The organism is Lyngbya aestuarii BL J (genome assembly GCF_000478195.2).
Classification (GTDB): Bacteria; Cyanobacteriota; Cyanobacteriia; order Cyanobacteriales; family Microcoleaceae; genus Capilliphycus; species Capilliphycus aestuarii.
Map to the genome: position 1 here is coordinate 1 of NZ_AUZM01000043.1, position 52,913 is coordinate 52,913.

The 52,913-nt window shown below is 39.7% G+C and carries 47 protein-coding genes and 2 pseudogenes; 23 read left to right on the forward strand and 26 right to left on the reverse strand.

Annotated features, from left to right (window positions below; genetic code table 11):
* Positions 1-58 precede the first annotated feature (58 nt).
* The 10 genes from M595_RS17415 (at position 59) to M595_RS17455 (ending at position 12,434) form a co-directional block, all read left to right on the forward strand.
* Entirely contained in the window at positions 59-313 is a 255-nt protein-coding gene (locus M595_RS17415) for an Asr1405/Asl0597 family protein (RefSeq protein ID WP_023067691.1), read from the forward strand.
* A 121-nt stretch (positions 314-434) separates the two neighbouring features.
* Positions 435-1,004, forward strand: coding sequence for a (2Fe-2S) ferredoxin domain-containing protein (locus M595_RS17420; RefSeq protein WP_023067696.1), 570 nt, complete (start codon positions 435-437; stop codon positions 1,002-1,004).
* Between the two features lie 438 nt (positions 1,005-1,442).
* Positions 1,443-1,613, forward strand: coding sequence for a hypothetical protein (locus M595_RS31215; protein ID WP_023067699.1), 171 nt, complete (start codon positions 1,443-1,445; stop codon positions 1,611-1,613).
* Between the two features lie 67 nt (positions 1,614-1,680).
* Positions 1,681-3,702 (forward strand): transketolase, encoded by a 2,022-nt coding sequence (tkt, locus tag M595_RS17425; RefSeq protein ID WP_023067697.1) that lies wholly within the window; start codon positions 1,681-1,683, stop codon positions 3,700-3,702.
* A gap of 226 nt (positions 3,703-3,928) precedes the next feature.
* Positions 3,929-4,918 (forward strand): ATP-binding protein, encoded by a 990-nt coding sequence (locus M595_RS17430; RefSeq protein ID WP_023067725.1) that lies wholly within the window; start codon positions 3,929-3,931, stop codon positions 4,916-4,918.
* 21 nt (positions 4,919-4,939) lie between these two features.
* Complete coding sequence (locus tag M595_RS17435) at positions 4,940-7,522, forward strand: S8 family peptidase (RefSeq protein WP_023067718.1); 2,583 nt, start codon at positions 4,940-4,942, stop codon at positions 7,520-7,522.
* A 451-nt stretch (positions 7,523-7,973) separates the two neighbouring features.
* Positions 7,974-9,599 (forward strand): WD40 repeat domain-containing protein, encoded by a 1,626-nt coding sequence (locus M595_RS17440; protein ID WP_023067689.1) that lies wholly within the window; start codon positions 7,974-7,976, stop codon positions 9,597-9,599.
* A gap of 24 nt (positions 9,600-9,623) precedes the next feature.
* A complete protein-coding gene (locus M595_RS17445) occupies positions 9,624-10,127 on the forward strand; it encodes a hypothetical protein (RefSeq protein WP_023067715.1) in 504 nt (167 codons plus the stop codon).
* Positions 10,128-10,158: 31 nt separating this feature from the next.
* Positions 10,159-10,605: a hypothetical protein gene (locus M595_RS17450; protein WP_023067722.1), complete on the forward strand. Its 447-nt coding sequence runs from the start codon at positions 10,159-10,161 to the stop codon at positions 10,603-10,605.
* 152 nt (positions 10,606-10,757) lie between these two features.
* A complete protein-coding gene (locus M595_RS17455) occupies positions 10,758-12,434 on the forward strand; it encodes an alpha-keto acid decarboxylase family protein (protein ID WP_023067698.1) in 1,677 nt (558 codons plus the stop codon).
* A 70-nt stretch (positions 12,435-12,504) separates the two neighbouring features.
* Here M595_RS17455 and M595_RS17460 read toward each other — a convergent pair whose 3' ends face one another.
* From M595_RS17460 to M595_RS17475, 4 genes are all read right to left on the reverse strand, one after another.
* A complete protein-coding gene (locus M595_RS17460) occupies positions 12,505-14,595 on the reverse strand; it encodes a GGDEF domain-containing response regulator (protein WP_052001799.1) in 2,091 nt (696 codons plus the stop codon).
* A gap of 47 nt (positions 14,596-14,642) precedes the next feature.
* Positions 14,643-16,085 carry a sensor histidine kinase gene (locus M595_RS17465; protein ID WP_052001800.1) on the reverse strand — a complete coding sequence of 481 codons (1,443 nt, stop codon included), beginning with the start codon at positions 16,083-16,085 and terminating at the stop codon, positions 14,643-14,645.
* Positions 16,086-16,317: 232 nt separating this feature from the next.
* Positions 16,318-17,490 carry a molybdopterin-synthase adenylyltransferase MoeB gene (gene moeB / locus M595_RS17470; RefSeq protein WP_023067695.1) on the reverse strand — a complete coding sequence of 391 codons (1,173 nt, stop codon included), beginning with the start codon at positions 17,488-17,490 and terminating at the stop codon, positions 16,318-16,320.
* A 76-nt stretch (positions 17,491-17,566) separates the two neighbouring features.
* Entirely contained in the window at positions 17,567-18,118 is a 552-nt protein-coding gene (locus tag M595_RS17475; RefSeq protein WP_023067709.1) for a M67 family metallopeptidase, read from the reverse strand.
* A 291-nt stretch (positions 18,119-18,409) separates the two neighbouring features.
* Here M595_RS17475 and M595_RS17480 point away from each other — a divergent pair, with 291 nt between their 5' ends.
* The 3 genes from M595_RS17480 (at position 18,410) to M595_RS17495 (ending at position 19,779) form a co-directional block, all read left to right on the forward strand.
* A complete protein-coding gene (locus M595_RS17480) occupies positions 18,410-18,868 on the forward strand; it encodes an ankyrin repeat domain-containing protein (RefSeq protein WP_040484276.1) in 459 nt (152 codons plus the stop codon).
* Positions 18,869-19,167: 299 nt separating this feature from the next.
* A complete protein-coding gene (locus tag M595_RS17490; RefSeq protein ID WP_023067707.1) occupies positions 19,168-19,437 on the forward strand; it encodes a hypothetical protein in 270 nt (89 codons plus the stop codon).
* Between the two features lie 15 nt (positions 19,438-19,452).
* Complete coding sequence (locus M595_RS17495; RefSeq protein WP_023067686.1) at positions 19,453-19,779, forward strand: hypothetical protein; 327 nt, start codon at positions 19,453-19,455, stop codon at positions 19,777-19,779.
* A gap of 118 nt (positions 19,780-19,897) precedes the next feature.
* Here M595_RS17495 and M595_RS17500 read toward each other — a convergent pair whose 3' ends face one another.
* Genes M595_RS17500 through M595_RS17515 form a run of 4 tightly spaced genes read right to left on the reverse strand, consistent with a single transcriptional unit; the run spans position 19,898 to position 23,197 of the window.
* Complete coding sequence (locus M595_RS17500) at positions 19,898-20,650, reverse strand: pantothenate kinase (protein WP_040484277.1); 753 nt, start codon at positions 20,648-20,650, stop codon at positions 19,898-19,900.
* 50 nt (positions 20,651-20,700) lie between these two features.
* A complete protein-coding gene (locus M595_RS29385) occupies positions 20,701-21,534 on the reverse strand; it encodes a TdeIII family type II restriction endonuclease (protein ID WP_023067719.1) in 834 nt (277 codons plus the stop codon).
* A 15-nt stretch (positions 21,535-21,549) separates the two neighbouring features.
* Positions 21,550-22,911 carry a DNA cytosine methyltransferase gene (locus M595_RS17510; RefSeq protein ID WP_023067687.1) on the reverse strand — a complete coding sequence of 454 codons (1,362 nt, stop codon included), beginning with the start codon at positions 22,909-22,911 and terminating at the stop codon, positions 21,550-21,552.
* 37 nt (positions 22,912-22,948) lie between these two features.
* Positions 22,949-23,197 (reverse strand): hypothetical protein, encoded by a 249-nt coding sequence (locus M595_RS17515; RefSeq protein WP_023067702.1) that lies wholly within the window; start codon positions 23,195-23,197, stop codon positions 22,949-22,951.
* Between the two features lie 116 nt (positions 23,198-23,313).
* Between M595_RS17515 and M595_RS17520 the strand changes: the two genes are divergently transcribed.
* Positions 23,314-23,493: a hypothetical protein gene (locus M595_RS17520; protein WP_023067694.1), complete on the forward strand. Its 180-nt coding sequence runs from the start codon at positions 23,314-23,316 to the stop codon at positions 23,491-23,493.
* A gap of 22 nt (positions 23,494-23,515) precedes the next feature.
* On the opposite strand, the gene M595_RS17525 is transcribed toward M595_RS17520, so the two are convergent.
* The 4 genes from M595_RS17525 to M595_RS17540 form a co-directional block, all read right to left on the reverse strand.
* Positions 23,516-24,376 (reverse strand): Tab2/Atab2 family RNA-binding protein, encoded by an 861-nt coding sequence (locus M595_RS17525; RefSeq protein ID WP_023067684.1) that lies wholly within the window; start codon positions 24,374-24,376, stop codon positions 23,516-23,518.
* A gap of 69 nt (positions 24,377-24,445) precedes the next feature.
* On the reverse strand, positions 24,446-24,628 hold the full coding sequence (locus M595_RS17530) for a hypothetical protein (protein WP_023067717.1): 183 nt from the start codon (positions 24,626-24,628) through the stop codon (positions 24,446-24,448).
* A gap of 43 nt (positions 24,629-24,671) precedes the next feature.
* On the reverse strand, positions 24,672-25,295 hold the full coding sequence (locus M595_RS17535; protein WP_023067703.1) for a hypothetical protein: 624 nt from the start codon (positions 25,293-25,295) through the stop codon (positions 24,672-24,674).
* Positions 25,296-25,324: 29 nt separating this feature from the next.
* Complete coding sequence (locus M595_RS17540; protein ID WP_152983592.1) at positions 25,325-26,017, reverse strand: hypothetical protein; 693 nt, start codon at positions 26,015-26,017, stop codon at positions 25,325-25,327.
* 210 nt (positions 26,018-26,227) lie between these two features.
* On the opposite strand from M595_RS17540, the gene smpB reads away from it, so the two are divergent.
* Entirely contained in the window at positions 26,228-26,695 is a 468-nt protein-coding gene (smpB, locus tag M595_RS17545) for an SsrA-binding protein SmpB (RefSeq protein ID WP_023067710.1), read from the forward strand.
* A 139-nt stretch (positions 26,696-26,834) separates the two neighbouring features.
* Positions 26,835-28,247: a class II fumarate hydratase gene (fumC, locus tag M595_RS17550; RefSeq protein WP_040484278.1), complete on the forward strand. Its 1,413-nt coding sequence runs from the start codon at positions 26,835-26,837 to the stop codon at positions 28,245-28,247.
* Here fumC and M595_RS17555 read toward each other — a convergent pair.
* The gene (locus M595_RS17555) at positions 28,244-28,597 is read right to left on the reverse strand and encodes a hypothetical protein (RefSeq protein ID WP_040484279.1); all 354 of its coding nucleotides are present in this window, start codon (positions 28,595-28,597) and stop codon (positions 28,244-28,246) included. The two genes, fumC and M595_RS17555, sit on opposite strands and share 4 nt — an antisense overlap.
* A 215-nt stretch (positions 28,598-28,812) precedes the next feature.
* Here M595_RS17555 and M595_RS31565 point away from each other — a divergent pair, with 215 nt between their 5' ends.
* Positions 28,813-29,064 (forward strand): hypothetical protein, encoded by a 252-nt coding sequence (locus tag M595_RS31565; protein WP_040484280.1) that lies wholly within the window; start codon positions 28,813-28,815, stop codon positions 29,062-29,064.
* 32 nt (positions 29,065-29,096) lie between these two features.
* Here the strand turns inward: M595_RS31565 and M595_RS17560 are convergent, their stop codons facing one another.
* Positions 29,097-30,518, reverse strand: coding sequence for a HEAT repeat domain-containing protein (locus M595_RS17560; protein WP_023067713.1), 1,422 nt, complete (start codon positions 30,516-30,518; stop codon positions 29,097-29,099).
* Positions 30,519-30,803: 285 nt separating this feature from the next.
* Here M595_RS17560 and M595_RS17565 point away from each other — a divergent pair, with 285 nt between their 5' ends.
* From M595_RS17565 to M595_RS17575, 3 genes are read left to right on the forward strand one after another with little or no spacing between them, the layout of a single operon-like run.
* The gene (locus tag M595_RS17565; protein WP_023067678.1) at positions 30,804-33,971 is read left to right on the forward strand and encodes a hypothetical protein; all 3,168 of its coding nucleotides are present in this window, start codon (positions 30,804-30,806) and stop codon (positions 33,969-33,971) included.
* A complete protein-coding gene (locus M595_RS17570; RefSeq protein ID WP_023067705.1) occupies positions 33,968-37,837 on the forward strand; it encodes a P-loop NTPase family protein in 3,870 nt (1,289 codons plus the stop codon). Before M595_RS17565 ends, M595_RS17570 begins: the two co-directional genes overlap by 4 nt.
* Before the next feature lie 44 nt (positions 37,838-37,881).
* Positions 37,882-38,181, forward strand: a complete 300-nt coding sequence (locus M595_RS17575) for an acylphosphatase (RefSeq protein ID WP_023067714.1) — start codon at positions 37,882-37,884, stop codon at positions 38,179-38,181.
* Between the two features lie 49 nt (positions 38,182-38,230).
* Here the strand turns inward: M595_RS17575 and M595_RS17580 are convergent, their stop codons facing one another.
* A complete protein-coding gene (locus tag M595_RS17580; protein ID WP_023067712.1) occupies positions 38,231-39,397 on the reverse strand; it encodes a pyridoxal phosphate-dependent aminotransferase in 1,167 nt (388 codons plus the stop codon).
* Positions 39,398-39,950: 553 nt separating this feature from the next.
* On the opposite strand from M595_RS17580, the gene M595_RS17585 reads away from it, so the two are divergent.
* Positions 39,951-42,587, forward strand: coding sequence for a M1 family metallopeptidase (locus tag M595_RS17585; protein ID WP_023067708.1), 2,637 nt, complete (start codon positions 39,951-39,953; stop codon positions 42,585-42,587).
* Between the two features lie 71 nt (positions 42,588-42,658).
* On the opposite strand, the gene M595_RS17590 is transcribed toward M595_RS17585, so the two are convergent.
* The 5 genes from M595_RS17590 to M595_RS17610 all read right to left on the reverse strand — a co-directional run bounded on the left by M595_RS17590 (position 42,659) and on the right by M595_RS17610 (position 45,266).
* Positions 42,659-43,078, reverse strand: coding sequence for a DUF3122 domain-containing protein (locus M595_RS17590; protein ID WP_238987092.1), 420 nt, complete (start codon positions 43,076-43,078; stop codon positions 42,659-42,661).
* Positions 43,079-43,295: 217 nt separating this feature from the next.
* The gene (locus M595_RS17595; RefSeq protein ID WP_040484282.1) at positions 43,296-43,643 is read right to left on the reverse strand and encodes an ArsR/SmtB family transcription factor; all 348 of its coding nucleotides are present in this window, start codon (positions 43,641-43,643) and stop codon (positions 43,296-43,298) included.
* Positions 43,644-43,806: 163 nt separating this feature from the next.
* Positions 43,807-44,010 carry a hypothetical protein gene (locus tag M595_RS17600; RefSeq protein ID WP_023067685.1) on the reverse strand — a complete coding sequence of 68 codons (204 nt, stop codon included), beginning with the start codon at positions 44,008-44,010 and terminating at the stop codon, positions 43,807-43,809.
* 285 nt (positions 44,011-44,295) lie between these two features.
* Positions 44,296-44,715, reverse strand: a complete 420-nt coding sequence (locus tag M595_RS17605; protein WP_023067679.1) for a tetratricopeptide repeat protein — start codon at positions 44,713-44,715, stop codon at positions 44,296-44,298.
* A gap of 194 nt (positions 44,716-44,909) precedes the next feature.
* Positions 44,910-45,266 (reverse strand): HesB/IscA family protein, encoded by a 357-nt coding sequence (locus M595_RS17610; RefSeq protein WP_023067711.1) that lies wholly within the window; start codon positions 45,264-45,266, stop codon positions 44,910-44,912.
* 637 nt (positions 45,267-45,903) lie between these two features.
* Here M595_RS17610 and M595_RS17615 point away from each other — a divergent pair.
* Complete coding sequence (locus tag M595_RS17615) at positions 45,904-47,547, forward strand: DUF6930 domain-containing protein (protein WP_023067726.1); 1,644 nt, start codon at positions 45,904-45,906, stop codon at positions 47,545-47,547.
* Positions 47,548-47,742: 195 nt separating this feature from the next.
* Here M595_RS17615 and M595_RS32905 read toward each other — a convergent pair whose 3' ends face one another.
* Genes M595_RS32905 through ltrA form a run of 4 tightly spaced genes read right to left on the reverse strand, consistent with a single transcriptional unit; the run spans position 47,743 to position 50,763 of the window.
* The gene (locus M595_RS32905) at positions 47,743-48,000 is read right to left on the reverse strand and encodes a zinc ribbon domain-containing protein (RefSeq protein WP_338041653.1); all 258 of its coding nucleotides are present in this window, start codon (positions 47,998-48,000) and stop codon (positions 47,743-47,745) included.
* Positions 47,903-48,745 carry an RNA-guided endonuclease InsQ/TnpB family protein gene (locus tag M595_RS17620; protein WP_338041655.1) on the reverse strand — a complete coding sequence of 281 codons (843 nt, stop codon included), beginning with the start codon at positions 48,743-48,745 and terminating at the stop codon, positions 47,903-47,905. The genes M595_RS32905 and M595_RS17620 overlap by 98 nt, the downstream gene beginning before the upstream one ends.
* Position 48,746: 1 nt before the next feature.
* Entirely contained in the window at positions 48,747-49,004 is a 258-nt protein-coding gene (locus M595_RS32910) for a helix-turn-helix domain-containing protein (protein ID WP_338041654.1), read from the reverse strand.
* Between the two features lies 1 nt (position 49,005).
* Entirely contained in the window at positions 49,006-50,763 is a 1,758-nt protein-coding gene (gene ltrA / locus M595_RS17625) for a group II intron reverse transcriptase/maturase (protein WP_040484283.1), read from the reverse strand.
* A gap of 636 nt (positions 50,764-51,399) precedes the next feature.
* Here ltrA and tnpA point away from each other — a divergent pair.
* Positions 51,400-51,797 (forward strand): annotated as a pseudogene (gene tnpA / locus M595_RS17630) (IS200/IS605 family transposase).
* 27 nt (positions 51,798-51,824) lie between these two features.
* Here the strand turns inward: tnpA and M595_RS17635 are convergent.
* Together M595_RS17635 and M595_RS31220 are read right to left on the reverse strand one after the other, a co-directional pair.
* A complete protein-coding gene (locus M595_RS17635) occupies positions 51,825-52,142 on the reverse strand; it encodes a hypothetical protein (RefSeq protein WP_023067728.1) in 318 nt (105 codons plus the stop codon).
* Positions 52,143-52,203: 61 nt separating this feature from the next.
* Positions 52,204-52,913, reverse strand: a pseudogene (locus tag M595_RS31220) (hypothetical protein); the annotation flags it as partial.

Sequence of the window (52,913 nt, forward strand, 5' to 3'; positions counted from 1 at the left end):
CAAGTTCGAGAGATCTCAGTCAGGACTAAGTAGAAATTAGTTGCAGTTGGTACAAGTAATGAATTCATCACAGTTACATCCCGACAACAGCGAAGTCATCGAGGTCAACTCCTGGGCCGATCGGTGGCAAGTCTACAGACGCTTACAAGAGCTAGAAATCCCCAGTTCATGTGAGATCGAGCAACCCCTACGGGTACAGATCAATAACATTAACCAAGCGGTTCAACTCTCCAGCGTCTTGAAACAGTTCTCAGCCTCTCGTCGAGATCTACTTGAAACCTTAGAACGCTGTTGGGAAGCTGAGTCTGACTAATGACGATCGCAACGATGCGGCGGCTTTCCTCCATCAACTCGGACGTTTCCTCAAAACAAACGTCTTGACTCCGAACTCCAACTATCTCAATTCCAATACCTTAAGGATTACCCTGAAACCAATGTCTAAAACTGACAAAAAAATTACGGAATTCAATTTTGATGGTCAAGTGACCTATGTATTCTTCGATGGCAGCAAGCCTAAATACCTACAACTGATGACCTCCGAAGGGCTACATTTGATTAAACTCTCCAAAGAATCTCGTTCAATTTGTGAACGTTTGTTAATTCCGGGACGACAAGTTCAGGTGAGTGGCATCAAAAAGTATGATCCTAAAAGCAGCAAAATCAAACTCAAAGCCGAGCAAGTGATAGCCTTGAGTGAGGCAGGAGAGGCCAGCAGTTCACCGTGTTCATCTCAAAAAGCAGCGAAAAAGACTTGTGCAGGTAAAAAAGCCCAAATCCTCGTCTGTGACAAATCAGATTGTCGTAAAAAGGGTGGAAGCCATCTATGTTCAGCCTTAGAAACCGCCGTTCAAGAACAAGGACTCGAAGAACAGGTGACGATCAAGAAAACAGGCTGTCTCAAACGGTGCAAAGCAGGGCCTAATGTGGTGATGATGCCCGACAAAACACGCTACAGTCGGGTCAGCGCCAAGGAACTGCCTAAGTTAATCGCCAAGCATTTCTAAAACAAATAGACTATCATTCTTGGTTACAAATTACTTCATCAAGCTAGAGACGTTCCAGTGGAGCGTCTTTGCTTTTGTTCGGGAGATAGGGAGATCACAACCGACGCAAACAAATCATTTCTCGCGCTATTGAACAATTTGCGTCGGTTGCTGTTGAAGACTTAACAGGTATCAGAAATAGGATTAATATTCAACGCAGAAGTCAAACAGAGCGTAGACGTTTAACAGTTGGGCGTTCTATCAACAGTCGGGGGTAAGCTTACAAAAAACTGTTAACTGAAAACAGCACTTGTCCATGATAATGTCAAGGTAGCTTGATTGAGCTGCGCTAAGGTGAGAAGATTTAATCATGTGGCCGGAGAAGTATTTTCAATATTGCTGAGGAAACTTGGAACGCTGACAGAACCGACAAACTAGCAATCGCGAGCTTGACCGCTTTTGAGATTCTGTCCGGGAAGTGATCTCTGGCATCGCTCAACGATCGCCAAAACCTTAAATGTCAGTTTTCCAACCCCTGCAACCCAAGTCGGGAAGCCTCCGATAACCAGCAGAGAAGAACTCCATCAAGAACAACTTTGGCGCTCTGTCGGAAAAAATCGCCACTCGTAGAAACCCAGAACATGGGGCTGCTACGCTGTCAGACTACACGTTCATAAAATATACAGAAACGATAACTATGGCTGTTGCAACCCAATCACTCGAACAACTCTGCATTAACTCTATCCGTTTTTTAGCGATCGATGCGGTACAGAAAGCCAACTCTGGCCACCCGGGATTGCCGATGGGTGCCGCACCAATGGCATTTGTACTATGGGATCGCTTTATGCAGTTCAATCCCAAAAACCCCACCTGGTTTAACCGCGATCGCTTTGTCTTGTCGGCGGGTCATGGTTGTATGTTGCTGTATTCCCTCCTACACCTGACAGGTTATGACAGTGTTCCTCTCGATGAAATTAAACAATTTCGTCAGTGGGATTCTAAAACTCCTGGACACCCAGAAAACCACGTCACCTCGGGTATTGAAGTCACTACAGGGCCGTTAGGACAAGGGATTGCCAATGCGGTGGGATTGGCTTTAGCAGAAGCCCATTTAGCAGCAACCTTCAACAAACCAGACTGTCAGCTTGTTGATCATTACACCTATGTGATCATGGGTGATGGCTGCAACATGGAAGGGATTTCTGGTGAAGCCTGTTCTCTGGCCGGACACTGGGGCTTAGGCAAATTAATCGCTTTCTACGATGACAACCATATTTCTATTGATGGTCATACCGACATCTCTTTTACTGAAGATGTAGCAGCCCGCTTTGAAGCCTACGGTTGGCACGTTCAACACGTTACCGATGGTAACACTGACTTAGAAGGGATCGCCGCAGCCATCCAAAAGGCAAAAGAAGTCACTGACAAACCCTCGCTGATTAAAGTGACGACTATTATTGGCTACGGTTCTCCTAATAAAGCTGATACTCACGATGTTCACGGCGCTGCTTTGGGTAAAGACGAAGTTCAAGCCACTCGCGAACATTTAGGCTGGGAATACCCCGAGTTTGAAATTCCTGAAGATGCCCTTAATCATTTCCGCAAAGCGATTGATAAAGGGGCAACGGCTGAACAAGAATGGAACAAAACTTTGGATCAATACAAATCCAAGTATCCCCAAGAAGCCGCAACCTTTGAGCGGATGTTGAGTGGTAAACTTCCCGAAGGTTGGGCGGATGCACTGCCGAAATATACTCCCGAAAGCAAGGCAGATGCGACTCGTAACCAATCCGGTGCGACTCTTAATGCGCTCGCTAGTGTATTACCCGAATTAATCGGGGGTTCGGCTGATTTAGCCCCCTCCAACAAAACCCTCCTCAAAGGCTTAGGTGATTTCCAAAAAGGAAGCTACCAAAACCGTAACGTTCGCTTTGGGGTTCGTGAACATGGGATGGGTGCGATTTGTAATGGTATTGCCCGACATGGTTCGGGGTTAATTCCCTACGGCGCCACTTTCCTGGTATTCACCGACTATATGCGGAACTCGATCCGTCTGTCGGCGTTGGCGGAAACAGGTGTAATTTGGGTGATGACTCACGATTCTATTGCCCTGGGTGAAGATGGCCCGACTCACCAACCCGTTGAACATATTATGTCTCTGCGGGCAATTCCTCAATTGATTGTGATTCGTCCGGCTGATGGAAATGAAACTTCTGGGGCTTATAAAGTTGCGGTCGAAAAGGCAAAAGCAGCACATCCGGCGGCGACATTGTTAGCATTTTCTCGTCAGAATTTGCCGAACTTAGAAGGCAGTTCGATTGATGTGGTTGCCAAAGGTGCGTATATCCTCAGCGACAACAGCGACGGTACGCCCGATATTATCTTGATTGGTACTGGCGGCGAAACTTACCAGTGTGTTGAAGCTGCTGTGAAACTCCGCGAAGAAGGTAAGAAAGTTCGGGTGGTTTCCATGCCCAGTTGGGAGTTGTTTGAAGAACAGGATGCAGCTTACAAAGAGTCTGTTTTCCCGAAAGGTGTTAAGAAGCGTTTAGCAGTGGAAGCTGGAATTAGCTTAGGTTGGTGTCGTTATGTCACTGATGAAGGTGCAACCATTAGTGTTGATACCTTTGGGGCGTCTGCTCCCGGTGAAGTGGTACTGGAGAAGTTCGGCTTTACCGTTGACAATATTGTCGCTCAGGCGAAAGCGTTGTTAGGTTAGACGTTAAGTATAGGGGCGGGTTCTATTGAGATCTATATTTTCTCAAAAGCAACTGTTAGATCTGCCCAAACCAGCGTAATTGTCTAGTTCGTTATAATTCAGAAGGCTCTCTATTTTTTAGGGAGCCTTTCTATGGCAAGAACTTGTAACGGAGTATAACAATCATAAGTTGACGAATAAATCAAGATATAATATTACAGTATCCTCGCTTATACTGTGAGGCGAAATGAAAGCAGAGCTTCTCAAAAGACTATTTAGGGCGATCGCTAGTTCAGACTCTATAGCGATTGATAAGCTTGTACATTTAGTAATCGAAGAGGAGCGTAATAAAGGGCATATGCGACTAGCTGACCAGTTAGAGAATATAACTAAGAAAAGTAACAACAATCAGGTTGCTTCGCACACAGCAGAATCGTTACAGACTCTTAGCGAACTACCGACGAGTAAGCGATTAAATTCTCCTTTAGTCACAATAATACCGAGGGAAAAGCTACGACATCATATGGTGCTATCCCAGAGTATAGAAAAGCGCTTTCATCGAATAGAAAAAGAGTATGTTGCTAGAGATAGACTAGCTCATTACGGGCTACGCTACAGACAGAAAATACTTTTATATGGCCCCCCAGGTTGTGGAAAAAATCTAGGAGCTGAACGTTTAGCATGGAACTTGGGTTTACCTTTAGTTAAAGTTCGTTTTGATGCAATGGTATCATCATACTTAGGTGAAACTGCAAGTAATTTAAGGTTGGTGTTTGATAAAGCCAATGAAAGTCCGTGCTTATTATTTTTAGATGAATGTGACTCGATTGCCAAATCACGGGAAGATACTCAGGAAGTTGGAGAGATTAAGCGGGTAGTGAATACGTTTCTTCAAATTCTTGATGAGTATGAGCCTAATTCTGGACTTTTGGTTGCAGCCACAAACTTGAATCAATCGTTAGATACTGCTTTATGGAGACGGTTCGATGATATGATTCTAGTCCCAAAACCGGGAGAGAACGAGTTGCAAGAAATACTCAAGCAAACTCTATCTGCATTAGAAGTTGGCTCCGTTAACTGGACTGTTATTACTAAGCAGATGAATAACTTTTCTGCTGCTCAAGCTGTTAAGGTGGCTCAAGATGCGGCTAAGAGAGCTATACTTGAAAGGGAAGAATTGGTCATTCAAGAACATTTAGAAGACGCTATTGAAGAAATCAAAGCTTACACCAGTTAATTTTTGAATACATTACGCTAAATGGCAGAACGACAATCTCAGAAATTCCCTCATATTCAACTTCGACTGACAAGAGCAGGAGGTGTGGCATCAGCAGGGTTTCCTAGAGAGGATTCTAGAACATCTGCTAATCGTGGCGATCGCCAAGGTCATGGTAAAAAGCTTCAGGGTGAAGTATTTTCTATGGTATCTGAATGGCAAGATATTGATGAGAAAAGAGAAGAGGAAGAAAAACCTAAATTGCCAGATAATTCACGCCGACTTATCTTGCAAATAGATCCTACTACTGTTGACCCAGATAAACTTAAGAGTTATGGAATAGAGTTAATTGCTGAATTAGAAAATGGGTATATCATTGGTGCTTCAGTAGATTTAGAGCTTAGTGATTTACAGAAAAAAATAGATAAATTTATCGAAGAAGAAAAGAGAAGTGGTGGAGTTGCTGGAATATGGGAAATAATTGACGGTATTAAGAAACCAGAGTTGATTCTTTCTCCTGAACTTTGGAATAACTGGGAACAAGTCAAAGATAACCAAATTTATACAGTTGATGTAGGAATTGCTTGTGTGGGAACTGAATCAAAGTTGCCTGATTATCCGAAGCGAAAAGATGATGAAAGTGACGATAAATATAATAAAAGACTCAAGACTTGGATTGACAAGCGTGATATGACTTATGAATCTTGGGACGATGTGCAATCTCAACGGCAAGATGAACTGAAAAAATTTGTAAGTTTTTACAATGGAAATAGAGAAATTCAAAGTTTCATAGAAGGAAAAATTGTAGCAGGAGCATTGTTACCAGATAGTTTTTCCTGTCGAATTTCTATTTCAGGTAAAGGTTTAAAGGATCTGGTTTTGAACTTTCCCTATATTTTTGATGTTAGTGAACCTGATGAATTTAGTGAATTTCTTCAAAAAGAAGGCTTGTCTGAAACAGATGAGCCTTCTTTTGTTTTAGAAGCACCCGAATTAAATGCACCAAAAGTCTGCGTTATTGACAGTGGTATTCAAGAAAGACATCCTCTTTTAAGAGCAGCGATTGATTCACAAAACTCCCGTTCTTGGGTTCCTGGAGAAACCGATCAAACTGCTGACTACGTTAAAAATGGTGGACATGGAACAAGAGTAGCTGGTGCTATCCTCTATCCCAGAACTATACCTCGCAATGGCACACAAAAAGCGATTTGCTGGATTCAAAACGCTAGAGTTTTAGATAGAGATTGCTATCTACCACAAACATTATTTCCCCCTAACTTACTGAGTGAAATTGTTGACATATACTATCAAACGGGAACACGAATATTTAATCATTCCATTGCTGGAGTAGTTCCTTGTCGTCTAATGTACATGAGTCCTTGGGCAGCTGCTATCGACCAACTTACATGGCATAACGATATTCTTGTTATTGTCTCTGCTGGTAATTTAGATAAGCGAATAGGTAATCAAAGATTGTCAGTAAGAGATCACCTCAAAGCAAACCGCCCCTACCCTGATTATCTTTTAGAAGACTCTTGCAGAATTGCTAACCCTGCTCAAAGCTTCCAAGCACTAACTGTTGGCTCAATTGCTTTGACTTTCTACAATTCTCCACCTCAAAGCTCGATATCAAAAACCGATATGCCTTCAGCTTTTTCATGTTCTGGATTAGGAATTTGGGAGACAATTAAACCTGAAGTCGTAGAGTATGGTGGTGATTTGGTGAAGGATGAAAGTACACCTCCGAGTCTTACTTGTCCTGAAGCTGTATGTCCTGAGCTAGTACGATCAACTTTAGGAGGTGGCCCTGCCATATCATCAGATCAAGTCGGGACTTCCTACGCTACACCCAAAGTTAGTCATATTGCTGCTTGTCTTGCTTCTGAACTCCCTAATGAGAGTTGTCTTTTATACCGTGCTTTAATTGTTCAGTCAGCCCGATGGCCAGAGTGGGCATTTGCAGATAATATTGATCAAGGGGATGTAATTCGTCAGATTGGTTATGGTATTCCCCGTCTTGACCGTGCTTTAGGAAACGCTCCTAACCGAATAACATTAATAACAACAGGAGAACAACGGATTAAAGCCAGATATGCTCATGTTTATCAAGTAAAGCTTCCAGAACAATTACTGTCCCAAGGAGAAGAGTTAGAGATTTTAGTTGAAATTACATTATCCTATAAAGCACAACCCCGTCGCACTAGACGAAATCGAAGAAGATATCTTTCAACATGGCTTGATTGGGAGTGTAGCAAAAAAGGAGAAGAGCCTGATAGATTTTTAGCAAGAATTTTAAAGGATTATGATGCTTCAGAAGATTCAGAAAGGGGAGAAGATCCGTTTAAATGGACTCTCGGTAAACGGAATAATTATGGTCAAGTTAGGGAGGTTTCTAGGAGTGCAGGAACGATTCAGAAAGACTGGGTAATTGTAAATTCCTATAACCTTCGAGAAGCTTTTTGTATTGCAGTAGTTGGACATGAAGGTTGGAATAATGACCCAGAAGCAAGTGTTCCTTACTCATTAGTTGTTAGCTTTGAAGCCATACAAGCCAACGTTCCTATTTATAATGTCATTGTACAAGCCCAAGTTGAAACAAGAGTAGAACAACAAGTAAACTCTTAAAAAGATAAATTATTCGCAAGCTTAACTGAAATTTTAATACAAATTTTACGAAAACATCCTATTCTAATAACTGCGTTGGATAATCCAAAATTTATCCCACTTTGAGAAAATTACTCAACTGACTGATTTATAACCTAAAGCGTTAGATTTATTGGGTGTGAGTCTATTTTGTACCCAGTAGATACCGGAAAAAAGCAGGTCAATCTCTCCTTTCCGCAAAAGTTTGAGGTATTGTCAATATAATCTTTTTGTTGAAAACAGAATGCTTCGACAGTTCCGCTACAACGCATAAGCTCTACTTTTTGAGATAGATGTTAATTTAGAAGCAACATTTTAGTCATAAAACACAGAGCTATTTATTGAAGCCTGGGTACTGATTCATTGTGAAGATCTAGAAGAATCATAGAATCTGGCTGCATTTATACCCACTGATTATTAATTATAGCTAACTATGAAGTTTTTACCTAATGAAAAATTTACGATTAGCACTCAAGAACCACTCTCCCAGGTGATTGAGAAACTAGAAGCTCATATTGAAGCCCCAAAGACAATTCGCTGGAGGTTTTCACACAATCATGCTCCCTATGCAGGTACGATTTCTGACTCTGGATTTAAAATCTATCGGATTATCCACTATCGGAACTCATTTTTACCGATCATTAGAGGAAAATTTGAGTCTTCATCAGAGGGAACAAGAATTTATGTCACGATGAATTTGAATCCTTTTGTACTCGCTTTTTTACTGTTTTTGTTTTTCCCATTTTTAACCTTAATACCTACCTTTTTTGTTGTACTAATCTTTCAACAAGGATTTTTGTCTCCTGAAATTTTGTTTTTAGGATTTCCGATTTTTATCTTATTTATATTTTGGTGTGCGTTTTGGTACGAGGCTAATCGCAGTCGGGAGGAATTAATTCAGATTATTGAGGGCAAATACTTTGAACCAGAAACCGTTAATAAAACTTACAATAAACAAAAATATGGAATTTGGCTAAGAGGTTTATTAATTCTAATAGTAATCGGTAATATAATTGCTAACCTTGATCTTTTTTCTTTGGTTCAACAGGAATCACAGCCTTTAGTTTCTCAGTCTTGTTCACAACTTTCTACTCAATCTCCCTATTGTAAACTTACAGTTGCTTATACTTTAGAAGGATATCCCACAGAAGCCGATATTGCTATCAGTTCAGAGGGTAACATTTTAGCAAGTGGGGGAGAAGATAAAGCAATTAAAATTTGGGATTTGCAAACCGGAGAATTGAAAAAAATACTTCAGAGTGACTCAGGTGTGATTAATACTTTAGCGATTTCTCCTGATGGAAAAACGATTGTCAGTGGGAGTGGCGATCGCATGATTCGGATCTGGAATATTACCTCAGATCAGCCTCCTTTGATGCTAAAAGGACATTCTAATAATATCATCCAGGTTGAGGTTTCATCGGATGGAAATACTATTATGAGTCGTGATTATGAGGAGATTAAAGTCTGGGATTTTGAAACAGGTGAACTCAAAGCAACATTACCCAATTTACCCTCTCGTGAGTTTAAGATTGGTTCGCTAGTGATTGAAGATAACTCATCCTATTTTAATCCTCTGAAAATCAGTTCAAAGGGGACTGCATTAGTTAAGTTTGAAAACAAAATTCTCGCCTGGAATCTAGCGACAAATGAGCAAATCTCTCTTGAAAAAAAATGGTTTGAAAACTTGGATATTTACTCTGGACGCATCAGTTTAGATGGGGAAACTGTTGTGATGACTTCCTTTAGCCAACCGAAAACGTATCTAAAAATATGGGATCTAAAAACAGGAATGCTTAAAAGACAGCAACAAATTTCTTCTTCTTCTCAGGTAAAAAGTGGATTTTATGATCTGACTTTGACTCGCAATCACATTATCGGGAGTACCAAAGATGAGGAACTTAAAGTGTGGAATCTCGAAACTGCTGAGTTAGAAGCGACTTTAGAACAAGAAAAGATGAGTCATTTAGTGGTTAGTTCTGAGGGTAAATTTCTAGCTGGAATTACGGGTAATTTATACAATCAGGATACCCAAATAAAAGTATTAAAGCGTCCATAAATTTTAATTTTGTTCAATGATGTTATGAAAATATTAGAACAGACTTCAACTCATCTAATTCTGAAAGACTCAGTAAAATCAGCTTGGGGAATTAGATTATTTTGTACTCCTTTTTTTCTTTTTGGATGTCTCGGACTGGTTTTAGTCATTATTGAAAAAATTTTTCCTAGCTTCTTCATTATCTTTTGTCTTTTGTTTGGTATTTTTGGCATTTTTTTTAGTGCTGTTACAACAGTTATACTGGATAAAAATAAAAATAAAATTAGTATAAAAGTTCAAAGATTATTCAGAAAAAAAGAAAGAGAGTATTCACTGAATGAGGTTAGTGTTCGAGTCCATAAGACTCCTTGGAAGGTTAAAGATTATTCGTCTTTTTTAATTGTCAAAAAGGAATCAATCTATGTTGTTATTTTAGAAATTGCCTCGATTTCTAAACAAATTAAATTCTCGGGAAATTACAGTTTTACCCAAAATGAAGCAGTTAAAATTGCGAATATTATCCGAACTTTTCTGAATCAATCCCGATAAAATTTACAGATTATTTACCTAAAAACACACAATGAATTATCAAGGTTCAATTGAATTAAATCACAACAATGATGATGCGCTTGAAGAACTCTTTAACGCGGTGATTATAGAATTATTAAGCGATCAGACAAACTTAGCAATATGGCTGATGAACGAGATTGATTTTTCGTTGTTTAATACTCAAAAAATTGGAGCAGAATCTCCATTTAAAGGAAGTAATAGCGTCCTCGCAGGTTCAGGTTTACTGATTAAAGTCGAACCCAATACTATCAATGAATTAATACAAACTTTCTCGACAGGTTATTTAACCTCTGAAGTTTTACATCTAGAAATAGAAGTTGAACATTCAGTTCAATTTGAAGCTTATGATCATTTTGAATGTATTTTTTTCGGAAATAAAATCTCTCTAGAATTACTTAACGATCTCAAAAGTCGTGGTGTCATTGATCATTATGAAATTTCTGAGAAAGAGAGTTAAAAATCGAAAATAAATGAGTGACTTTGATAAATAGCTGTTAAATCTAAAATCAGTCCGAGCAGAAAGCACATTTTTGTTAAAACAACAACAAAATTTTACAATTTGTTATCATAAACTCATCAACCAGGGTACAAGTTTAGAGGAAAATCGATATGCAATTACCAGTCACCGATAAACCAACTGTCAATTCGATAACAACGACGGTGGGTGAATATCTTGTGAGTCAACTCAAAGCCGTTGGTGTGCGTCACGTTTTCGGGGTTCCTGGCGATTATGTTCTTGACTTGATGGATGTGATCGTCGAGAGTTCGATAGAATTAGTAGGGACTTGTAACGAGTTGAATGCAGGTTATGCTGCTGACGCCTATGCCCGTTTAAATGGAGTGAGTGCGTTGTGTGTCACCTATGGCGTTGGGGGGTTGAGTGTCGTCAACGCTTTAGCCGGTGCCTATGCAGAGGAAGTTCCTATTATTGTCATTAGTGGGGCGCCGCGAACTTCCGCCAAAGGAAATAACCTGTTGATGCACCACACGACGGGAGACTATAACCTTCAACTCTCTATTTTAGAAAAAGTAACGGTTGCGGCTGTGACTCTCACCAACGCTGAACAAGCCCCCGCCCAAATTGATCGAACGATTGCGGCTTGTTTACGCTACAAACGCCCGGTTTATATCGAAATTCCGGCAGATATGGTGGCTCAACCCTGTACTATGCCCTTGAGTTTTGAGCGTCCAAATCCTGTAGTGAGTGATGTTCAAGCCCTTAATGAAGCGATTAACGAAGCAGTAGAATGGTTAGAAAACTCAGAACATCCTGTTATTTTAGCAGGAGTTGAGTTGCATCGCTACGGAATTCAAAAGAAACTACATCAATTAGTTGAAATTACCGGATATCCGATTACGAGTACCTTGTTAGGAAAGTCGAGTATTTCTGAACTTCATCCTCAATTTATTGGGAATTATGTCGGGGCGTTGAGTCGAGATTATGTAAAAAATCGGGTTGAAACAGCCGATTGTATTTTGTGTTTGGGTGCGATTATGTCTGATACTAATTTAGGGGGTTATACGGCTCAACTCAAAGAAAGTCAGTTAATTAATGCTAATTCTCTAAAGGTTAAAATCAAGCATCATTATTATTCTCCGATTGATTTAGGAGATTTTATCGACGGTTTGATTGCTAAACTTTCTCGTAAATCTTCTGAGAGCCTAGATATCCAACCTGCGGCTGAATTATTATCTAAATCTTTTGAGGTTCAACCCGAACAGAAAATAACCAATGCTCGATTTTATGAGCGGATGAATCATTTTGTTGGTGATAATAGTACGGTGATTGCTGAAACGGGAGATGCAATTATTGCTACGATTGATTTATTGATTCATGCTGACACTCGGTTTATTGGACAAGCATTTTATATGTCCATTGGCTATTCTCTCCCGGCTTGTTTGGGTGCTGCATTGGCTCGTCGTCAAAATCGAGTCATTCTGTTTATTGGGGATGGTTCGTTTCAAATGACTTGTCAGGAACTTTCAACTATTATTCGTTTGGGGTTAAATCCAATTATTTTCTTGATTAATAACGATGGTTATACGATTGAACGAATGATCCATGATGGTTCCTACAACGATATTCAACCCTGGAAATATCATCAGCTTCCGCAAGTTTTTGGGGAGAGTCTCAGTTGTCAGGTACGAACAGAAGGAGATTTAGAAAAAGCTTTAGAAATGGCGGCTAAAAATCGGGATAAGTTGTGTTTTATTGAGGTTCATTTAGATCGATTTGATTGTTGTGAAACCTTGGCTCGTTTGACTCAAGCTGTTCGTCGGAACTAATTTGATTGAAAAATTTTGTTATCGGTTGGGTTATACAGCGTAAAATCCAACTTTTTTGATGAGTAAAAATTCAGAAAATTTGTTGAATATTCTCCGCAGGTAAGGGTTTAGAGAAATAATAACCTTGTCCGAGTGGACAGTCTAAATGTTGTAAAGTATTGAGTTGTTCTGCGGTTTCGATTCCTTCTGCGATCGCATTAATATTAAGAGCATGAGCCAGTACAATCATTGTCCGAACAATTTCAAAGCTTTGAGGTTCTGAGTTCATTGTTTGAATGAAAGACATATCAAGTTTGAGATTATCAACTGAAAAACGATGGAGATAACTTAATGAGGAATATCCAGTCCCAAAATCGTCTAAAGACAAACCAATTCCAATTGATTTTAATTGAGAGATCGTGACAGCGACTTTCTCCGGTTCTTCGAGCAAAGCCGTTTCTGTCATTTCTATCTTCAGACATGGGCTTTCTAAACCTGTCTCATTTAAAATTTTTGTAACTTGTTCAACTAAATTGTCTTCAGTAAAATGTTTGGCTGACAGGTTGACACTGATCACAAAAGGAGGGCGATTTTTACGGTTTTCATTCCAGCGATAAACTTGCTGACAAGCCTCTTGTATCACTTGCCAATCGAGTTGTGTGATTAAACCAATTTCTTCAGCAATGGGAATAAAATGACCAGGAGTCAGGAGTCCCCGTTGAGGATGATTCCAACGCACTAACGCTTCAAAACCATGAATTGCAGAGGTTTGGAGATTGACAATAGGTTGGTAATAAACTTGAAATTCTTTTCGCTCTAAAGCTCGTCTTAAATCGCTTTCTAATTTTTGAATGAATCGAACTTGTTCTCGCATGGTTTCGTTAAAGACTTCATAGCGTCCTCGACCTAAAGTTTTTGCACGATACATGGCAAGATCTGCATCTCGAATCAAATCATCAACTTGATTATAGCCAATTGAACTTAAAACAATACCAATACTAACATTGGTAAAAATTTCATGCTCATTGATATAAGTTTTCTCAATAATTTCATTGCGAATTCGTTGAGCGATTTGATAAATTTCATAGAGATCATCTAAGTTTTCAACTAAAATTGCAAATTCATCTCCACCCAATCGAGCAACTTGATCAATATTGCGGACAGATTTTATTAATTTTTGACCAATTATTTGTAGGAGTTGATCGCCAACTTGATGACCTAAACTGTCATTAATAATTTTAAACCGATCTAAATCGAGAAAGAAAATAGCAAATGTAAAATCAGGATTCATCAGACGACGGTTATCTGCTTCCTGGAGGTTTTGCATAAAGCCATGACGATTTAGTAAGCCTGTTAACGGGTCGTGAAAGGCTTGATATCGAAGCTTTTCTGTGGCTACTTTTTGATGAGTAATGTCTCTAAAAATTAATACAGAGCCTTGAATCTCTTGGTTAGAATTTAAAATCGGTGCAATATTATCATCAATAGGAATTTCTTTGCCATTTTTTGAGATGAGTAAAGTCGGTTCGGTGAGCTTAATGCTTTGACCTTGTTGTATTGTTTTTAAAATGAGGGTTTGTAGAGAATGACGACTTTCCTCATGGATAATATTAAAAATACTGTTAATATCTTGTCCAATTCCTGCTTCCCATGACCAACCTGTGAGTTCTTCTGCAACAGGATTCATAAAGTTTACTTTACCCATTTTATCGGTGGCAATTACACCATCAGCAATGCTATCAAGAATGGTAGACAACCATTGAGACTGATCGCGCAACTGCTGTTCGATTTGATGTTTATAAAGCGCAATTTCAATTGTTGTTTTTAAATCCTGTTCATCAAAGGGTTTAACAATATAACCATAAGGTTCAGTTAATTTAGCTCGCTCAAGTGTATTTTCATCAGCATGAGCAGTGATATAAATCACAGGGATATGATAATTATTTTTAATTATTTCTGCGGCTTCAATACCATCCATTTCACCTGCTAATCGAATATCCATTAAGACAATATGAGGTTTGATTTCAGCAACTTTTTGAATCGCTAATTCTCCACTATCGGTAATTTGCGGTATCTGATAACCCATATCTTCTAATGTAGCTTGTAAATCTCGGGCAACCAATCTTTCATCTTCAACGACTAAAATAATAATTTTTTCATTCATGGTAATTGTTTCAAGCATGATTTTAAAAACATTAATCTGATTTAAATTGTTAATGAGTTGTTTGATTACATCTTAGACGAGATCTTATACAATTCTATCTTAAACTCAGTACCATTGTCTTGGTTGATTGTTAACTTTCCTTGCAGTTGTTCGGTTAAGTCTTGAACCAATTGTAGCCCCAATGTGTTGACATGATCTAGATTTAAGTTTGAAGGTAAGCCTTGGCCATTATCTCCAATCGTCAAGATTAGATATTGTTTGTTATCGAGTGTTGCTTGAATCCAGATTTTTCCGGATGTGTTGGGTTCAAAAGCATATTTAAGAGAGTTGGAAATTAATTCACAAATAATTAATCCACAAGGGGTTAAGATATCAAAGTCTAAGAAAATATATTGATCAATATCTATTTCCAGAGAAATATGAGAGGTCTTTACTGTGTAGGTTCTCAGCAGTGTTTTGGTTAAATCTTGAATATAGTCATCAAATCTGATCCGTCTAAAGTTATCAGACTGATAAAGTTTTTCATGGATTAATGCCATTGATTTAACTCGGTTCTGACTGTCTATAAATTTAGCTTTAATCACCGGATCTTGAACACAACGAGATTGCAATCTCAACAAACTACAAATAACTTGTAAATTATTTTTAACCCGATGATGAATTTCTTTGAGTAAAGTTTCTTGCTGCTTCAGTTTTTCGACTTTTTTACTATCGCTAATATCCCGCCCCACTGACTGATATTCTACAATTTGCTCTGCATCATTAAAAATCGCTCGATTAATCCATTGCATCCAACGCACTTCATCCTCTACAATCACTCGATGCTCAACCATTCCCACCGGATTTTCTAAACTGAGTAACTCAACGCATCGATCAACTTTTTCTTGATCTTCAGGAAAAATTATAGGTTGATAAGAGTGATTAATAATTTCTTCTAGCGGTTTTTTAAAATATCGACAGTAGGCTTTATTCACAAAGGTTATAGTTTCATCAGGTTGAAAGCGAGCAATCAATTCGGTTTGATCTTCAATAATCGCGCGATAACGTTGTTCACTTTGTCGTAATGCGATTTCTACTTTCAAACGTTCTGCAATTTCCTGTTGTAATTTTTGGTTTGCTTCTTCGAGTTGAGTTGGGCTTTTGAGTGCTAGGGCTTGAGGAACAAGCGGAACTAATTCTATCGCCGTGTAACAAGAAACGACTGCGGTGATTAATTTAATCCAACCAGATACCCAATAATCAGGATGCCAAAGCGTCCAAATCCCCATCAGGTGAGTTGTTCCACAGGAAATGATAAATCCGGCAAACAGAATAAAAATCCAAGGATAGGGTAAATCAACCCGCTTACGAACAAAATAAAATAAAGAGATCGGAAGAGCATAGTAAGATAAGGCGATCAAAGAGTCAGAAGCAATATGTAGAGTCACGAGGTTTGACTTCCACAAATAGCAATGTCCATGAGGAATAAAGCCTATTGAGGCAAAAAGAGTCGTCAGATCTAAAGACATGACTGTTTTATTGTTGTAACAACTGGAGAACACGACTGATCTCTTAATTGTAATCAATAATTTCAGTATAATCTTTGATTTTTTGATTTTTCAGTTTTAATCTGTCTTTGGACTTATTTTTGAGATTAATAAATAGATATCAATCAAAATATATTCAATAAAATGGGATAGGTTCAACTCAAACTGAGCTTGAATTCCCTATCCCAAAATTGTTTTTAACGTGAAAAATTAATTAATATTGTGGAACTGAAGAATCAACTTCTTTACTCCAAGCAGTAATTCCACCCTGAACATTAATTCCTTCAATTCCCGCTTGTTTGAGAATGCCTAACGCCTTGGCTGATCGTCCACCCATTTTACAATGAGCAATTAAACGATGACCGTTAAGCAATTCTTTGACCTTCTCAACACCAACACCCCGCTCTATATCAGGTAATGGTATTAATACCGCACCTGGAATTTTAGCGATTTCATATTCATTAGGATTACGGACATCAACAAGTACAAAATCATCCGCCCCACTATCAAGTAGTTGCTTCAACTCCTGAACCGTCATCTCAGGAATTTCCATTTGTTTCTTGGCCTCCTCCGCTTTGGCTTGGGGAATCCCGCAAAACTGTTCGTAGTCGATCAGCTTTTCGATCACAGGCCGAACCGGGTTGGGTCGCAACTTCAACTCACGGAATGTCATATCCAGGGAATTGTAGAGCAACAACCGACCACTCAAGGTCTGACCTTTACCCAAGATAATTTTAACTGTTTCTGTTGCCTGAATCACACCAATTAATCCCGGTAGAATTCCTAAAACTCCACCTTCAGCGCAGGATGGCACCATTCCAGGGGGTGGGGGTTCGGGATAAAGATCACGGTAGTTCGGGCCACCTTCGTAGTTAAACACCGTCGCCTGACCCTCGAACCGGAAAATCGAACCGTAGACATTCGGTTTATTCAACAACACACAGGCGTCATTGACTAGATAGCGGGTGGGAAAGTTATCAGTCCCATCAACAATCACATCGTAAGGTTCGAGAAGTTTGAGGGCATTTTCCGAACTCAGACGGGTGTTGTGTAGGTCTACTTGACAAAGGGGATTAATTTCGAGAATCCGATTTTTCGCCGACTCGATCTTTGGTTTTCCGACCCAAGAGGTGCTGTGAATGACCTGACGCTGGAGGTTAGAACTATCGACGATATCAAAATCGACAATCCCAATGCGTCCAATTCCTGCGGCTGCCAGATACAATAGCAGGGGCGAACCGAGTCCACCCGTACCAATACACAGTACGCTAGCAGCTTTGAGGCGTTTTTGTCCTTCTAAGCCGACTTCAGGTAAAATCAGGTGACGCGAATACCGTTCGTATTCTTCTTTGTTGAGTTGGATTTGATCCAAATTTGGATTGAGCATGATAATTCCAAGAAGGAAAATGACCTTCGGTTGCTAGGATATCTTGCATCCCAACACTGTAGGGTTGAGTCAAAGATTAATATGATAAACCAACTGAGGACGAATTGACTGAGGTGCTTATCATTTCTTCAGCTTGAAACTGGTGATTCTCATCTAAGCACCAATTCAGTACATTCGTGGCTTTTCCCTGTTTGACTGAAACTATGATATAGGAATATTGTGGCCAAGCGCAAACCCGATCAAACTCGGAAGGAATGGCGGGGGGATCGGGATGGGAGTGATAAATGCCGATAATGGAAAGATGACGGGAGCGAGCTTGTTTTTGGGCAGAGATGAAAAGTTGGGGATCAATGGTGTAGCGTCGTTCTTGAGTGGTGACGGGTTGATCTGCTGTTTCTATTTCTGCGAAGATTTCGACAGACTCATCACTCCAAGCATTTTCTGCGGGGATCAGTTCGACAACGGTTTTGTCAAAATTAGCCGCTATTTTTCCTAAGATTAAACCACAACACTCTCGGGGATAGCATTGTTGAGCATTTTGGCAGATTTGATCAAGATGTTGGGCAGAAATCGTTAATACAGACAAGGGTTTGTGGATCAAAGATTGAAGATTTTTTAAACTGAGCATAACACACCCATCGCTCTCGAGAAAAGTGGTTACTCCTGCGACCCTAGCTGCAAATCAGAAAGCTTGTGAAAAATAGAGATTAAAAATGATCCAAGATTTTCACTCAGGATAAGATTTCTTTAAATAATTGTAAACAAAATAAAAAATTAGCTTCCCAAAAAAATCTTTAAATCGAGCCAAGATTCAGCACTTCGTATTGAATGATACTGAAACCGGAAAGGATTTTTTAAATGATTAGAGTTATTGAAAAAAATATAGGAATTCCTGTCATTGATTTCAACTCAAATGTTTATGACTCCGACTCTAAGCTTATCTGAAACAACCCTCCATTGGTTACAGACAAATGGTTACAATCCTGTTCATCTCGATAGCAAGGGTGAAAATGGCGATAGTGCATTGATGAAAGCCACTCGACAGAAAGAGTTAGCAGTTGTTCAAGAACTGATTAATCACGGTGTCGATCTGAATTTGAAAAATGATGACGGCAACAATGCGTTATGGTACGCTTGTTTTGGAAATGACTATATTATAGTAGATTTATTAATCAATTCTGGAATTAACATTAACAATCAAAATGATATTGGAGCTACTGTCTTGATGTATGCTGCTTCAGCAGGGAAAGAAGACATGGTTGAACTTCTTCTGAGTCATCATGCTGATCCAGAACTCAAAAATTTAGATGATTTTAAAGCGATTGATTTTTCCAGTACCGTAGAAGTTTTGAGGATACTGAAGAATGCTAAAAGCTGAGAACTCAAGACAATGTGATCGTTCACAAGCCCAGTCCTTGTCTGTAGGAGTTGAAACGAAAGACAAAGAAACAGTTAAGATTCATCACTTGTATCAAAGTTGGAGAACACCCCCATTTTATTATGAACCGAAGAAATTATTAGAAGTCGTTTTTAAGCGACGATCGGCCCAAGTTTCAAACAGCAATCAATGAGTTCAGTAAAATTGGGCTGACAATAAAGAAACATCTAAGTTTCTGAATATCGAGAAAGATTGCTAGATGTCTTGACAATGGTACATTCTTAAATCAGGAGAACACAATGGCAGCCACACGTGAAGATCTTTACTACAATCTGATCGATGAATTAATGAAATGTCCAAATGGTCAAGAACCGGAAGTTTTATCTAACCATGAGGATTTATTAGATGAAGGTTTCATTAAAGTTTTAATGAAGGTTGCTACCATGATGGCACATGAAAATAATCAAGATGGTGCCAAGTTTTTAATTCATGTTGCTCGTGAATTGTCTAAAGCCTTGGGTTTGTATCCCGAAGCTTCTAAACCTTCTCCAACTGCCTCTGAAAGCTAATTATGGAGTGAAAAAATGGTTACTCAGTTAGATGCTAAAAAACTCGCTGTCAATTTTTTGGGGGATGACTTTGAACTTGCCGATGAAGAACGAGAATGGCTCAGTGTTATCGATAGCCGTTTAATCAATGAAGGTTGGTATATTGTAGAAGTGGGAGTCGAAGGATTACCCGATAAATGGGTGGTTCAAGTCTATGAAAATGGAGAGTGTGACCCCTGCTATACTTTTATATCGCCAATTTTGCCTACAGAGATTACCACGGATTTAAAAGAAATTCCTGAAGGAATTGCCATGGCAATTGAATCTGAACGAGCGGGCCGTATCATTGACAAGGTTCATTAAAGATTGATTAGATGAACTAACTTTTTAGCTAACCATTCTATTTATATTTAGACTCTCTTTTGAGAACTAAATCTTGATCAGTCAGTCTCACCCTGTTGAGTCTGGCTGATTATTTTGCTTAAGGTGTTGACTCAAGTTGTTTTTGTCTAAAGACTAATATTCCCCAAAAAATAACGTCAGAAATTTCAAGAATTTGAGTATAAACAGAGGGAAAATACTCTTGTAGATAGGTCATTAAAATAGAAGCATCACCTCCGGTTAAGACAATTTGACTCTCTGGGAAATCTTGACACCAAGCTTCGATAAAATCTCGAATTCCAGCTAACAGCGTATAAATTGTACCACTGTGAATGGCTCCGGGTGTTTCTATCGCCCAACGTTGGGGAAGATGTTGAGGTTTAGAGATTTGAGGTAAAGCCGCAGTTTTGTTTGCTAAAGCCGAAAATTGTAGCCCTAAACCGGGTAAAATAGCTCCACCTACGAGACTCTGATCGCGATCGCATCCCGTAAAGGTTAACGCCGTACCCGCATCAATCACCAAAACAGGAAAACCGAGTTTTGTTCCCGCTCCCAATACAGCTAAAGCCCGATCAATTCCTAACGTTGGATAGAGATTTTTGAGCGGTATTTGTTCTAAGGTAATGACTTCAACATTGGAGTATTGTTGCCAAATTTTTGTCTGTTCAGGAACAACAGAAGCTAATTTAATCGGGACTGAATCTAAACAATTACCTCGATTTTCCTCAAGATCAGAATGTTCTGTATCCCAAGTTTTTAGGAGTTGTGAACCCTCAAATTTAGCCCAATGAAGCCGAGAATTTCCAATCATTAACCCCAACCAAAATTTTTTTGAATCAAGTTTGTACTTCATTAAAATCAAAAAAATAATATTTTTTCTCAAGAACTAGGTTCATACTTAACTTAAAAAGACAACTGTTCAACAATAGATTTACTTTTAACTTGTCCAACTTCTTGATAAATTTCGAGTAACTCCTGATAAGTTGTATTTCCACCAATCATCTGCCAAAATTCGTCTCCTATTAAAACCACTTCATTGAAAGGCATATATTTCTGAGAATATGTCCATTTATAATCAGATCTTTGTAAGCCATAGGGATTATATGGCATGGCATAGTAAGCTTGTACATCAGGACGATTTTTTCCTCGAAGTAAGTGAAATCTGAGTAAGCGTTGTGTGACTTCTAAACATTGTCCTTTATTTGGTTTTGGAGATTTGATTTCAAAAAGTAACTCCGTACCATTGTGAGTAATAATAAAAAGATCAACTCTCACTTTTTTATGAACTAAATTATCAGAACGTTGAACATTCAAAATTGATGCGATCATTTGTTCAAAAGAGGGCTGAGATTCTTTGTTATTTGTAGTAGACTCATAACGTTCTTTTTGACGTTCAGCTTCTGCGTAGGCGGCTTGACTAACTTCTACTTCTAAATCGTAGCCTCTGTGTACTTCTCGATGATGTTCGAGAGCAATTAAACGGGCGCACTCTTCCAGAGAATTACCTAATCGAGTGCTAAATCCTCGCTCAAATAAATTAATGTTTAGAATTTCTGGTGGAATCATAGCAGCATGAAAAGGCTTTAATTCACCTTTAGTAGACTTTCGAGATAGATACTCCTCAATCGTTACTGTTTGTTCAATTAAACGAATTTTATAGGCATCGATTAAACCCTGAATAAAACCTTCTAAGTAACCTTTGATTCTTTCCCGTGTTTCTAAGCTGATTGTGGTCATCTTTTTTAGATCCTATTACAAAATTACCTTTAATAATTCTTTTGCTAAATAATAAACAACAGGTACAGAGACAGCATTACCGAACTGTTGTTTAGCCATATTTTCATCTTCAGCCATCACAAACCAATCTGGAAATCCTTGTAGTCTAGCATAATCTTGAGCAGATAAGGGTTTGAATTTTCGTTTGCGGTAAATTTCTCGGATAAACGTTTTTTTGTATTCACGAGGTTCTTGACAGGCGATGGATTTTTTAGCAATAAAGTCTTTAGTTCCCGTTGCGGTTAAAGTAGCAATAACATCGGAATGGGGTAAATAAACTTTAGAAACTCCATTAATTCCGGTTGAGATCTTAGAATTGACAAAATCATAACCTTTTCCCTCAATAGATCTAATAATCTTTTTTTGAACTAAACTCTCAATTTCTTCAAATTTTAAATTAGGAATTAGTTCACCTAAAACCTCTAAACTGAGCGGATTACCATCTTTTAAACCATACTTTTTCTTGCGACGATTTTTGAGTATAACTTGACAAATAAATTTTTCTCGTTCGCTGGTTTTAATCAAATCCCAAGAATGTATGGTTGTGTGACCATCTCGAATATCTGCAAAGGTAAAAAAGTCATTTAATTCATCATTTCTTTGAAATCGACCTCTAGAAATAGGGATTTTTCCGTTAAATAAAATCTCGGGATCAAATTTTTTCTTTTCAATATATTGGGGTTTAATTCCTTCTATAAACTGATAAAGCTTTGGTTCTGCACCGATGGGTTCGGGGAATTGAAAGGGTTTATTCCGTTCTAATTGTTCCTGAATTCCCACAATAAAAACTCGATCTCTATCTTGAGATAAACCAAAGTCATAAGAGTTGAGTATCTGGGTTTTAACAGTATATCCTGCATTTTGAAAACTCTTTAAAATTAATTCAAAACTTTTTTGATGACGGGGTTCAGTTAATCCTTTCACATTTTCAAAAATAAATCCTTTAGGTTGATTTTCTTGAACAATACGAATAACATCAAACCAAAGTTTTCCTCTAGGATCGTCAAATCCTTTAATTTTACCTGCAATTGACCAGGGTTGACAAGGAACACCCCCAACAATTAAATCAATTTTGAAAGGAAGCTGACTCAAAGTTATAACATTACCCAGGTTGAGTTCATCTTGATTCAAATAACTAATAAAGTTTTTCTGATAAACTTGGAGACAACCCGAATCAATTTCCGAGTAACCCAAACACTTCCCTCCCAACTCTTCGAGAGGAATTCTAAAGCCACCAATTCCCGAAAATAAATCAATGAACGTAAACTTTTTGGGAATGGAAATATATTTTAAAGGAACAAATAATTCTGCCTCTCCATCTAAATAAAATTTCCCCAATTTTAACGACTCTCCATGCTAAACTTAAACTCTCTGACTAGAATTCATCGCTTCTATCTGGAGAACACCAGGAAGTTAATAACTCGATTTTAGCAAACTCCATCAATTGGGTAATTTGGTTAGAATTACATCCATATTGATTGATCAGTAATTGTTCTGCTTGATGTTTAGCATCCTCGATAGAAGTACCAAACACAATCACTTCTTCATCGGTGTATCCAGTCAAACTGTCAACTGGGATCACACAGCTATAAACGGGTTCATCCTGTCGAGGTTGTTGTACCATTAGCAATATTTCCTCAATCAATCGTTGATCATTTCCTAGCTATACTACACTATATTTATACTGCAATTATCCCATCTGTTTCTAAAGTTGAACTCATACTCTAAACTTTAAATATTATGCCTTTAGAATGGCTTAAACAATTCCATCAAGCTGATCTTCGGGGTGATGACGCTTGGATGAATGATCTGATCACTCAAATTCCTGAATCCCATGCTGAACTCGCCGCAACTTTAACCTCAATAATTGAAGATTTTCGCTTTGATAAAATTACGGCGATCACTGAACAATTAGTCTAAATCTTTTAGTCTAGATTTATCCCTAAAAATTCAGTTCTTGCAACATCCAAAGTCCAGCAAAAGATTCAGTATTGGGATCAGACTGCACGGCTAAAAAGTGAACATTTTTTGCCTGTCGTTTGGCTTCTTCAAACTCTTCGGCTTCGGCTTGAGTGGCAGCATCCGTTAAATTTGCTAAAATCCAACTATCATTTTCTCCAGTTTCCAACAACACACTTGGACGATCACCTTTATTAACTCGTAAAAAAGCTAATTCTAAACCTGACATCCAAGCGGCTAGAGGAGTTGCCCGTGAAGAAAACACAATTAAACCTGGAATTTGAGTTTCTCCACTTAAACCCACCATCGGCAAACCAAAGGCTTCACCAAATCCAATATTCCATTCAGACATCTCTTGAAAAGCACTCGCTTCTAGACTCACAAATGCCCATTGATCTCCCTGCAAAGCATCGGGTAAACGCTGGGGTGGAGAGGATGCAAACTGCACAGAAGGATTAGCCGTTTCCTGATAGTTTGGTAAAGTGGGATAGACATTTTCAATACGTTCTTCTAACCATTGAAACAACGCATAAGTTCGACGACTCGCCGTAGCCGGAATTGCCAATTCTTTACAGGCTTTGAGGATCATATTTGCCATCGGACGTCGAAAAAAACGAATCCGTTGCGGCGTTTCATCAGCTTCTTTTATAGCAGCTTGAATGGCTCCCTGCAACCAAATTGAATTCACCTCCGTACTCGGGCAAAATTGAGTATAGCGAAATAATGACTCGGCGCGATCACCGATTTCTAAAGGAGTCTGACAAATTAAAACTTCCCAAACCTTTTTATCTTCTTCATCGCGCAGTGGACGGCTATAAAAGTCCAGTTCCCAGATAGTTCCCATGTTGGTTTACAGTGCTTGCTTACGATCAGACTACCGTGTCATTATATCGGTCTGCGTTACCATCAGGGTTTAAGGAATGGGTTTCGGTATGGGTTGGGGTATAGGTGCAGGCACGGGTTGAGGTATAGGGGCAGGAACCGGTTGAGGTATGGGCGCAGGCACGGGTTGGGGTGGAGGTGCGGGAACGGGCGGAGGTTTGGGGGTTTGGATATTTTGAATTATTGGAATTAAAGTTGGAATTAAACTAATCATTTTGTTTAAACAGTAAATAAGGTTATCAACAAAAATCTATTCTTTATTTTAGGGATGAAAAGTTATTCTCATCTTGAAGATGACTGGCAAAAACCTGTTCTAACAACCAACTGGGATAAGCATGAGAATGATCGAGATTAAAAGCGGTTTGCGGATATGTTTTAATGATTTGGCTGACGATGTTTTCAAAATGAGTTTTTTGGTGCGTCTCGGTTTCTTCCATCTCAAACCCTAAACTCCACCAAAACTTGCACTCATCAAATTTGAGTTGAGTCAGTTCATATTCAACATTTTGATAATAACGTTGTCTTCGCTTTTTTCCAATTTTGACAATCGGTTGATCGCCAGTTCCTAACATTTGAATCAAATTTTCAGGTATAGAGTCTTGATAACTCCATTTTAACCATCGTTCAACACGACCTTGCCAATAACTCTCTTGAAAAGAATTAATTTCCAGTTGAGTTTGACGCCATTTTAATTCTAACTTTCCTTGACGTAACTTTAAATTAAGGTCTTCACACCCTGGCGTATAAAAATATTGATCTTCTCGCTCCTCTACAGTGCTGGAAAGTTCACCCGGACAACTTGTTTGAAACCAATGTTCGATTACTTCGGGAATCTTACCCAATTCAAACCAACGAACCTCCAGCGTTAGAAGCGTTTGCATTCTCTTTCTCTCTCAAACAATTCAATCAATTAGTACACAAAAACAGTACCATCTTCTTGAATCCGAATTGTTTTTTCACTACCTGTTAAGTCGCCTTCTTCTTGCAACCTAAACTGAACTTCTCCATTCTCTGCCATCATATCTTGAATGTCAATCAATCCTGCATCTTCCCGTAAAACGGTAATTGTTACGGGTAAAGGTAGATTCAACAACTCTGTTTCATTTCCTTCGTAGAGTAATCGGTCATCCGTATGTCCGATGACTTGATAAGTAACCCCAGCATTGGTATCATTATTTAGGCTCACATCAACAGTACGACCATCAACATCAACAGATCCCATTGTTCTCATTTGACGAGTAGGCATAGGCGGCTGAATCACACCCACTCGATTAGAACGATTGTAGGGTTGAGTGTTAGAGTTCATTTCCATATCCATCTGGCGAGAACTTGCTTCTGTCTCTAATTCTTCGTCAGCCCCAACTTCCCGAGTATAATCGTTGTCAGGACATCCAGGCGGAACCCTAACCATGCTATTCAAAGGTTCTTGATAAAAGTCATCAAAGCAATACTCTAAACCTGTAGCGGGTTGAGCTGAAGCTACTTTGGGAACAAAAGGTAATCCTAATAGTAAACTTCCGCAGATTGCACCGAGTAGCTTGGTGTTTTTAAGATTTTGTAATTGTTCGCGGATCATAAATCCTCCTGATCTTGTACTTTTCATTCAATGTGAATTATCAATTTTTTTGATTGAATCACGTTAAACGCTATACTTATATAATATAAGTATTCAGTCAGTGATATCATCTTCTTTGAGAGAGAGTTTATTGATCTGAATCTGATTGATGTAAGACATAAGTCATAATTCTCTCGGAGGAAACAACTGTCTCTCGGTAGATTTTAAGAGTTGATATAAAATTGAGGTATAGTTGATATGGGTAAAAATGACAGTGGCGGACGCAAGATTATTACAGATAATCGTAAAGCCCGCTATCTCTATGAATTGTTAGAGACTTACCAAGCTGGAATAGAACTTCAAGGAACAGAAGTCAAATCAATTCGAGCAGGGCGAGTCAATATGCAGGATGGTTATGCCTTAGTTCGTAATGGTGAAGCATGGCTGATTAATGTTCATATTTCACCCTATGAAACCAGTGCTTATTTTAACCACGAACCTCGCCGGACTCGCAAGTTATTGCTGCATCGAAAAGAAATTAACAAGCTGATCGGTTTAGTCGACCAAAAAGGATTAACGTTAGTTCCGACTAAAATGTACTTTAAAAACGGATTAGTTAAAGTCGAGATTGCGGTCGGACGCGGTAAAAAACTGCACGACAAACGAGACACGATGAAAAAGCGGGATGACCAACGTCAGATGGAACGAGCCATGAAACAATATTAAAACGGTTGGATGGGTTATCAGATCACTAACCCATCACAGCACCCTAAATTTCAGATTATCTTAATCATTTTTGTCTCCCGTTTTATGATAAGAAATAAGATTAGTCATAAATCTGCACGTCTTCGGAGAAGTACAAACAATGAACCCAGAAAACGCTACAAATTCAATGCGAGTTGAACGGGATAGTATGGGAGAAATCGAAGTTTCTGTAACTCGTTACTGGGGAGCGCAAACACAGCGATCGCTTCGTTATTTTTCGATAGGAAATGATTATATTCCACCCGAAGTTATTCAGGCTTTTTGTATCCTCAAAAAAGCAGCAGCGTTAACCAATCAAGAGTTAGGTAAACTTCCTGAAGACAAAGCTATACTAATCATACAAGCAGCGGGCGAAATTATCGCCGGAAAGTTAGACGGGAATTTTCCACTTCGGGTTTGGATGACGGGAAGCGGAACTCAATGTAATATGAATGTCAACGAAGTCATTGCCAATCGTGCGATTGAAATAGCCGGGGGAAAAATGGGAAGTAAAACCCCAATTCATCCCAATGATCATGTCAATATGTCACAATCTTCTAATGATACTTTTCCCACAGCAATGCACATCGCCGCCGCTATTGCTATTCATCAACGACTCATTCCTAAAGTCCAAAAAATGCGAGATGCACTGCAAGCAAAATCAGAAGAATTTGCCGAAATTGTCAAAATTGGTCGGACTCATTTACAAGATGCTGTTCCGCTCACTTTAGGACAAGAATTTTCTGGTTATGTAGCCCAACTTGATGCTAATTTAAAGCGAATAGAGAGTATTTTACCCGATTTATACGAATTAGCAATTGGGGGAACCGCCGTCGGAACGGGATTAAATGCCGGGAAAGGATTTGCCGAAAAAGTAGCTCAATCTATTGGTGAAATCACCCAATTACCCTTTGTTTCTGCACCCAATAAATTTGCAGCAATGGCAGCCCATGATGCGATTGTAATGGCGAGTGGAGTCTTAAAAACCTTAGCCTGTTCACTGATGAAAATTGCCAATGATATTCGTTTTTTGGGGAGTGGCCCCCGTTGTGGTTTGGGAGAATTAATCTTACCTGAAAATGAACCGGGTTCCTCAATTATGCCGGGAAAAGTTAACCCAACTCAATGCGAAGCGATGACGATGGTAGCCGCTCAAGTGATTGGATATGATACAGCAATTGGAATTGCCGGATCTCAAGGACATTTTGAGTTAAATGTATTTAAACCGATGATGATTTTTAATCTCATCCAATCTATTAATATTATAGCAGATAGTTGTAATAATTTCACCGATTTTCTGCTTGTTGATTTGCAAGCGAATACAGACAAAATCAATCAATATGTCGAACAGTCGTTGATGTTAGTCACCGCCTTAAACCCCAAAATTGGCTATGATAAAGCTGCTGAAGTTGCTCATGTTGCCCATGAAAAAAATCTAACTTTAAAACAAGCTTGTTTAGAACTCGGTTATATTACAGCCGAAGAATTTGATCAAATAGTTGTTCCTCGTCAGATGGCTTATCCCGATGTTTAGTCTTTTTTAATCCGGGTTAAAATTTGCAATAACAAGCGTTTTATCCTTGCCCAAATCTTTTCGATATTGAGTATTAATATAGCCGCTACAACTAAGGCGGCTCCTTGAATCAGTTGTTTTTGAGTTTCAGAGAGTCGCACCTGGGCAAACCAAGTTTGAAAGATAAAATCTAATTTTCCCCCGACAATCGCAATCGCACCCCCGACAAACCATAACGTTAACAAACCAATGAATAGAAAGATAATTTCTGAAATAGCTTCTTCCCTTCTCCCGGTAAAAATCTTCACTAACCAGGGAATCGTCAATAGAAAAATCACGGCCCAAAACAAAAGAATTACTGAAATAGACATAAGAGTATTATCAAAGTGTTAACTTTTAAGGATCTAATTCACTTACCTAGTCTGTGAATCAAAATTTTGAGAAGACTTCATACAATCATTGATGCCATTCATTTTAGTGAGATTTCACTCCTGGCAATTAAGCCGAGAACAACTATAATAAAGTTAGAGTAATAATTTGAACAATTGGGGGAAAGTTGATGACAGCATAAACCCAAAAAACAGAGTTGATCAACAGCAATCGTCACCGTCTAGCGATGAACCTGTTCATTGATTCGTTGCATCAGCATTGGTGCGATCGCAGCGACTTTTTTACAGGAGGTAATATGTTCATCTATTACAGCAGTGAACAAGCTCGAAGTCGGGATTTTCAAGAGCCTGATTTTTTCGTTGTACTCAATTTTGATAGCGCGAAAAGACGCAGCGGAGCCGAACAAGAACGTCAGCGAGCCGAACGACTCGCCACACGATTACAATAATTAAGGAAAAATCCAGATAATGTTTAGTCCGTTTATTGTTCTCTAGGATTAGGTTTTTGCCAAGACAAATTTTGAGGTTTAGCTTTTTGTTTAACGGGATAAGATTTGAACTTTTCTAATGCTACAGTTGCAGCTTGCACAACAGTATAATTAGAATCCCGTAACGCACGTTGTAAAAGGGGAATAACCTTTTCTGACTTAATCGAACCTAACGCTTGGACTGCATCTTGACGCACTTGAGGATTCGGATCTTGACTCAGTTTTGCTAACGTTGGAATTGCTTGCTGAATCTCAGTTCTCAAACCATTTGTAGAGGCAATTTTACCCAATGCGATCGCTAACTGTTCCCGAACTTGATCATTTTGGTGTTGAGCATAATTTAAGAGTTGCGGCACCGTTGAAAGTAAACCCGAATCTCCCCAATGATTAATCGTTTCAATGATATAAGCATTAACCGCTTCATTGGTGGATAAAGACGAGGTTTGCACATTTGCAGACATCATCGCATCAGGCTCATTCTCAACTCTAATATTTTCCTCGTTAGGGTTTTCCTCAACCGTTTCCTGTTCAAACTTCTCATCTGTTATTGTCATCTGTAGCAGTGGTTCTTCGATCACTAATTCCGGTTGGGTTTCCACGGAAGAAATAGAAACCGATGACTGCGACTCTGGCGTTGCTTCGGGAGTTTCCTGCATTGAGCGAACCAGTTGATCTGTTCCGGTGCGAATACTCACTCGATACTCTTGTTCTAAACCCGCAACCGCATTTTGAACTTGACTTTCTTGGGCTGCTTCTAAATCCTGTCGCAACTGTTGAATTTCTGTTTGATGTTTTTGTTCGAGAAATCCCATGCGATTTTGAATATCCGCTTGAGTGTTTTCGCTATCTTCATTCAGTTTTTTGAGTTGAGTTCCATACAAATTGATCGCTTCACCCATCCCTTGAACTTGAACCTTACTCACTGCTAATTTTTGGCTAACTTGTCCGAGTTTCGCTTCATAAGCCTTCAGAGATTGGTTCATTTGTTGAACTTCCTGTTCACTATCAACCAACTGTTGATTTACTTGTCCCAGTTGCGTTTCATACTGGGTGAGAGATTGATTCATCTCGTCAAGTTCCACATCTCGGACTTGAATTTGTTCATTGAGTTGACGTTGTTCTGTCGTTAATCGATCTCGCCAAGATTCATTCACCTCATTGAGTTTTTGCTGATAGTAGCGTTCGGCTTCTTCGCTTTGTTGTCTGAGTTCATTTTCATACTCCAGTCGTAGAGATTCTACTGTTTCTTTAATCCGATTTTGATGTTCTTTCTCAAGCTGTTCAACTTGTTGGCGAATTTGGGTTTCATAGGCTCGTTTTTGCCTTTTTAACCGTTTATCCCACCACCAGAAACCAACCCCTAAGCCCGCAAAAGCCGCAGCGATTAACATAATAGCTAGGTTGAGAATTTCCATATCTGCCTCCCTGTTGACAATCAGTCATTATAGTAGTAATCTGGTCTTACTTTTGCATCCATTATTTCACATAAACGGTTTAAGGCTTACAGATCAGTAGATATTTCCATGGAAACCGCTAACTTTTGGGGAATTTACTAGGTTTTTTCAGTTGTTCGGTGCTGTGATTGACAAGTTAGAACAATTGTAATTTAATAAAATGTTAGATCCCATTCTTTTTAGTGAGGTCAACTAAAACAGAGTGAAGCTGTCTAAATAGGCAGAAATATCAGGAGACCCTAAACAATGACAGATTCAAATGAGGGTGCGTCCCTACAGGCTTCGCAGCAGCAAGCTTCACTCGATCTTGCACTTCTAGTTAGTTTGCTAGAAAAAGCAATCGGTGTCAATTCCCAAACTTCAGGACTTTCTGAAAAACCAGAACAACGGCCCCTATTTTACTACGATCAAGACAAAAAACGATTGAGAATCTGTACCTCGGGGGTACTGTTGCGGCTATTTTCCCTAAAAGAATTTAAGTCACAAGCGAGTAATTTTGTCAAGGATTTTGAGCCGCCAGGATATGGCTTTGTGAGTCGCATTGGAGGTCAACTCAGTGAAGGAAATGAACAGCGACTTTCAAAGGCGGTTGATCGACTGCGAGAGAGTATCCTAGAAGCTTTAAAAAATTCACTCCCCTCTGAGGTAAAGTTAGAAGATTTTCTCATTGATAATGTCAAAGAAGAGTTGGAAAAACTGGCGAAACGGGTGAGTGGCTATTTTCCATCGGGGATGAGTCAGGCGAATTTAATCCCTCTAGCTTTTGATGATCGCAGCCTATCTAAAAGCGATCGCGGAGTTCAAGTTGCGAAAATTATTTCCGCGATCGAACGGATTGATACAGCGAATTATTTTAAGCGAATGTGCGATGCAATTACCCATGAACTCGAAACAAATCGAGATGCTGATGAAGATGAAATCAGAGATGCGATCGCTAGTTTAGAAGCCGAACATAACCGAGTTGAAAGTCAAATTAAACGCTTTCTTGAATTTTTGGAGGATGAAGCTTTATCGCGGGTTCGTTTAAATATTACCTTTATAATTATGGAGGCGATCGCCAACAAAGCAAAAGACAGTACAGACCCGAACAAACAACTTTTAGCAGAATATATTCAAAGAGTAAAACACTTTGTTGAAATTGTCAAAAACAAAGGATTAACACTCGATCTCACCACTCATTATGGCACGACGGCGGAAATTAATTTTCTCGATTATATTCATAGTTCTAGATTCTTCTCTTGTCTGGCTGTTTGGCCGGAATGGAAAACCCAAATTTTTGAAAATCGACAGGCTAACTCCGACTCGGCAGATAGTAATATTATTCGCGAAATTAGCTATCGCTTTCGGATTAACGGGAATAATCCAGAGCGAGGAAAATCAGCCTTTCTTGCTCGCTTAGAGAAAATCCAAGAAGATTTATCAAAACCGGATAGCCTCCCTCCCTATCGGCTCAGAAATTGTTTTGCAGAACTATTTTTCCTGTCTGTTGTTGTTCCGAGTAATGATCGAAAATTAACTCCAAAAGAAATTGAAGGAGGATTAGAAAAACTGGTCAATAAAATTGAATATATTCCCAGAGATAAAATCGATGATTTTATTCAAGAACTGACCATTCGTGAGAGTTCAATGAATAAAATTGCCAAGGCTTTAATCAGCATTCTCCAAAGTCAAGGTGAGCAAATTATCTCTCAAGTATACCGACAAACCGCTACACAATTTATTGGTCTTAAAAAGGGAATTGTCAATTGGGACAGACTAGAAGGTGCAGAAGCCGGAACCCAAAATTTATTAGTCAGTTCAACATCCGCACCTGATAAAATTGCTTGGTTACAACAACTAGAAATCGAGGAAAATCCGTCATCGATTCCCAATCTTCTATTTTCAATTAAAGTAGAAACTGAATTATTAGAACGAAATCTAGTCATTAAAGATAAGGGAAAATCTGTCAAGATTCAACGGTGTTTACCCGAAAAGTTATTACAGGTTATTTTTGTTCCTTGTGAGTACAAAGACAACCAAAGTCAAGCATCCAAATACGAATATTGTCAGGGTGTTAAAGATGCTGTAGGATGGGCTTTACCCAAAGCCATTCAAATTGAATACGAAACTCGAACTTTACAAAAAAGAGATTCAAAACACATAAACGAACAAGGAAAACAACTACATTCAGCAACAGTAACCGCTTTTGCAGTTCTGGTTTACACTTGTTTGTGGTGTATCGTTAAACAACTCAAAAACGCCGAAAGCTTATCCTTTACAACCTCAATTCTCCGACTCCAACAAAGCCAAGATGATGATGATAAAAGCGGCGAACAATATATCTATGCTGCGACTCAAGCCCTGGAGTCCTTATTAGCCCAAGATAATCCCACACGAATGCAGGGGCTAGTCTTACAAAACCTGAAAAAAAGCAATGCAACCTATGTAAAAAAAGGAGTATTCACCGCCTTATTTAGTGCTTTTCCTATCGCTATTTCTACTCCTGAAAAACCCGCAATCTCCAAACTGGGTTTAATTTCCTATAAAAGCCGCCCCTGTGATGAAAGTCCAAAAAACCTGCAAAAAAATGATCTGATTTTAAGTCAAAGCTACATCGCCACCGCTATCGAAAAACCCTTAGTTGGCTATGAACTCAAAGCCGAACGAATGCAATCTGATATTGTTTCTACAGAAGAAGAACTCCGCGAACAACGACTGATTAAAGAAGAAGTCGCCTATCTGGAGAAACAAGGTTGTGAACATATTATCCTATTAGCTCACAGTTATCGAAGTCGTCGGATTAACAAAACAGCGGATTATAATACCCCTTTAGCAGATAGAAATTTCCTGCAAAAACTTTACCAAGATTTCCCCGATTTAACGATTTATACCCTACTGCGAGATGTGTTTCCCGGAACAAGAATGCGACAACGTTTGAAGTCTGGGGAAGCCGCTTTTGAAATTTTACGAGCCAGCGATCACACCTATTTTTCTGAGCAGATTGGTGAAATGGGGTTACGCGATATTATTCCGGTTTATACCTTTGCAACCCTCCACGCGATAGAAACCCAAGCTCAAAAAAGACCCCAATCGGGATTTTGTGTTTATTTTCTGCTCTCAGATTCTCGCCTTAGTAATATTAATTGGACGGAGCGATCTCGCCAACATTTAATCGATCCTGAACAAACTTCTAGCGTCCATCCTTGCTTATTAACTGTACTGCGAGGACTCCATTTTATTGAAGCAGAACGGGGTATACAGAATCAACAATTTATTCCCGTTCTCGATCCTTTTAATTGGATTTCTCCTAATACTACTGAAGCCGCTGGAGAAGTCTCTATTTTACACTCTCGACGTCAAGGAAAAGTATTATTAAGTTATCCAGCGATACTCACTCATATGGCTCAGGTACTTCGTCGGAGGACAAAACCATGAATAGTAATTTAAAATTAGAACAAGCTTCAATTTGGGGACAAGTTTTTGAAATCGCTGTTCAACGGGGTGTTATCGCCTATTTACTGCATAGTAAATTCTTAAACGAAGAACATCCCCAACTCGAACCTTGGCGAGAAGTTAAAATTAGTCAACTCAGTAAACACCTCATTCAAGCTTTAAAAGAGACGAAAACTTTACCTGTTCACGATATTTATGTTGAAGAACGGATTCAAGAATATTTACGTCATTTATTGGTTTTAGGGTACGGTTTAGGCTGGACTAGCTTACGGGAATGTCTGAATCATTATAAACCCTCTCGCCGGATGAAATTAGAGGCGTTATGGTGTCCTTTAACCTTACCCGGACAAACAGATAATAGAGAGTTGGAACCCAAACAAACGGCTGAGGAATTTCATCACGCTTTTAAGATTTCAGATTTTATTGATCAGTCTTTAGTTAAGCAAGGAAAGTCAGGACGAGCGGACTTTTTACTCTGGCTATCTCCTACAGAAGAACAACTCAAAAAACGTCAACCCCCACAGGATTTTATTCTCTGTTTTGAGTTTTCTTTTAACGCTCCTTTAGAATTAGAAGACTTTCGTTTAGAAACGGCTCATTGTCAAGAAATTAACCGTTATACTCGTTATCTGGATGCGAGAGGAAGTTTTTCGCGGATTTGTGCAGAAGTTCAAGGCGATCAACTGCAAGTGAGTTCTAAATTAGAAAAACATCTTTTTGTGTTTAGTGGGAAAGATAAACCCCTTTATAAATTATCTCAAGCGTCTTCCTATACCTATCAATTAGTTGATTTACTTAAAAAGAAAAAACGGTTACAAAACTCTTGTCTGACGAGAGCAATGGCGATCACATCAAACGGGGTTGAAAGTTTATCGGCTCATTTTAATTCTGAGAATAATCCTCAAGTTAAGTTAATGCAATCTTTGGGAGAAGCTTATGAAAAGATGAGCAAGCTGAATAGTCCTGACAATTTTAACTCGGAAATTAAATTGGTTTTTAATAAACTTTTAAAGTCTTTACCGCCAACCTTAAAAAAGCAAGCAAAAACTTATTTTAAACAAACGCCCAGCTTTGAAAAAGATTTAAGCATGGATTTTACCGAGAAGGTAGAAGATTTCTTTCAACCCATGCAAACCTTTGAAAGACAAGATATTTTAGAAGCTATTGAAGAAACAAAAAAGCTGCTAGATTACTTTCAAACCTCTCCCCGTTCCGCGATTACTCCCTATCTAACTCAATCCAGTTTAACCCTGAGAGATGCTCATAAATCGGTGATTAAAGCGGGTTTATCTTCAGCACAACGCGGGCGATTAAATGTTATCGCTTTAGAAGGAAATCCGGGGATTGGGAAAACAGCTTCGGTTGTCTCTTTTTTGAAAGAACAAAGCGACGGATTTTTATTTTTATACGCGAGTCCTCGTGTAGTGATCAACCAAAATGTTACCCAAGATTTGGCTCAAGAACAGGGTAAAAAAACGGGAATCTTAACAGTTACAACCAACTCTTTACTGATTCGTTCTGCTCAAACCTACTACCAGGAAAAAATAGCTCATCAAGAACAAAAACAGAAAAATATTGATAGTCTTGTTGTTGTCAACGGGGTTGATAACTTACAACATCCGGTTAGCAGTACCCTTTTTATTAATCCCCAACAAGAACAAGAGATTAATAATGAGATTGCTACCAGTCAACGGTATAAAGAATCTCTAAATGAACGGGATGAGCGAGTGAAGACGATAAGAAGTCCTGGAGTTTTAAGAACTTTGGCGACTGCAACTCGTCATTTATTGAAAGAAAACCCCCAAGTTCAACAAGTTGTTTTAACCGTAGCGACACAAGGTTATCGAAATTTAAGCAAGGGGACGACAATTGAAACATTAAGTAAATTATTTCGCAATCCTGTTGATACTAGACCCGGAATTAATGAACGTCTAGAATTTGCCAAACGGGTTCCGACAATTATTGTGATGGTCGATGAAGTGGCGGGGGATGGAGCCGGAGCATTATTTGTTAATGAAATCGCCAGATGGTTACAACAACAGTTTATTGGAATCTCTGAAAATTCACCGTTTCGGGTAATTTTAATTATTGCAGATGCGTCTTTAAGTAATGAAATTGTTCTCAAGAATTTTATGGAAGCGGGTAAGCGTGTTCCCGATAAAGTTTTGATTAGTCCGAGCCGGGGTGATGAAGCGTTTCGGGTAACGGGAACTGAATTAAAAATAGGCGGAAAAAAACACTCGGCTTTACATATTATGAGTAATAGTTATCCGGCGACAGAATTAACGATTGATTATAGTATTCGTCTGTCGATAATTACCCCAGAATTAAACCGTGATGGAAAACAACAAAGTATTAAAACAGCTATTCGTCAACAGAGTGAGACTGTTCTTTTAAATAATGCTTGGCAAGAAATTAAAAAAGGGTTAGAAAATCACGCTCAACAAATTATATTTTTTGCTCAAGATAAGGCATTTTTACGCAAACTCAAGGGAATGTTAACCGAGGGAGATCAACGGTTATTTTCAAAAGATTTTGTTCAAGTTTTAGACCAAAGTGTTTTACCCCGTGAACGCCTGCGGTTAGTGACTGAACCTCAACGGGATAATGTTAGGGTATTTTTAATGACTTCTTCGGGGTCGAGGGGGGTTTCTTTTCCAAAAGCCGATTGGATTATTGCCTCTTTTCCCCGTTTTAGTGTTGAAGCTTCATTAATGGAAATTGCTCAGTTAATTTATCGGGGACGCGGACAATATACCCATCCAGAAACAGGTGAAAAATGTTCGGGTGAAAATATTTCTCGGCGGGTTGTATTACTGATTAATGACTTTTTTATTCCCAGTGAAACCGTCGATAAAGAGCGTCAATGGTTGCGTCAATCAAGTGATTTATTAACGTTATTATTAATGCTGAGAGCAACTATTTTGACTCGAATTAAAGGGGATGCCGGGCTGCAAAAACAACGGTTAGCTTTTGTTCCGGTTGGTAGTATTGGGGATGATGAGTTAATGCAGTTGATTTCTGATGATATTAAACAGTTTTTGCAAGAGGCAAATGTGTTTATTTGTGATAGTAGTTCTCCTTCTGAGTTGAAGGGACTGGTGATCAAAGGTCAACAGTTCATAGAAGAGTTGTTTAAAGATTTTAGATTAACAGGACGAACCCCTCAAATTGATCGGGTTTCTTATGCGAATTATCCGACCCTTGAAGCTTTAGTTAAAACGGTTTCTCATCCATCAAGTTACCTTTTACCGAATGTCAGTGATACAACCCTTCATATTCCCGATTATCTCACTTGTTTAGGGGCGTTTTGGTGGGAAGATTGGGGCGATCGCAAAATACAAGAAAAATACAGTTTCTCCGAGTCTCAAGCCAAGATTCGCCAAGCCAGAAAGCGATTAATGGGGATACTCAATCAAATCGGGGAGTGCAAAAAAATCCCGATTAAACTGCGTAGCCCCGCTTGTGATCTCTATAAAATTTTACTGCGTGAAAATAACGCAGAGTGGCGGGAATATTCTATACTAGAAGATATTCAATCCAACAATGTTACGATTGCCTTCCCCCTAGATTATCCCCAATTTTGGCAACCGCCTGTCAGTGGCGATGGGGTTGAAAGAAAACAGGAATTAGTTGACCCGCAAACCTGGCGTAATGCTTTGGGACGGACATTAACCCCGCAAGGGTCAGTGATGCCTGTCATTGCTAAATACCGAGATTTTCCTTGGGCAGCGGTGGCTAGCCCTGTGTCAATTTCTCCATTAGAATTAGCGTTTAATAACTGCTATTTTATGGCATCTTCAGAGTTAAATTTACTCAACACGATTTTATTAGAAGACCCCGAATAAAGCTGATTCATTGATTACAATAAACCTCAATCCTTATGTCATTAATGCAAAACTCATCACCCTCATCAACTCAGCGGGTTCGCCTTTTGATTTCGGGACGAGTCCAAGGGGTCGGCTTTCGATTTTCGACTCGTGAAGCGGCGATACAACGCAACGTTAACGGTTGGGTGAAAAATTTGCCGGATGGTCGGGTTGAAGCGGTGTTAGAAGGCTCACAACCTGATGTAGAATCAATGATTGAATGGTGTCATCAAGGACCACCTGGGGCTGTTGTTCAACAGGTGTCTGTTAATCAGGAGTCTCCCGAAGGTTTACAGGGTTTTGAGATTACCCGAAATGAATGATAGGTGACGGGTAGGAATAATTCATCAATTATCCCTACGATAACTGTCTTTACAGATGCGATCGCACAAATTCTTCTAAGCGTTTCATTCCCGTCTCAATCGTTCCTAAATCAGTCGCATAAGATAAGCGAATATGATCATCATTTCCAAAAGCAATTCCGGGAACACCTGCAATCTGTTTATCTTCTAATAAGGCATTACAAAAATCAACTGAAGTGATGCCTAACTTGCCAATATTCACATACATATAAAATGCACCATCGGGTTTAATACAGCTAATTCCTGAAATATTACTGAGCATTTCATACATAACTTCTCGCCGTTTTGCAAAAGCTAATCGCATTTCTTCAACGCATTCTTGGGAATTTTCTAAAGCAGCTATAGCCCCATATTGAGCAAATGTACACACATTGGAAGTGCTATGACCTTGAATGCGAGTTAAGCTTTTAATCGCCTGGGTATCGCCCGCTAAATATCCTAATCTCCACCCCGTCATTGCGTAAGCTTTGGCAAAACCACTACTAATAAAAGTGTATTTATAACTCTCAGGATGAGCGGCAGCAATACTCAGATGTTTAGCATCATCGTAGATTATTTTACAATAAATCTCATCGGCTACCACATAAATTCCTGCTTCTACAATAACTTTTGCTAAGGCTCGAATTTCATCGGGAGAATACACCATTCCCGTCGGATTAGAAGGAGAATTCAGGATAAATAGTTTCGTTTTTGAGGTAATTGACTGACGCAAAAGTTCGGGGGTAATTTTGTATCCCGTATCCCCATACGTCGGAACAATGACAGGATTTCCTTCTGCGAGTTTCACCATTTCAGGATAGCTCACCCAATACGGCGCCGGAATAATCACCTCATCTCCGGCTTCTATCGTCGCCATCATCAGGTTGTACAGCGACTGTTTACCGCCATTGGTGACAATGATGTTCTCGGCTTGATAGGATAGGCTTGTCTGTTGGCTGAGGGATTTTGCGATTAACTGTCTTAGCTTCTGTTCCCCGGCTGCTGGCCCATAACGGGTTTTGCCCTCGTCTAACGCCTCCTTAGCCGCAGCGACAATGTGTTTAGGTGTGTCGAAGTCAGGTTCTCCCACACTAAAATTGAGGACATCTATTCCCTCAGCCTTCATCGCTTTAGCTTTGGCTGAGATTGCTAACGTCAGGGACGGTGTAACCTGCTCGACTCGTGCTGCCAGCTTCATCCTTTGTGAACCTTGATTTGAGCTTTTAAAGTTTAAATTTTAAGCGGGGTTTGGCTGAGTTGCAACCTAATTATCAAATATTGTTGACATTTTTTTACTACAAAATAACTTTTTTGTCAAGTTTTTTTAGTCTAAATTTTATCGAAATCGACCTTGACTGTGGAAAACCATAAGTTTTTAGAACCTTTAAAAAAATCAGAGAATCTGATCAAATTTGTTTCCAGTCCGTAAATTTTCTTTTCATAAGAATAAAAAATAGTTCATTTTCTATTTCTTTTTTTCCAAGAAATCCATCTCAAATCATTTCAACCCATGTTTTTCGGTCTAGACAAAAATAGGATCAAATCCTCAAAACGGTATAGAGTTCAGACCCCATCAATCTCAAAGAGATCTCCGGTGATCATCCAGGCTAAAATCAACATCTGCGACCCGACCGTTCACCGACTCAGATGGCAACAACAAGTTCTAACATAAACTGCAATATTTCATCTATAATAGAGCAACAAACATAGGTGTTTTGTTTGTTTTTTTACTGTAGCTTCAGAGTTACTAAATGTTGCACTCTTATTTTGATACCGAGACCGACAGCCAAAAATCCTTTGAGCTACCTGGCGCTCGTCCACACTACAACCCTGACCGCCCTGGACAAGTTGAACACATTTTTCTTGACCTGGTGTTAGATATTCCCAACAAATCCTTTCACGGGGATTGTACCATTACCTTAAAACCCGTGCAAAGTGGAATTGAAACACTGAGGCTTGATGCGGTTGACTTAGAAATTGAGGCGGTGAAACTTGATCAAGTTGATCAATCCTTCGACTATGATGGTGAACAACTTGAAATTTATCTCAATCAGCCGACAGAAGCGGACAAACCCATCAAGATTGCCATCACCTACCGTGTTGATGAACCTCAGCGTGGACTCTATTTTATCACTCCCAACGCCCATTATCCCCAGAAACCCACTCAAGTTTGGACGCAAGGCGAAGACGAAGACTCCCGTTTTTGGTTTCCTTGCTTCGACTATCCCGGACAACTCGCTACATCAGAAATTCGGGTGCAAGTAACTCCGCCTTTTATCGCTATTTCTAACGGCGAACTTCTCAGCCGTGAAACTCAGGGTGAAAAGATCATCTATCATTGGTTACAAAAACAAGTTCATCCCACTTATTTAATGACATTAGCGGTGGGTGATTTTGCGGAAATTCAAGATCATTGGAAGAATATTCCTGTTATTTATTACGTTGAAAAAAACCGGGAAGCAGATGCTCGTCGTAGCATGGGAAAAACACCTCAAATGATTGAGTTTTTCTCTCAAGCTTTTGGCTATGCCTATCCCTATCCGAAATATGCTCAAGTTTGTGTCGATGATTTCATCTTTGGGGGGATGGAAAATACCTCAACAACCTTGCTAACAGATCGCTGTTTACTCGATGAAAAAGCAGCAATTGATAACCGCAATACAGAAAGTTTAGTCGCTCACGAACTCGCTCATCAATGGTTTGGTGATTTAGTCGTGATTGAACATTGGTCTCATGCTTGGATCAAGGAAGGAATGGCGACTTATTCAGAAGTTTTGTGGACAGAACAAGAATATGGAAAAGAGGAAGCCGCCTATTATCGACTGAATGAAACCCGGAGTTACTTATCAGAAGATCGTTCTCGGTATCGTCGCCCCATTGTCACTCATATTTATCGAGAAGCCATTGAACTTTATGATCGTCATCTGTACGAAAAAGGGGCTTGTGTTTATCACATGATTCGCACAGAACTCGGCGATGAATTGTTCACAAAAGCGATTCATACTTTCGTTCAAAACAATGCTCACAAAACAGTAGAAACTGTTGATTTATTGCGGGCAATTCTCCAATCAACTGGACGGAATTTGCTGTTTTTATTTGATCAATATGTATATCGGGGTGGTCATCCAGATTATAAAGTCTCTTATAGTTGGGATGGTGAAAATAAACTGGCTAAAATTACCGTTAAGCAAAAGCAAGCTAAAAACAGTGAAAAAGCCAGTGAACGCAATTTATTTGACTTAAAAATTCCGATAGCATTCGGCTATTTATCTAAGTCTCCAGATCAACCTGCACCGCAGTTTCAGATCTTTACGGTTCGTATCCATGAAGCCGAACAAAGCTTCTATTTTCCCCTCGCTGAAAAACCAAAATTGATCAGTTTTGATGCGGGAAATAATACCCTCAAAACGGTGAGTTTAGAATATCCAGTGGCTGAACTCAAAGCCCAATTACAATATGATCCTGATCCGATTTCTCGTATTTTTGCGGCGGAATCATTAGCGAGAAAAGGGGGATTAGAAGTTGTGAAAACCCTCTCCAAAGCCATCAAAGACGAACCGTTTTGGGGGGTACGGGTTGAAGTCGCCAAGCAACTCAATAAAATTAAATTGGATCAAGCCTTTGCAGGATTAATTGGGGGCTTAGAAGATTCTGAACCGAGAGTGCGTCGGGCGGTTGTTAACAGTTTAGCTAAAATCAAAACACCCGACAGTTATCAAGCGGTAAAATCCATTGTTGAAAACGGAGACGCCAGTTACTACGTTGAGGCGTCAGCGATTACCGCTATTGGTGAAATGGTTGCTGGAAATCCTGATGAAACACTCACCGAAGAAGGGGGAATAAAACTGTTAGAATCGGTATTGCAAGAACGAGAAGGGTGGAATGAGGTATTACGTTCAGCAGCGATTTCTGGTTTAAGTCGGATGAAAACCTCAGAACCTGCTCTGAATTTAATCTTAAAATATACTGATCCTACGGTTCATCAAGCCTTACGTTTGGCCGCAATTCGAGCGTTAGGAACGATTTCATCTGGTCAAAATAACATTAACCTTGAACGCATTTTACAGCGATTGGAAGAACTCTCAAAAGAAGATTTTTTCCTGACTCAAGTTGCGGTTGTTGTCGCCTTACAACAGATGGAAACGCCAAAAGCCATTGCTGTTTTAAATGATTTAGCCGATCAAACCCTGGATGGACGAGTTCGCCGGAAAGCTGAAGAAGCGGTTCAAAAGGTGCAGAAAAATGTCGGTTCTGATCGAGCGCTCAAACAACTGCGACAAGAACTTGATAAAGTGAAAAAAGACAACCAAGAATTGAGAAGTCGCTTAGAAAGTCTAGAAGCCAAAACTCAGGCGAATTCCAAAGCGAAATCGAATGGCAAAAATTAGCTTACAATTCCTCTAAACTGTAGGATGGGTTGGCATTGCGTCACCCATCTTTTACCGTTTACAGTTTACAGTTAAATGCTTTGCCATTCTAAAATAACAGCAGGAGGAACTTTAACTATTCGCTCTTTTTCTAACGGTAATTCCAATTCAATTAAATGATTGCTTGACAGTTGAGATAAAATTGGTTTCAAATTATATTGACCCACATTTGGAGCCGGAGATTTTTCGGTAAATACATCATCCGCCTGTAAAATCTTGTCAGCATCCTTAATTTTCAAAGGTTTGACATGAGCAAATTTGACCTCACCTGGAAACCCAACTAAACGCAAATTAATCTCACGCAATTCCCCAGATTTTACTCGTTTAAACAGGATAACTTGCCAGGAGTTTCCCGTATTATCCCGTAAAGTATGGCGAGATTGATAAAGAACTTGTTCCGGGGTTTCTTGTTGTTGTCTGATTACAGCTTCAGCAGATTGAGAGTAACTCAAGTTAAGCGTTAATAACAAGATCAAGATTAAAAAGCCTGAGAAAATTAGCTGTTGTTTTCTTCCCATAGGAACTGACCTGCAAAATATATCATTATCTTACTATATGGTAATATAAAAACATAAAGATTGTGGTTTTGTGGGTGCGGGGTTAATGTTTGCGGGAATTACAACCAACAGATACAATCGTCATTTCATCAACTCGGATGATGGCGCACGGCTAGCTAGAATGTAGGATTTTGAGTTGTTGAATTTCTTCAGCTTGCTGTTGAATACGATCACTTAAGCGATCGCAAACCAGTTCGCACAGTTCAAAAATGAGGGGATCATTAATTTCATAGTAAACGCTAACCCCAACGGGTTGACGCGACAAAATCCCCGCTTGAGTCAGAATTTTCAGATGTTTTGAAAGGTTAGCTTGTCCTAAACCCGTGGCTTCGGAAATCTCGGTAACATTCATCGCTCTGGATCTCAAACAGTTTAAGATTTGCAGGCGACTCACTTCAGAAAGCAGTTTAAAATATTCAGCGACGGGTATCAGAGCGGAGGAAGAAGCAGTATTCTGCACTGGGGAAAACTGTATTTTGAAATTTGACTATCTTCATACTATGTTACACCTTTTCGGTTTCACAAAAAAATAGCTGTTCCTTTTTTTCAGTACAGCTATCCCAACCCAGTCTATATGTCAAAAGTAAATCTCTTTTAATGAGTATTTATCAGTGAAATGTTATTTAACTCTCAGATTCTTCTGAATCATCGTCTTCGTCTGCTTCTAAGTTATCGGGATCAACATAGTAGCAAACCGCATCATCTAAACAAATCAGCGCCCAGCCTGAATCATCAATACTCTTGAGCTGGTAAGCGGCTTGCTGTACAAAAAAACCTTTATGGTTACGGGTTTCTGCTTTAACGTGGACTTGATTATCGATAGTCATAGCTTTCACAACTCCTTGCTTTATCAAAAATTACTGTCAACCGTGAATCAAGATTGTTAATGTCTGAAGTTCCCAAATCTTATCATTGGTGGGCTGATTTTTGGATAAATTTATGTTATTAATTGTTACAAAACCTAAACAACTCGACATTATCCTTAAACTCTCAATCATCTTTCAACCCTAGTCCAGTCAAGCTTAGAACCCCGATCTATTGACATCAATCTCATCCTAAAATTCAGGGTCCTCCTTAACTCCACCAAAGGTAAATATACTTACTTGAAAAGTTTAAACTTCTAGTAACCATTTTTGAACACGAACCAGGCTTTTCCACTCGGGTTTTCGAGTCAAACCGTCATCAAAATTTTTCTTGACTTCATCGAGCCATTCTGAGTCCGCCATAATCATTTGTTGGGCGACTTCAATATGAGGACGAACCCCTTTTTTCTCGAGATCAAGCATCGCCACCGCTAAGTTAATCCGAGCTTGAGGATCATGGGAGTTGAGTTTAACGGCTGATTTTGCCGCTTTATAGGCCGATGAGGGTTTATTAGTGAGTAAATATAACCAAGCCAGACTGGTCAAAGCATTACTATTTTTGGGAGCGCGATCACAAACTTCCTGAAAGATCGGAATAATAGTTTGAGGATCTTCTCCAGCTTGATAACGGTCAAAACCTTCTTGAAAGAGTTCTTCAGGAGTTTTCATAAGATCAAACGGACAACAATCTTGCACACAATAATCATTAATCAGTTCAGCCAAGTTAGAGAACGATAGGCAAAAGGCAAGCATCAGGCTGATGTGATCTTGCCAACTCCCTATCGTCACTCAAACTGTGCAGTTCTTAGAAGTTGCAAACAAAAGTTTACAATTGGGCAGGTTTGGGGAATTTTCCAACGGTTCTAAGTTGCAAAGGATTTTCCACAGCCACAAGTTTGAGCAGCATTAGGATTAGTAAATTGGAATCCTCCACCAATTAAAGCCTCGCTATAGTCAAGCACTAAACCATAGATGTAGAGAATGCTCTTGCGATCGCAAACGACTTTGAACCCTTCATAATCAAAGATATCATCATCATCTCGAATAGTGCTAACATCACAGAAGTCCATCACATAAGACATTCCAGAACATCCTCCTTGACGGACACCGACGCGCAAGCAAAGATCTTTATCTTGCTTTTCTCGGAGCATGAGAACTTGCTTGACCGCAGTATCGGTCATCTGAATTCCTTGAGTTTGAGACTGAGTGGCTTGTGTCATCGATTGTCCCGACTCCTTAATTTACAGTGGTCATTCTTCTCTATATGCTTGTATTTTACCAATTCTTTAAGAAGCCGAGCATAATGAAGTCAAAAGTCGTGAGGTCGCTCCTGTTTTTCTCTCTCTCCCTATCTCCCCTCCGCCCCACCTCCTCAACTCCCAAAGAATCCTGATCACACCGGATCACCGAAAAGTGCATCAGATGTTAAACTATTTGAATTGTGCGGGTCAGGCTGACTCGATCTCAATGAAACCAATTGTTGTGTGTTGATCAGTCAAGTAAAAAAACAACAAAGTCACAGATTACTCCGCCCTCCGGGTTCGGGGTCTGTCCGCTGCTGTGACCGTTGGTCAAATCTAGAAATCTTTCTGAGATCTCGATGTCTGTAGAAGTAAAACTCCAACTCAAATCCTTCTTAAATCCGTGTGAACTCAGTCGTAGCGGGAATTAGACTTCTCGCTCATCCGAGTTGAGTCAACCGGGTAAAAATCCAAAATCTCCAGGCCAGCATCAAGCTTGTCAATGAGAGTGTCAGAGCTTAAGCTTACAATAAATGTTAAAAGTGTGACTTGGCGGAACCCTTCCTGATTCGGAAGCCCCCAAATATTAATATTGCCAATGGGAACATTGTATTAGATGGCACGTCTCAATCTCACAACTCTACGTCGGCTACAAAACTTACCTCAAATTCCTAGTGTGTGGGAAGGTGATCGCCGTTCGGTGTCTTCGGAGTCCAGTTCTAAGCTCGAAGGAGATGACTCAGGCAGTAGCGAATGTATTATTTGGGTCGATGGCTCTCAAGGAATGGTACGAGCGATGGATATGGTCGGTTCTAACTTGGGGCCGGAAGTAACCGTGCGAACCTTACTGCGAGCCATGGAACATCCTCAAAGCCCGACTCCTGCGGCTCGTCCTCAAAAAATTGTGGTCAAAGATCGCGAAATTCAGTTTTTCTTGCGGGGGGTTCTCCAAGATCTGGAAATCACGATTGAATATGTCCCGGATTTGCCCCTCATTGATGAAATCTTTCGGGGACTCCAAGAAGTCGCAGAAAATCGTCCGCCTCAATTACCACCTCAACACGCTTCTACTCTGCAAGAAAAAGCCTACACCATTTGGCAGGATGCTCCCTGGGAAAAACTGGGTGAACACCAAATTCTCTCTATCGAACTCAATGAATTTGATGTAACCACCCTATACATTTCCACCTTGGGTAAATTAGGGATGGATTATGGCATATTGATGTATCGTTCTTTAGACTCCTTAAAACAGTTTCGGGAGCGAGTCGTGCAACATCAGCCTCACGATAACCTAGAAGAAGCCTTCCTAACTCAAGACTGTTTATTTGTCACCTATGAATCCCTGTTGGACTTTGAAGACGATGAAGATGAGGATGACGAGAATTTAGCCAATCTGTCCATTTCCGAAATTCAACCCAGCTTTGGTAATTTACACCCGCTAGAAGGGTTACGTTCTATTCTCTACGAAGAAGAAGCCGCAACAGTATTAGTCACCCTAGAAGCTCTACATCGCTTTCTGCGAGACTTTCGGCAAAAATTCAAGTCTCACCAGTTTCCAGCCCTTTCTCGTCGCTATCGTATCCCCTTTCTCAAGTCTGATTCCCAGAAAAAGCAAATCATGGTAACAGTGGCAACTCTGCCCGAAGTCGCAAGCGAACTGTTAGACATAGCCAGCACATCCGACAGTGAGGATGAAGACGAATTAGATTTAGAAATGCCGATTTTGCGCGATGATCTGGTGCCACCAAAGTCTTTTTTGAGTTTGGGTGTCATGCCTTGGGACACCGCAGAATATTTGCGAAATCACATCCAGTTTCATCAAGCCTCAGAAATTGATATTCCCCAAGACGGTGAGGGTTTACCCGTGATTTTAATTCAAACCTCTAAACCGAAAGCCCAAACCTTGATCCAGACTTTAAAAAAAGCCGGAGGACTGACTGGAATTTGTTTTAATCCTGGCGAAGATCCGATGGCAGGTTGTAATTACGATCTAGGAATTTTGAGAACCGAAGATGGAGATCTACACCTCTTGGGTGAATTTATCGAAGATGACCCCACCCATCAACAAGCCCGTCAAAAATGGGAACAACGGTGTCAGAACACTCAAGGCTGGTGTGGTTTAATTATTGCCATGGGATTAACTGGAGCCTCACGGGGTCAGCCTGGGTTTAAAGATATGATGGCACTCTTAGAAGTGCGATCGCTTTCTCCCCAAGAGTTGGGACTCGGACCGTTACAATTGGTATCGAATTCGTTCTAAGCCTGGAGTGATCTCAACAGACGCCCCGTCGCGCCTCTGTGTCTACATCAATTCCTTTAGCGACCTCGACGACCACCCGACCAAGGGGGAGGCCCAGAAGTTGGACGAATATTCATTACGCTTCCGTCTGGGTAAGTAATGGAAAAGGCTTGACATCCTCCTCTCCGTGAACGAAGAGGATTCCTAACAGAAAACCTACTGCAAAATATCAAATATTGATAACTGCACAGGTTTTTCTAGGTGGGTTGACGCTTCAACGGCTGCCGCTTCTTTAACAAAAGTCTGACGCTTGCCTCCACGTCCATTTAGAGTCTCCGAATGTCCCCCGGCGACCAAAATATTAACTGCTGCGTTACTATCTCTGTCGTGAACTGTCCCGCAGCTTAAACAAGTCCATTCCCTGACAGAAAGGTCTAATTTGCCACCAACAAAACCGCAATACGAACAATGCATGAGTTGTTGGTTCCCAACGGCTAATTACTCGAAAATCTCTGCCATACTTTTCAGCCTTACCCTCAATAAAAGTTCTAAACTGTCTCCATCCTAAATCGCTAATAGCCTTAGATAGCTTGCGATTCTTGACCATCCCTGCAACGTTTAAATCCTCCAAAACAATCACTTGGTTTTCGTGAATTATTCGGGTTGACAATTTGTGCAGGAAGTCTTTACGGGTGTCTTTCATCCGAGCGTAGAGCTTGGCTTTCCTTACTCTTGCTCGTTCGTACCGATTGGAACCTTTCTGTTTTCGAGACAGATTGCGGTTAAGTTTTCTAAGTCGTTTAATTTTATGCTTTAAGGGTTTTGGTGCGTCTATTTTTTCTCCGGTGCTTAGTACAGCAAACGTCTTGATTCCTAAATCAATTCCTACGCTGTTAGGTGATTCAGGTAGGAGTTGTTGATTAACCTCAATAACAAAACTCAAGAAATAACGGTTAGCTGCATCTTTAATTACAGTAACCGATGAAGGCGGATTGGGCAAAGGTTTTGACCAGATAATCTTTAGTTTGCCAATTTTGGATAAAGATATCTTGTCTTCCTTCAATTTGAAACCACCAACTCTAAATCTAGCTGATTGTTTAGTGTTTCTTTTTTTAAACTTAGGTGGTCTAACTTTCTTTCCCTTCCGCTTACCTTTGCACGACTTAAAAAAGTTATTATAAGCCTGTTCTAAGTCGTTAAGCGATTGCTGTAAAGGGATATTAGAGACCTATGCGCAACCACTCCCGTTCTACCATTTTCTTGGCTTGGGTAATGAACTTTTTCTGGAGTTGAGAATTGCTCAGTTTCTTCTCTCCTGCCTTATAGAGTTCAATACAATGCGCTAAGGCATCATTCCATACAACCCGACAACAACCAAAAAGTTTGGCTAATTTGGTTTGTTGCGCAGTTGTTGGTTGCCCTAAGCCAGATATGTCACCATTCTGGCTCGGCTTCAGAACCGGACGTGAGACTTTCACCTCATCCGGCTCCTCTCTCCAATGGCTCTTTGTCTTGAGTACCAGTTACATCCTTTGTAGTTTTAAGGTCATGGCAATGTCGATGGAGTAACTGCTTGTTATCTCGGTTGTCTTTACCACCCTTTGATTTAGGGATGATATGGTCGGTTTCTAGTAGATCTCCATCTTGAAAGTGTAATCCACAGTATGTACAGCGTCCTTTTTGTTTCTTCAAGAGAAACGCTTTTTCGGCTGGCATTTCTGGGTGAGAACCCAAACGACTACTCCAATAGATTAAGTCCCCATCGTAAGGACTTCTATTGCCCTTTACCTTGACAAATCTTACGATTTTTGTGTCTTGGTGTCTTGCCATTTTCAAAGGATTTTCTCCTTCTCTTGTGCTGAATACCCAGTTATCATTTTTCTCGGTATGCCAATATTTACGCATTATCCAAGTTCGATTTTTCATGGGATGTCTTCTGTATGCCCATCTTTTGATTTTTTCAAAGAAATAGTAATCACAATCTGAGAATGTTTCTGCACTTACTACTGGTGAGTAATAATTGCTCCATCCTCTTATGATTGGGTTAAGTCGCTTAATCAAGGCAACCTGTGGGGCTGACTTGTGACTGTCTACTATTTCTCCTAATTTTCTTAGGTGAGTTTTGACATTTTCAGCACTTGGCTTAATTAGGGTTTTAAAACCTAGTTGTTTTCCCTGTGTGTTTTTAGCTCCATGATGCTTTCCGACTTTGTATTGTCTTATGTTGAATCCTAAAAATTCAAATCCAACATTGCCATCATGTTGATTTAAGGTGTGGGATATTTTTGTTTTACTAGGTTTAAGTTCTAGTCCCATTTCAGCTAACCATTCATTTATTATTTGCTGGCATTCTTGAACAATTTCTAGATCTTCATGGATAAGAACAAAGTCGTCCGCATATCTTATAAACGATATGCTTTGTCTTTTATCTCTGTTTGACATGGATTTACCGTTTGGGTATTTCCATTTTTGTTTGTCTGCGTATTGCAGGATATGTTCTTCCATACCGTGTAAGGCTATGTTTGCTAATAATGGGCTAATTACACCGCCCTGTGGCGTACCTTCGTTGGTAGGGAACAGTTTTTTTCCATCCATGAACCCAGATTTTAACCAAGCTTTGATTTGTCGTCTCAACTTGGGGTAAGTTTGTAATTTTGCCAACAGTTTTTGATGGTTTATTTTGTCGAAGCATTTGGCTATATCAGCATCTAAGACATATTTAGCCTTTTTATTGATACATGAATATATTGCTCCGATGGCATCATGGGTTGAACGTGCTAGTCTAAATCCATAACTGTTAGGTTCAAACTTAACTTCCCATTCGGGTTCTAACGCTAGTTTTACTAATGCTTGTAAAGCACGTTCATACAGGGTTGGAATTCCTAGAGGTCGTTTTTCGTCCCTGTTGGATTTGGGTATCCATACTCGGCGGGTTGGTTTTGATTTGTTGCCAAGTTTTAGGTTATTGGCAAGTGCCATTCTTTGTTTTGGTATTAAGGATTTAACACCATCGATACCTGCGGTTTTCTTGCCTTTATTATCTTGGCTAACCCGTCGAACGGCTAACAGTTTGGCGTACCAGCTTTTTAGGAGTAGCCTTTGTAATTTGTGGACTAATCTGACATTGCCTTGTTGACTGGCTTTGAATATTCTTTTTTGCAATTTAAAGACACATCTTTCGGTTTTTCGCCAATTGATGTCCTTCCATTCATACATCGATTTTTCAACCGTGTTCATAACTTTTTCGTTGCTACTTAAGACTATTCATTCCATTGAACAGTGTGTACGTCAGCTTATCCTTATCCATTACAGATAGGCTTTTGCTTCTTACACAATCCTTCCCAGACAAATCTTACGCTGGTTACTACTTAGATTTCGACCTCATCTAAGAGATTTGTAGGGGTTAATTCGTTCCCAATAACCGTATTTCTAACCTTAGTGTCTTCCTCTGTACCGAAGCTTTGTAGATGGTTCTGGTTAAACTCTACCTTTTTCCAGTACGTTAGCTTATTAACATTTTGTTGCCAGCCAATAATCTGTGTGGGCTGGATTACCGTGACGATACTTCTAACGGAAGTTCCTGTCTAACACATAGTTAGGTGTTAGACAGGATTTGATGTCAGATTCATCATTACTGCCGTTTAACCCCGCTTTTCCCACTTTGATGACCATTCTCCACAGGAAGGGGTTATGCTGTCACTCCACCATCTGGAGGGATGGGCTTTCACCATCACGGTTATTGAGTTGTCAAGGTTTATCACCTTGCCCTATCCACGTCTGTTGGACTTTTGATAGGAACGAGTCGCACGGTAGATTCGGTACTGGTATCTTGATTTCATACTATCATCATACTATTGGTCTGCAACAACAACAATGAAGTTAAGGAAAGGAAGACACAGCATTACAGACCTGAAAATTCACGCTCGTCTGTGTAGTAAAGTACCGAAAACAGATATTAACAAGTGAAAGCCTAGAAGTTATTCACCAGTCGTTTAAACGTGTTGCTGAACAAATGGATTTCAAGTTGATTGAATTCAATGGGGAAGCAGCAAATCGTTCATATTGTTGTTATTGAGTATCCTCCTAAACTTTCTGTCTCAACTATTGTTAACCATTTAAAAGGGGTTTCAAGCCGAATGTATGGAAAAGCCGGATACAAGAAACTTAATGGGACTGCATTGGGTCGTCCTAGTTATTTTTCCTCATCTGTTGGTGGCGCACCGCTAAATGTTCTCAAAGAATATGTAGCTAATCAACGTACACCTAAATAACTATGAATCAACTAGGTTAACCGTCCTTTAGGACGGGGCTTGTATCCCGCTTTGATTTCGGTCAAAATCATCGTCATCATACTCGCCCACAACGGTTACTCGTTCCCCGACAGAGACATCAATAGAGTGCCACCAACTTGGCCCGGCATCGACTAAGATTTGCCCCGTTCCATCATTAACAACAAAATTATTTCCCCAAACTCCTGTTACTTCTCCTGAAATTGTTAAACCTGGAGTCCGTTGTAAATTTTGAATGGGAACTTGAGCAAGACTCGGTAAATTCAACGAAAATAGAGTCGTACTCAAAATGATTGTAGCCCCAAAAATTTTGTTTTTTAAATTCATTGGTTTCTTCCTCCAAAATTCCAGACACATTAATCTGCTATAACGGTTTTTAGTAATTATCCTAGTCATAATTCCAATCGTCATCCCAATCGTAATTTACACCGGGTCCACCAGCTACTCCAGTCGGAATTACGGGCGAACCATCAACCCGAGTTACTGAAAAGGTATCGAAATCTTCATCATCCAATACACCCGCAACATTGACAACTTCACCGGGAACTAACGGTAAAAATTGTGAATCCGCTAAATTGGCATCAACTAACAGCGGACTGCCGTTAATATCGAGGAGAAATTCATCATTATCGACTAAATTAATTACCGTTCCTGTCACCGTTGTAGCAACCATTGGAGGAACACCTACAGGAGCGGGCGGAGGAGCAACCGCAGTCGGAATTACCGGCGAACCATCAACCCGAGTTACTGAAAAGGTATCGAAATCTTGATCATCCAATACACCCGCAACATTGACAACTTCACCGGGAACTAACGGTAAAAATTGTGAATCGGGTAAATTGGCATCAACTAACAGCGGACTGCCATTAATATCGAGCAGAAATTCATCATTATCGACTAAATTAATTACCGTTCCTGTCACCGTTGTAGCAACCATTGGAGGAACACCTACAGGAGCGGGCGGAGGAGCAACCGCAGTCGGAATTACGGGCGAACCATCAACCCGAGTTACTGAAAAGGTATCGAAATCTTCATCATCCAATACACCCGCAACATTGACAACTTCACCGGGAACTAATTGCAAAAATTGTGAATCGG

What these genes read in the sequence shown, in the direction of transcription:
- M595_RS17415 (WP_023067691.1), top strand. Translation starts at nt 59, where the DNA reads ATGAATTCATCACAGTTACATCCCGACAACAGCGAAGTCATCGAGGTC.
- M595_RS17420 (WP_023067696.1), top strand. Translation starts at nt 435, where the DNA reads ATGTCTAAAACTGACAAAAAAATTACGGAATTCAATTTTGATGGTCAA.
- tkt (WP_023067697.1), top strand. Translation starts at nt 1,681, where the DNA reads ATGGCTGTTGCAACCCAATCACTCGAACAACTCTGCATTAACTCTATC.
- M595_RS17430 (WP_023067725.1), top strand. Translation starts at nt 3,929, where the DNA reads ATGAAAGCAGAGCTTCTCAAAAGACTATTTAGGGCGATCGCTAGTTCA.
- M595_RS17435 (WP_023067718.1), top strand. Translation starts at nt 4,940, where the DNA reads ATGGCAGAACGACAATCTCAGAAATTCCCTCATATTCAACTTCGACTG.
- M595_RS17440 (WP_023067689.1), top strand. Translation starts at nt 7,974, where the DNA reads ATGAAGTTTTTACCTAATGAAAAATTTACGATTAGCACTCAAGAACCA.
- M595_RS17445 (WP_023067715.1), top strand. Translation starts at nt 9,624, where the DNA reads ATGAAAATATTAGAACAGACTTCAACTCATCTAATTCTGAAAGACTCA.
- M595_RS17450 (WP_023067722.1), top strand. Translation starts at nt 10,159, where the DNA reads ATGAATTATCAAGGTTCAATTGAATTAAATCACAACAATGATGATGCG.
- M595_RS17455 (WP_023067698.1), top strand. Translation starts at nt 10,758, where the DNA reads ATGCAATTACCAGTCACCGATAAACCAACTGTCAATTCGATAACAACG.
- M595_RS17460 (WP_052001799.1), bottom strand. Translation starts at nt 14,595, where the DNA reads ATGCTTGAAACAATTACCATGAATGAAAAAATTATTATTTTAGTCGTT.
- M595_RS17465 (WP_052001800.1), bottom strand. Translation starts at nt 16,085, where the DNA reads ATGTCTTTAGATCTGACGACTCTTTTTGCCTCAATAGGCTTTATTCCT.
- moeB (WP_023067695.1), bottom strand. Translation starts at nt 17,490, where the DNA reads ATGCTCAATCCAAATTTGGATCAAATCCAACTCAACAAAGAAGAATAC.
- M595_RS17475 (WP_023067709.1), bottom strand. Translation starts at nt 18,118, where the DNA reads ATGCTCAGTTTAAAAAATCTTCAATCTTTGATCCACAAACCCTTGTCT.
- M595_RS17480 (WP_040484276.1), top strand. Translation starts at nt 18,410, where the DNA reads ATGACTCCGACTCTAAGCTTATCTGAAACAACCCTCCATTGGTTACAG.
- M595_RS17490 (WP_023067707.1), top strand. Translation starts at nt 19,168, where the DNA reads ATGGCAGCCACACGTGAAGATCTTTACTACAATCTGATCGATGAATTA.
- M595_RS17495 (WP_023067686.1), top strand. Translation starts at nt 19,453, where the DNA reads ATGGTTACTCAGTTAGATGCTAAAAAACTCGCTGTCAATTTTTTGGGG.
- M595_RS17500 (WP_040484277.1), bottom strand. Translation starts at nt 20,650, where the DNA reads ATGAAGTACAAACTTGATTCAAAAAAATTTTGGTTGGGGTTAATGATT.
- M595_RS29385 (WP_023067719.1), bottom strand. Translation starts at nt 21,534, where the DNA reads ATGACCACAATCAGCTTAGAAACACGGGAAAGAATCAAAGGTTACTTA.
- M595_RS17515 (WP_023067702.1), bottom strand. Translation starts at nt 23,197, where the DNA reads ATGGTACAACAACCTCGACAGGATGAACCCGTTTATAGCTGTGTGATC.
- M595_RS17520 (WP_023067694.1), top strand. Translation starts at nt 23,314, where the DNA reads ATGCCTTTAGAATGGCTTAAACAATTCCATCAAGCTGATCTTCGGGGT.
- M595_RS17525 (WP_023067684.1), bottom strand. Translation starts at nt 24,376, where the DNA reads ATGGGAACTATCTGGGAACTGGACTTTTATAGCCGTCCACTGCGCGAT.
- M595_RS17530 (WP_023067717.1), bottom strand. Translation starts at nt 24,628, where the DNA reads ATGATTAGTTTAATTCCAACTTTAATTCCAATAATTCAAAATATCCAA.
- M595_RS17535 (WP_023067703.1), bottom strand. Translation starts at nt 25,295, where the DNA reads ATGCAAACGCTTCTAACGCTGGAGGTTCGTTGGTTTGAATTGGGTAAG.
- M595_RS17540 (WP_152983592.1), bottom strand. Translation starts at nt 26,017, where the DNA reads ATGAAAAGTACAAGATCAGGAGGATTTATGATCCGCGAACAATTACAA.
- smpB (WP_023067710.1), top strand. Translation starts at nt 26,228, where the DNA reads ATGGGTAAAAATGACAGTGGCGGACGCAAGATTATTACAGATAATCGT.
- fumC (WP_040484278.1), top strand. Translation starts at nt 26,835, where the DNA reads ATGAACCCAGAAAACGCTACAAATTCAATGCGAGTTGAACGGGATAGT.
- M595_RS17555 (WP_040484279.1), bottom strand. Translation starts at nt 28,597, where the DNA reads ATGTCTATTTCAGTAATTCTTTTGTTTTGGGCCGTGATTTTTCTATTG.
- M595_RS17560 (WP_023067713.1), bottom strand. Translation starts at nt 30,518, where the DNA reads ATGGAAATTCTCAACCTAGCTATTATGTTAATCGCTGCGGCTTTTGCG.
- M595_RS17565 (WP_023067678.1), top strand. Translation starts at nt 30,804, where the DNA reads ATGACAGATTCAAATGAGGGTGCGTCCCTACAGGCTTCGCAGCAGCAA.
- M595_RS17570 (WP_023067705.1), top strand. Translation starts at nt 33,968, where the DNA reads ATGAATAGTAATTTAAAATTAGAACAAGCTTCAATTTGGGGACAAGTT.
- M595_RS17575 (WP_023067714.1), top strand. Translation starts at nt 37,882, where the DNA reads ATGCAAAACTCATCACCCTCATCAACTCAGCGGGTTCGCCTTTTGATT.
- M595_RS17580 (WP_023067712.1), bottom strand. Translation starts at nt 39,397, where the DNA reads ATGAAGCTGGCAGCACGAGTCGAGCAGGTTACACCGTCCCTGACGTTA.
- M595_RS17585 (WP_023067708.1), top strand. Translation starts at nt 39,951, where the DNA reads ATGTTGCACTCTTATTTTGATACCGAGACCGACAGCCAAAAATCCTTT.
- M595_RS17600 (WP_023067685.1), bottom strand. Translation starts at nt 44,010, where the DNA reads ATGACTATCGATAATCAAGTCCACGTTAAAGCAGAAACCCGTAACCAT.
- M595_RS17605 (WP_023067679.1), bottom strand. Translation starts at nt 44,715, where the DNA reads ATGAAAACTCCTGAAGAACTCTTTCAAGAAGGTTTTGACCGTTATCAA.
- M595_RS17610 (WP_023067711.1), bottom strand. Translation starts at nt 45,266, where the DNA reads ATGACACAAGCCACTCAGTCTCAAACTCAAGGAATTCAGATGACCGAT.
- M595_RS17615 (WP_023067726.1), top strand. Translation starts at nt 45,904, where the DNA reads ATGGCACGTCTCAATCTCACAACTCTACGTCGGCTACAAAACTTACCT.
- M595_RS32905 (WP_338041653.1), bottom strand. Translation starts at nt 48,000, where the DNA reads ATGCATTGTTCGTATTGCGGTTTTGTTGGTGGCAAATTAGACCTTTCT.
- ltrA (WP_040484283.1), bottom strand. Translation starts at nt 50,763, where the DNA reads ATGAACACGGTTGAAAAATCGATGTATGAATGGAAGGACATCAATTGG.
- M595_RS17635 (WP_023067728.1), bottom strand. Translation starts at nt 52,142, where the DNA reads ATGAATTTAAAAAACAAAATTTTTGGGGCTACAATCATTTTGAGTACG.